Source organism: Dehalogenimonas formicexedens, assembly GCF_001953175.1.
In the GTDB taxonomy this organism is placed as follows: Bacteria; Chloroflexota; Dehalococcoidia; order Dehalococcoidales; family Dehalococcoidaceae; genus Dehalogenimonas; species Dehalogenimonas formicexedens.
This window is the reverse complement of the sequence record NZ_CP018258.1, coordinates 964,892-1,022,562: the sequence shown is the minus strand read 5'-3', so window position 1 is coordinate 1,022,562 and position 57,671 is coordinate 964,892. Positions and strand designations below refer to the sequence as shown.

54 protein-coding genes, 1 tRNA gene and 1 other annotated feature (2 of these 56 running past the window's edge) are annotated in these 57,671 nt (G+C 54.9%); of the genes, 35 read left to right on the top strand and 20 right to left on the bottom strand.

Translation table 11 applies throughout. The features are described 5' to 3' along the window. From rpoD to ppsA, 4 genes are all read right to left on the bottom strand, one after another. Positions 1-202, bottom strand: the start of a protein-coding gene (rpoD, locus tag Dform_RS05405) for an RNA polymerase sigma factor RpoD (protein ID WP_076004103.1). It extends 1,313 nt beyond the left edge of the window; only the first 202 of its 1,515 coding nucleotides appear in the window; it begins with the start codon at positions 200-202; its stop codon lies off the left edge, out of view. Positions 203-205: 3 nt separating this feature from the next. Further along, a complete protein-coding gene (gene dnaG / locus Dform_RS05400; protein ID WP_076004102.1) occupies positions 206-1,969 on the bottom strand; it encodes a DNA primase in 1,764 nt (587 codons plus the stop codon). Beyond that, positions 1,970-3,004, bottom strand: a complete 1,035-nt coding sequence (locus Dform_RS05395; protein WP_076004101.1) for a deoxyguanosinetriphosphate triphosphohydrolase — start codon at positions 3,002-3,004, stop codon at positions 1,970-1,972. It abuts the gene before it with no gap. A gap of 187 nt (positions 3,005-3,191) precedes the next feature. Then, positions 3,192-5,450 (bottom strand): phosphoenolpyruvate synthase, encoded by a 2,259-nt coding sequence (gene ppsA / locus Dform_RS05390; protein WP_076004100.1) that lies wholly within the window; start codon positions 5,448-5,450, stop codon positions 3,192-3,194. Positions 5,451-5,906: 456 nt separating this feature from the next. Here ppsA and Dform_RS05385 point away from each other — a divergent pair, with 456 nt between their 5' ends. The 6 genes from Dform_RS05385 to Dform_RS05360 all read left to right on the top strand — a co-directional run bounded on the left by Dform_RS05385 (position 5,907) and on the right by Dform_RS05360 (position 11,376). Then, complete coding sequence (locus tag Dform_RS05385) at positions 5,907-7,199, top strand: peptidylprolyl isomerase (RefSeq protein WP_076004099.1); 1,293 nt, start codon at positions 5,907-5,909, stop codon at positions 7,197-7,199. Positions 7,200-7,209: 10 nt separating this feature from the next. Continuing rightward, positions 7,210-8,511, top strand: a complete 1,302-nt coding sequence (locus Dform_RS05380) for a homoserine dehydrogenase (protein WP_076004098.1) — start codon at positions 7,210-7,212, stop codon at positions 8,509-8,511. A 134-nt stretch (positions 8,512-8,645) separates the two neighbouring features. After that, positions 8,646-9,698, top strand: coding sequence for a threonine synthase (gene thrC, locus Dform_RS05375; protein ID WP_076004097.1), 1,053 nt, complete (start codon positions 8,646-8,648; stop codon positions 9,696-9,698). Between the two features lie 98 nt (positions 9,699-9,796). Then, positions 9,797-10,363, top strand: coding sequence for a flavin reductase family protein (locus tag Dform_RS05370; protein ID WP_076004096.1), 567 nt, complete (start codon positions 9,797-9,799; stop codon positions 10,361-10,363). Positions 10,364-10,378: 15 nt separating this feature from the next. After that, positions 10,379-10,942 carry a GTP cyclohydrolase I FolE gene (gene folE / locus Dform_RS05365; RefSeq protein ID WP_076004095.1) on the top strand — a complete coding sequence of 188 codons (564 nt, stop codon included), beginning with the start codon at positions 10,379-10,381 and terminating at the stop codon, positions 10,940-10,942. 11 nt (positions 10,943-10,953) lie between these two features. Next, positions 10,954-11,376, top strand: coding sequence for a rhodanese-like domain-containing protein (locus tag Dform_RS05360; protein WP_225973738.1), 423 nt, complete (start codon positions 10,954-10,956; stop codon positions 11,374-11,376). Between the two features lie 61 nt (positions 11,377-11,437). Here Dform_RS05360 and Dform_RS05355 read toward each other — a convergent pair whose 3' ends face one another. The 3 genes from Dform_RS05355 to Dform_RS05345 all read right to left on the bottom strand — a co-directional run bounded on the left by Dform_RS05355 (position 11,438) and on the right by Dform_RS05345 (position 14,211). Further along, a complete protein-coding gene (locus tag Dform_RS05355) occupies positions 11,438-12,217 on the bottom strand; it encodes a carbon-nitrogen hydrolase family protein (RefSeq protein WP_076004094.1) in 780 nt (259 codons plus the stop codon). 73 nt (positions 12,218-12,290) lie between these two features. Next, positions 12,291-12,992 carry a response regulator transcription factor gene (locus Dform_RS05350; RefSeq protein WP_083635366.1) on the bottom strand — a complete coding sequence of 234 codons (702 nt, stop codon included), beginning with the start codon at positions 12,990-12,992 and terminating at the stop codon, positions 12,291-12,293. Continuing rightward, a complete protein-coding gene (locus Dform_RS05345) occupies positions 12,985-14,211 on the bottom strand; it encodes a PAS domain-containing sensor histidine kinase (protein ID WP_083635365.1) in 1,227 nt (408 codons plus the stop codon). The genes Dform_RS05350 and Dform_RS05345 overlap by 8 nt, the downstream gene beginning before the upstream one ends. 61 nt (positions 14,212-14,272) lie before the next feature. On the opposite strand from Dform_RS05345, the gene Dform_RS05340 reads away from it, so the two are divergent. Continuing rightward, positions 14,273-14,596: a hypothetical protein gene (locus Dform_RS05340; protein ID WP_076004093.1), complete on the top strand. Its 324-nt coding sequence runs from the start codon at positions 14,273-14,275 to the stop codon at positions 14,594-14,596. 5 nt (positions 14,597-14,601) lie between these two features. On the opposite strand, the gene Dform_RS05335 is transcribed toward Dform_RS05340, so the two are convergent. The 6 genes from Dform_RS05335 to Dform_RS05310 form a co-directional block, all read right to left on the bottom strand. After that, entirely contained in the window at positions 14,602-15,078 is a 477-nt protein-coding gene (locus tag Dform_RS05335; protein WP_076004092.1) for a GNAT family N-acetyltransferase, read from the bottom strand. After that, complete coding sequence (locus tag Dform_RS05330) at positions 15,075-16,070, bottom strand: D-alanine--D-alanine ligase family protein (RefSeq protein WP_076004091.1); 996 nt, start codon at positions 16,068-16,070, stop codon at positions 15,075-15,077. The genes Dform_RS05335 and Dform_RS05330 overlap by 4 nt, the downstream gene beginning before the upstream one ends. A 2-nt stretch (positions 16,071-16,072) precedes the next feature. After that, positions 16,073-17,074 (bottom strand): D-alanine--D-alanine ligase family protein, encoded by a 1,002-nt coding sequence (locus Dform_RS05325; protein ID WP_076004090.1) that lies wholly within the window; start codon positions 17,072-17,074, stop codon positions 16,073-16,075. Next, positions 17,046-18,347: a KamA family radical SAM protein gene (locus Dform_RS05320; protein ID WP_076004089.1), complete on the bottom strand. Its 1,302-nt coding sequence runs from the start codon at positions 18,345-18,347 to the stop codon at positions 17,046-17,048. The genes Dform_RS05325 and Dform_RS05320 overlap by 29 nt, the downstream gene beginning before the upstream one ends. A gap of 126 nt (positions 18,348-18,473) precedes the next feature. After that, the gene (locus Dform_RS05315) at positions 18,474-19,787 is read right to left on the bottom strand and encodes an MFS transporter (RefSeq protein WP_076004088.1); all 1,314 of its coding nucleotides are present in this window, start codon (positions 19,785-19,787) and stop codon (positions 18,474-18,476) included. Between the two features lies 1 nt (position 19,788). After that, the gene (locus Dform_RS05310; RefSeq protein WP_076004087.1) at positions 19,789-21,045 is read right to left on the bottom strand and encodes an ArsB/NhaD family transporter; all 1,257 of its coding nucleotides are present in this window, start codon (positions 21,043-21,045) and stop codon (positions 19,789-19,791) included. A gap of 341 nt (positions 21,046-21,386) precedes the next feature. On the opposite strand from Dform_RS05310, the gene Dform_RS05300 reads away from it, so the two are divergent. The 14 genes from Dform_RS05300 to Dform_RS05235 all read left to right on the top strand — a co-directional run bounded on the left by Dform_RS05300 (position 21,387) and on the right by Dform_RS05235 (position 34,050). Beyond that, entirely contained in the window at positions 21,387-21,950 is a 564-nt protein-coding gene (locus Dform_RS05300; RefSeq protein ID WP_076004085.1) for a manganese efflux pump MntP, read from the top strand. Between the two features lie 238 nt (positions 21,951-22,188). Continuing rightward, the gene (locus Dform_RS05295; RefSeq protein WP_076004084.1) at positions 22,189-22,647 is read left to right on the top strand and encodes a 4Fe-4S dicluster domain-containing protein; all 459 of its coding nucleotides are present in this window, start codon (positions 22,189-22,191) and stop codon (positions 22,645-22,647) included. A 4-nt stretch (positions 22,648-22,651) separates the two neighbouring features. Beyond that, positions 22,652-23,266, top strand: coding sequence for an imidazole glycerol phosphate synthase subunit HisH (gene hisH, locus Dform_RS05290; protein ID WP_076004083.1), 615 nt, complete (start codon positions 22,652-22,654; stop codon positions 23,264-23,266). Continuing rightward, on the top strand, positions 23,266-24,558 hold the full coding sequence (locus Dform_RS05285; RefSeq protein ID WP_076004082.1) for an NAD(P)/FAD-dependent oxidoreductase: 1,293 nt from the start codon (positions 23,266-23,268) through the stop codon (positions 24,556-24,558). Before hisH ends, Dform_RS05285 begins: the two co-directional genes overlap by 1 nt. Positions 24,559-24,625: 67 nt before the next feature. After that, entirely contained in the window at positions 24,626-25,768 is a 1,143-nt protein-coding gene (locus Dform_RS05280; protein ID WP_076004081.1) for a class II glutamine amidotransferase, read from the top strand. Position 25,769: 1 nt separating this feature from the next. Continuing rightward, the gene (gene hisF / locus Dform_RS05275) at positions 25,770-26,528 is read left to right on the top strand and encodes an imidazole glycerol phosphate synthase subunit HisF (RefSeq protein WP_076004080.1); all 759 of its coding nucleotides are present in this window, start codon (positions 25,770-25,772) and stop codon (positions 26,526-26,528) included. A 9-nt stretch (positions 26,529-26,537) separates the two neighbouring features. Beyond that, the gene (locus Dform_RS05270; protein ID WP_076004079.1) at positions 26,538-28,043 is read left to right on the top strand and encodes a glutamate synthase-related protein; all 1,506 of its coding nucleotides are present in this window, start codon (positions 26,538-26,540) and stop codon (positions 28,041-28,043) included. 1 nt (position 28,044) lies between these two features. Further along, positions 28,045-28,809, top strand: coding sequence for a GltB/FmdC/FwdC-like GXGXG domain-containing protein (locus tag Dform_RS05265; RefSeq protein ID WP_076004078.1), 765 nt, complete (start codon positions 28,045-28,047; stop codon positions 28,807-28,809). 48 nt (positions 28,810-28,857) lie between these two features. Further along, entirely contained in the window at positions 28,858-29,520 is a 663-nt protein-coding gene (locus Dform_RS11710) for a response regulator transcription factor (protein WP_076004077.1), read from the top strand. 253 nt (positions 29,521-29,773) lie between these two features. Further along, a complete protein-coding gene (locus tag Dform_RS05255; protein WP_076005076.1) occupies positions 29,774-30,994 on the top strand; it encodes an ammonium transporter in 1,221 nt (406 codons plus the stop codon). Beyond that, entirely contained in the window at positions 30,995-31,333 is a 339-nt protein-coding gene (locus Dform_RS05250; protein ID WP_076004076.1) for a P-II family nitrogen regulator, read from the top strand. A 149-nt stretch (positions 31,334-31,482) separates the two neighbouring features. Continuing rightward, positions 31,483-32,712 (top strand): ammonium transporter, encoded by a 1,230-nt coding sequence (locus Dform_RS05245; protein ID WP_076004075.1) that lies wholly within the window; start codon positions 31,483-31,485, stop codon positions 32,710-32,712. Next, positions 32,713-33,051, top strand: coding sequence for a P-II family nitrogen regulator (locus tag Dform_RS05240; protein ID WP_076004074.1), 339 nt, complete (start codon positions 32,713-32,715; stop codon positions 33,049-33,051). 168 nt (positions 33,052-33,219) lie between these two features. Further along, the gene (locus Dform_RS05235; RefSeq protein ID WP_076004073.1) at positions 33,220-34,050 is read left to right on the top strand and encodes a formate/nitrite transporter family protein; all 831 of its coding nucleotides are present in this window, start codon (positions 33,220-33,222) and stop codon (positions 34,048-34,050) included. Positions 34,051-34,061: 11 nt separating this feature from the next. On the opposite strand, the gene Dform_RS05230 is transcribed toward Dform_RS05235, so the two are convergent. Both Dform_RS05230 and Dform_RS05225 read right to left on the bottom strand, forming a co-directional pair. Further along, positions 34,062-36,653: an alpha-mannosidase gene (locus Dform_RS05230; protein WP_076004072.1), complete on the bottom strand. Its 2,592-nt coding sequence runs from the start codon at positions 36,651-36,653 to the stop codon at positions 34,062-34,064. Positions 36,654-36,714: 61 nt separating this feature from the next. Further along, the gene (locus tag Dform_RS05225; RefSeq protein WP_076004071.1) at positions 36,715-38,769 is read right to left on the bottom strand and encodes a bifunctional mannosyl-3-phosphoglycerate synthase/mannosyl-3 phosphoglycerate phosphatase; all 2,055 of its coding nucleotides are present in this window, start codon (positions 38,767-38,769) and stop codon (positions 36,715-36,717) included. A gap of 334 nt (positions 38,770-39,103) precedes the next feature. Between Dform_RS05225 and glnA the strand changes: the two genes are divergently transcribed. The 4 genes from glnA (at position 39,104) to Dform_RS05205 (ending at position 44,294) form a co-directional block, all read left to right on the top strand. Further along, on the top strand, positions 39,104-40,456 hold the full coding sequence (glnA, locus tag Dform_RS05220; RefSeq protein ID WP_076004070.1) for a type I glutamate--ammonia ligase: 1,353 nt from the start codon (positions 39,104-39,106) through the stop codon (positions 40,454-40,456). Between the two features lie 128 nt (positions 40,457-40,584). Beyond that, positions 40,585-41,490: a Hint domain-containing protein gene (locus Dform_RS05215; protein ID WP_076004069.1), complete on the top strand. Its 906-nt coding sequence runs from the start codon at positions 40,585-40,587 to the stop codon at positions 41,488-41,490. 49 nt (positions 41,491-41,539) lie between these two features. Then, positions 41,540-43,276 (top strand): NAD+ synthase, encoded by a 1,737-nt coding sequence (locus Dform_RS05210; RefSeq protein ID WP_076004068.1) that lies wholly within the window; start codon positions 41,540-41,542, stop codon positions 43,274-43,276. A 1-nt stretch (position 43,277) separates the two neighbouring features. Beyond that, positions 43,278-44,294, top strand: coding sequence for a hypothetical protein (locus Dform_RS05205; protein WP_076004067.1), 1,017 nt, complete (start codon positions 43,278-43,280; stop codon positions 44,292-44,294). On the opposite strand, the gene Dform_RS11370 is transcribed toward Dform_RS05205, so the two are convergent. From Dform_RS11370 to Dform_RS05180, 5 genes are all read right to left on the bottom strand, one after another. Then, positions 44,291-46,129: a Maf family nucleotide pyrophosphatase gene (locus Dform_RS11370; RefSeq protein WP_076004066.1), complete on the bottom strand. Its 1,839-nt coding sequence runs from the start codon at positions 46,127-46,129 to the stop codon at positions 44,291-44,293. The genes Dform_RS05205 and Dform_RS11370 overlap by 4 nt on opposite strands. A gap of 12 nt (positions 46,130-46,141) precedes the next feature. Further along, positions 46,142-47,980 (bottom strand): translational GTPase TypA, encoded by a 1,839-nt coding sequence (typA, locus tag Dform_RS05195; RefSeq protein ID WP_076004065.1) that lies wholly within the window; start codon positions 47,978-47,980, stop codon positions 46,142-46,144. 190 nt (positions 47,981-48,170) lie between these two features. Continuing rightward, positions 48,171-48,542, bottom strand: coding sequence for a hypothetical protein (locus Dform_RS11570; protein ID WP_145925533.1), 372 nt, complete (start codon positions 48,540-48,542; stop codon positions 48,171-48,173). Positions 48,543-49,098: 556 nt separating this feature from the next. Beyond that, positions 49,099-51,450: an endonuclease MutS2 gene (locus tag Dform_RS05185; protein ID WP_076004063.1), complete on the bottom strand. Its 2,352-nt coding sequence runs from the start codon at positions 51,448-51,450 to the stop codon at positions 49,099-49,101. Positions 51,451-51,532: 82 nt separating this feature from the next. Beyond that, positions 51,533-51,609 (bottom strand) — tRNA-Asp (locus tag Dform_RS05180). Between the two features lie 54 nt (positions 51,610-51,663). Between Dform_RS05180 and rpsF the strand changes: the two genes are divergently transcribed. The 10 genes from rpsF to ileS form a co-directional block, all read left to right on the top strand. Continuing rightward, a complete protein-coding gene (rpsF, locus tag Dform_RS05175) occupies positions 51,664-52,089 on the top strand; it encodes a 30S ribosomal protein S6 (protein WP_083635364.1) in 426 nt (141 codons plus the stop codon). 29 nt (positions 52,090-52,118) lie between these two features. Continuing rightward, a complete protein-coding gene (locus Dform_RS05170) occupies positions 52,119-52,523 on the top strand; it encodes a single-stranded DNA-binding protein (RefSeq protein WP_076004062.1) in 405 nt (134 codons plus the stop codon). 39 nt (positions 52,524-52,562) lie between these two features. Beyond that, positions 52,563-53,000: a 30S ribosomal protein S18 gene (gene rpsR / locus Dform_RS05165; protein WP_076004061.1), complete on the top strand. Its 438-nt coding sequence runs from the start codon at positions 52,563-52,565 to the stop codon at positions 52,998-53,000. A 29-nt stretch (positions 53,001-53,029) separates the two neighbouring features. Beyond that, positions 53,030-53,170: a 50S ribosomal protein L34 gene (rpmH, locus tag Dform_RS05160; RefSeq protein WP_076004060.1), complete on the top strand. Its 141-nt coding sequence runs from the start codon at positions 53,030-53,032 to the stop codon at positions 53,168-53,170. Next, positions 53,170-53,562 (top strand): ribonuclease P protein component, encoded by a 393-nt coding sequence (gene rnpA / locus Dform_RS05155; protein WP_083635363.1) that lies wholly within the window; start codon positions 53,170-53,172, stop codon positions 53,560-53,562. The genes rpmH and rnpA overlap by 1 nt, the downstream gene beginning before the upstream one ends. Beyond that, entirely contained in the window at positions 53,543-53,761 is a 219-nt protein-coding gene (gene yidD, locus Dform_RS05150; RefSeq protein ID WP_076004059.1) for a membrane protein insertion efficiency factor YidD, read from the top strand. The genes rnpA and yidD overlap by 20 nt, the downstream gene beginning before the upstream one ends. Positions 53,762-53,781: 20 nt before the next feature. Then, a complete protein-coding gene (locus Dform_RS05145; protein ID WP_158513470.1) occupies positions 53,782-54,849 on the top strand; it encodes an outer membrane protein assembly factor BamB family protein in 1,068 nt (355 codons plus the stop codon). Positions 54,850-54,861: 12 nt separating this feature from the next. Beyond that, positions 54,862-55,815 (top strand): YidC/Oxa1 family membrane protein insertase, encoded by a 954-nt coding sequence (locus Dform_RS05140; RefSeq protein ID WP_076004057.1) that lies wholly within the window; start codon positions 54,862-54,864, stop codon positions 55,813-55,815. Beyond that, complete coding sequence (gene jag, locus Dform_RS05135; protein WP_076004056.1) at positions 55,703-56,392, top strand: RNA-binding cell elongation regulator Jag/EloR; 690 nt, start codon at positions 55,703-55,705, stop codon at positions 56,390-56,392. The genes Dform_RS05140 and jag overlap by 113 nt, the downstream gene beginning before the upstream one ends. Positions 56,393-56,475: 83 nt before the next feature. Continuing rightward, positions 56,476-56,715, top strand: a binding site (T-box leader). Between the two features lie 35 nt (positions 56,716-56,750). Continuing rightward, positions 56,751-57,671 carry the start of an isoleucine--tRNA ligase gene (gene ileS / locus Dform_RS05130; RefSeq protein ID WP_076004055.1) on the top strand. Its footprint extends 2,115 nt past the window's final position, so only the first 921 of its 3,036 coding nucleotides appear in the window; its start codon is at positions 56,751-56,753; its stop codon lies beyond the right edge, outside the window.

Sequence of the window (57,671 nt, the reverse complement as noted above, 5' to 3'; positions counted from 1 at the left end):
CGGGCAGCAATGCCTCTGCTCCTTCAGGGATGGTGTCTGACTCCGCCTCCGCCTCAGCTGACAGGTCTTCAGCGGTAAGGTCGCCGGGACCTGAGGGACCGGTTTCCTCTTCGGCTTCCTTTTCTTCCTCTTCATCCGCCGGCGCAACCGGGGTTTCCAGATCCTCATCGTTAATCGAATTTTCAGATCGTTCTTTTTCCATTTATTACCTCCTGGGGCTTCGACGTCTTTCTTCTTTACGTTTATATAGCTCGGCAAGCCGGCTGTCTAATGATAGTCCCTGTTCTTTGTATCTAAGCAGTTCCGACGCGCTGCCCCTGTTATCTTCGGCGTTCAAAATTTCCTTGATTTTGGAGGCAGCGGCTTTCAGGTAGTTTTCTTCCAAGCGCAGAGCGCACTCCGTTAACCTGTCAGCCAGGCGATCTTCGGCGACGGGTCCAGCCGACACGATTTCCAAGCGTTGCCAAACCGCGGGATCGAGTCTCGTCTTAAACAATCCGGGTTCGTCACAAGTCAAACAAAGGCGGTATATTTCCCGATCCTCGATGCTTTCAAGATATTCCCCGCGGAAACCAGCGCAGACTGACCTTAACTCAGGGTGTTTTACGAGTATCGAAAGAAAATAATTCTCTGTTTGGTGATTTCGTATTGGAGGGGCCTTGGCAGGTTGTCCCGTTGCTCTAACTCCGGGCTGCGGTAGTTTAAGTTGAGCCAGGCTGAATTGCAAGTCCGATACTGCTGTTCCGACACGGCTGGCAAGCAGGGCCAGGTAGTGCGTCCGCCGTACCGGGTCGTTGATTCCGGCGACAACAGGTAACAATTTGGTCACTAGGTCTGATTTGCCCATGGCAGTGTGGAGGTCGGCAGATTCAATGGATCTATTAAATACGAAATCGACCATGGGTGTTGCCGAAGTCAGCAACCTGCGCCAGTGTTCGGCATCGGCTCTAATCACTTCGTCCGGGTCCTGACCAGTGGGAGCCACCACCACCTTAATCTCGCGTTCCAACAGGTTTTCAAACGGGACGCACCGTGCCATCGCTTCCTCGCCCGCCGCGTCGGCATCGAGAGCCAGGATAAGATTGGCTGATAATTTTTTCAGGATGTGTAACTGTTTTTCATTGATGGCGGTACCCATCGATGCCACCGTATTGGTGAATCCGTACTGATGACTGATGATCGTATCAAGATACCCTTCAACGATGATGGCGGCATCGGCGTTGCGGATAGGCGTAGCTGCGAGACTGATGCCATACAAGGTGGAACTTTTCGAAAACAGGGGTGTTTCGGGTGAGTTCAGATATTTTGGTTGCGAATCATCCAGGACTCGAGCCCCGAAGCCGGTGACATGCCCCTTAATATCCGTTATGGGAAACATGATCTGGTCACGGAACCTGTCGTAATAACGGCCGGAGTCGCTTCTGCCCAACAACCCCGCCTCGGTCAGCAACTCGTCGGTGTAGCCGGCGTTATTGAGATAGTCTTTAAGCGCCTGCCATTCGGGTAGGGCATAGCCCAATTGGAAAGAGTCTATCGATCCGGCATTGACGCCTCGTTTCTGTAAATAAGCACGTGCTTTTTCCGCCGCGTCGGTATTTAAAAGTAAGCCATGAAAATATTGGGCGGCGGCTGCATTAACCGAATAGAGATCCGACCGATGGCTGGTTTCAGGGACCGGTTGGAATCTTGAAGGCAGAGGGACGCCGTATTTTTCGGCCAGCCTTTCGAGCGCTTCCGAGAATGAAAGCCCTTCTTTTTTCATCAGGAATGAAAATATGTCGCCGCCGGTGGCGCAGGCTCCGAAACAATGCCAGGTGCCGGATTCGGGATAAACGAAAAAACTACCGTGTTTCTCCGAGTGAAACGGGCAAAGGCCTTTCAACGATTTGCCGGACCGGATCAACGTCGTGTATTGGCTGACCAGTTCCGCTATATCGGCACGGGATTTTATTTCGTTAATGACATCCATTTAGATAAGACCAAATGACGCGGCTGTCTGAGTAGCGAATTGATCGGTCATTCCGGCGATGTAGTCGACGACCCCTCTAGCCGGATCTTTTAAGTCACGGAATTCCGGCGGCAGACGCTCCGGAGACTCCAGATAGAAATTATACAGGTTCCTCATCGTTAGCCGGGCACTCTCAGCATTGCGATCGCGGTTATGGTACACCCGCTCGAACAAAAAATCTCTTAACTGGTTGCAGGCGGTAAGAACCGGCTGACTCATGCCGATTTTAGCCGGCAATCCCGGTGACAGGTCAGATACACCGATCGAAAAGGTTATGACGTCGCGGACCATAGTGTCAACCATTTTGGATTGAGTTTCCCCCAATATCCCCACCGCCTGAAGTGGGAGATCCGATATCGAAATCATGCCAGCTCTGACCGCGTCGCCTATATCGTGGTTGATGTAAGCTAAAGCATCAGCCAGCCGGCATACCTCACCTTCCAAAGTCGCTGGTTTACCAGCGGCTGAAGCCATGATGTTGCCCGGGATTTTGGAATGATTGAGAATGCCGTCGCGGACTTCGGCGGTCAGGTTCAATCCCTGCCCGTTATTTTCAAGTGTTTCAACCACTCTGAGACTCTGTAAATTGTGCCTGAACCCGCCCGGGTACAGTTCATTCAATACCTCTTCACCCACATGTCCGAAAGGGGTGTGGCCCAGATCGTGACCGAGACTTATGGCTTCAGCCAAATCCTCGTTAAGGCGTAGAGCCCTGGTTATCGTTCGCGCCAGTTGCGAAACCTCCAGGGTATGGGTCAGCCGGGTAACATAGTGATCGCCCGAAGGCGCAATAAATACCTGGGTTTTATGCTTCAGCCGGCGAAAAGCTTTACTGTGAATGATACGGTCCCTGTCGCGTTGAAACTCCGTGCGTACCCGACTCGGTTCTTCAGCCTTTGCCCGTCCCAGGGTGTTGCTCGACAGGGCGGCACAGGGCGACAACCATTGGCGCTCACGCTCTTCCAGATAAAGACGGATATCGGAGGGGTTGGTCATCAGGATGTGCCTCTGCGGTCAATCCGAAAACAACGTTCGGCTATATCCCGAAAAATGACAACAGTTCGCCCAAAGATTGTCAAGTGCCCAATCCTGGGGGCGAACTGCCTCAATACTGTCCCCGACCTTAAATTTTCCAAAGGGAATGGAAAGACTATTATTGTGAAAGTAAAACCTTTAAGACAGGCTAACCATGGACCTTAGCTTCGGCCTTGGCGATGATTTCCCTGGTCGTGCCGATCATATCCGGACTGACCGAAACAGAAGTAATGCCCCATGCTACGAGTTTCTCAGTCATTTCGGGATAGACTGAGGGAGCCTGACCGCAGATTGAAGACGTGATACCTTTTCGCTTAGCGGTCTTTACCGCTATTTCAAGCGCGGCCATCACGGCATCGTTACGTTCATCGAATGTTTCCTGGAGTTTCTCCGAATCGCGGTCAATTCCGAGTGTAAGTTGAGTAAGATCGTTCGAACCGATCGAGATACCGTCAATTCCAACGTCGATAAATTTGTCCATCAGGAAGATATTGGCGGGGATCTCTGTCATCATCCACAGCTTGAAGTCAGGTCCCCGCTTCAAGCCTTCGGCTTCCAGAATTTCTTTGGTTCTTCTGAGCTCATCAACGGTACGGACAAAGGGAATCATAACCCAGAGATTAGGATAGTCCTTACGCACCCTCTTGATGGCCTCAATTTCCATTTTGAAGCTGTCGATATCTCGGATATACCGGGAAGCGCCCCGATAACCCAGCATCGGATTTTCCTCGGGTAGTTCGTACTTGTCGCCGCCTTCAAGTTCGCGATATTCATTGGTTTTGAAATCAGTCGTGCGGTAGACCACGGGACGCGGATGGAAAGCCTTGGCGAAAGGGACGATACCCTCGTACAGCTTATTGATGAATTCTTCCTGCCTGCCGGTTTCGATCATATAGTTGGGATGCTTGCCGATTCCGCTTATGATGAACTCGGCTCGAAGCAAGCCAACGCCATCGACGTTGCGGGCGGCGACCATGTCAGCCAGTTCGGGCTGGGCTAAGTTTACATAAACTCTAGTTTTTGTCTTGATCGCGTCCCGCACCATGCTGACGACGGACGAGGTTTGAATACGCCGGGCAACCTTACCCGGATATACCTTGCCGTGAGTACCATCGACCGTAATGATCTGCTCATTCCGAAGTACTTTTGTTGCTTCATGAGTTCCAACGACGCAGGGGATACCCAGTTCCCGGCTCACGATCGCGGCATGAGACGTCCGGCCGCCGCGGTTGGTGACGATGGCGGCAGCTCTTTTCATCGCCGGGACGAAGTCAGGAGTGGTCATTTCGGCGACAAGGATGTCGCCTGAATCGACTCGGTCGATTTCAGATGGATCCATCAGTATTTTGACCGGTCCGGAGGCCAAGCCGGGGCTGGCCGGGGACCCTTCCAGGATCGGCTGTTCTTTGATCTCAGGCTCTTCCTCCAGCGCTTGTTCCTTAATGGCGGTTACCGGTCGGGATTGAACAACGTAAATTGCCCCGTCTTCCTTTGCCCATTCGATATCCTGTGGAACTCCATAGTGCTTTTCAATGTGCATGGCTAATTCGGCAAGCTTGAGAACATCTTCGTCGCAAAGTTTTTGCTGCTCCTGCTTGTCGACCGGTACCTGCTGCCAGTAATTTGCGCCTTCTCCGGTTCCCGAAGTGTTTCGTACAAGTCGCCGGTCCTGAAAACTTATCCGTCGTGACAGGATCGCCGGCCCCTGTTTGGAGACGATAAAAAGATCAGGATTGATTTCACCTGAAACCAATCCTTCTCCCAGTCCGTAAATGGCTTCGATTACGATCTTCGAAGGATCGTGAGTTATTGGTTCAATGGTAAAAATAACGCCGGAGGTGACCGACTGTACCATGCGTTGCACGGGTACGGCGATACCGACCTTGAAATGATCGAAATGCTGTTCCTGGCGATAATATATGGCGCGCGCTTCGAACAGAGAGGCCCAGCACATCTGAACGGCATGCACCACCTGATCGGGGCCTTCCTGATTGAGGTAGGTGCTTTGCTGACCGGCGAAGGACGCTTCGGGAAGATCCTCTGCTGTGGCTGAGGAGCGCACAGCTACCAGCCCACCTCCCAGCTTGGCATAAGCATCTTTAATCTGACGGGCGAGGCTGTCAGGCAGAACTGTCTGCATGATTAAATCTTTGATCTTGACCGATGCGGCAGACAAGGCTTTCGAATTCTCGATGTCAAGACCCTCGAGAATTTTGCGTATCTGAGATTGGACGCCGGAAGAATCTATGAAATCGTAATAGGCAGATGATGTAATGATAAAGCCGGGGGGCACTGGAATCTTGGCATTGGTCATTTCACCGAGGTTAGCGCCTTTGCCGCCGACCAATGGTATATCCTGTTTGGTAACCTGGTCGAACCAGACAATCGCTTCCGGCTTTTTCTGCATCCCTGCTATCTCCTTCCAGAGCTGTTTGTTTTTGGTCAAGCGCCAGAGGCAGAGTACGATACTATTGGAAACGCGAGCGAGCCTCAATCTTTGGAAAAGGCTAATCATTCTACAACAAATAGTCTCAATGTTAAAGTGGGTACGCAGGCGATTGGTGTCGACTACATATATTTTAATAATAGCGACCGCAGGTGATTACGTCAGACTGAGATTCCATTGGTTTATAGATATCCTTTCGCATGTATTTTTAACAGGCATCCGTTGCAAGGCCACAACGCTACAACTTATAATGGGACGGTTGGCACGCGGAAGCGTGCTTCTAATTTACGCGTGGCTAAGGCAACTTTTCCCGGTTCCAACCGTTGTAAGCTAAGAGGAACAATATTTCACATAAAGTATTCACAGTTTTCTGGTAACATATCCGCACACACGTCATTCTAGATAGGGGTTAAAAAATTGGCTAAGAAACACAAGCGTCAACATCAGGACCATCCTTCGATAGGCATTTCGAAGCTAGCCCAATCGCGCCTGGCAAAACAGAAACAGCGGAAAAAGGTCACCCTGTGGGCCAGCATCGGCGTCGTCGCCCTGGTGGCTATCATCCTGCTCACCGGCTTCGTCACCCAGCAGCTGATCCCGGTGATCATCCCGCTGCACAAGACGGTCCTTACGGTTAACGGCGTCGAGTACAACGCCCAATACATCGCCCGACTGGTCAACTACTTCACCGGCGGCGATCCGACCTATGCCTACCTCTACATCGACTACGCCATCGAGACGGCCAAGCAGGATCAGCTGATCAAGGAAGCGGCCTCCAAACTGGGCATCACCGTCAGCGATGACGAGGTCAAGGCTTACCTGTCTGACGCCAAATTAAAAGACAACCAGACCACCCGCGATATCGCCTACGGCTCGCTGTTGTACAAGAAGCTGATCGACCAGAAGTTCAAGCCCGAGATCGGCTCGTCCGGGCTACAGAGACAGGCTTACGTCATGCTCCTGGAGAGCGCCGCCGAGGCTGAAGCCGTCATGGCACGGTTAAAAGCCGGCGAGAGTTTTGCCGACATCACGGCAGAATTGTCGCTCGATGCGACGACCAAAACCGATAAGGGCGACCTGGGATATCATCCCAAGGGGATCTTCGACGGACTGGTGACCGCCACCGGCCTCGACGACAAGATCTTCAGCGGCGCGGTGAACGATATTTCCTATTACTATGACGACACCAAGAGCAAGCAGCTCGGCTACTGGATAATCAAGGTCACCGAAAAGAGCACCTCAAACGGCGTCACCACCGCCAAGGTTTCCGGCATCCTCCTGCCCACCATCGAAAAGGCACAGGAGATCCAGCAGAAACTGGCGGAGGGCGGCGATTTCGCCACCCTGGCCAAGGACAATTCCCAGGATTCCACCACCAAGGACACCGGCGGCGTCCTGGCGACGCTGACCCAGGGGACATCGACCGGGGCGTATGTGGACTGGGTCTTCGACGAGAACACCCAGGTGGGAGCGGTCAGCGATACGATAAAGACGACCGATTCGGCCACCACCGGGGCCTACTGGCTGTACCAGATAGTCTCCGAGCAACCCAACCGCGATTTCACCGAGGACGACCAGACGACGCTCGTCAACGCCGCCTTCTCGGACTGGGCCAAGGCCCTGGCCGACGACCCGGCCAACAAGATCGATGAGGTCACCCTGACCGAGGCCCAGCGCGATCTGATCGCCTCGCAATCTGAAAAAGCTTAAGGACAACGACGTGAAGAAAAACAGCATCGGCATCGGGCTGATAGGGGTGGGGGTCATCGGCGGGGCGGTGGCGCGCGTTTTGCGTGACCGTTCGGCCAAACTGGCGGAACTGGCCGGGGCTCCGGTCGTCCTCCGGAAGATCAAGATAGCGCCCATAGACCTGACCCGGCCGATCATCAAGGAATTCCCCGCCGGAATATTCACAACCGATGAAGCCGAATTTTTCGGCGACCCGGACATCGACATCGTCGTCGAGGCCATCGGCGGCGAATTCCCGGCCTTCCACTACCTGGAAAAGGCCCTCATGGCCGGCAAGCACGTCGTGTCGTCCAACAAGGAAGTCGTTTCCAAGCACGCCGCCGAACTATTGGCGCTAGCCCGGAAAAACAACGTCGGGCTGCGCTTCGAGGCCTCCGTCGGCGGCGGCATCCCGCTATTGGAACCTTTCCAGTACGATCTTTCGGTCAACGAGATAAAAGGCATTTTCGCCATCATCAACGGCACCACCAACTATATCCTGACCCGCATGGCCCAGGAGGGCATCGAGTTCGCCGAGGCGCTCAAGCAGGCCCAGGCGCTGGGCTACGCCGAGGCCAACCCCAAGAACGACATCGAGGGCCATGACGCCGTTTACAAGCTGGCCATACTCTCGATGCTGGCCTTCGACACCGAGGTCAAACCGGAGAACATCTACCGGGAGGGGATCACCACCCTGGAGGGGCGCGATTTCCAGTATGCCAAAGAACTGGGTTTCGTCATCAAGCTGCTGGCTATCGCCAAGGAGTCCGACGGGCAGATAGAACTACGGGTCCACCCGGTGTTTTTGCCGGACGACAATTTCCTGGCTAACGTCGACGGCGTCTTTAACGCTGTCTTGACCACCGGCGACCTGGTGGGCGATGTCATCTTCTCCGGGCAGGGAGCCGGGCCCGCGCCGACGTCATCGGCCGTGGTGGCCGACGTCCTGGCCGCGGCGCAGGACGCGGCTTCGTGCGTCGGCAACCGGATGCGGTGGCGGCTGGATGGAGGCAAGAAGCTCATGCCGATGTCCGAGGTCGTTACCCGTTATTATTTCCGACTGAACGTAACTGATAAACCGGGCGTTTTAGCCCATATCGCCGGCATTTTCGGCGATAACAAGATCAGCATCGCCTCCGTGCTGCAGAAAGAAGTGGATGAAGCCACCGAAAGCGCCGAAGTAGTCATCATGACCCACCCGGCGAAAGAATCCGCGGTGCAGCAGGCCGTCGAAGCCCTACGCAGCCTCGATACCATCAAAGCGGTGCACAATTTTATCAGGGTAGGCATTTAACCGAAATCCGAAAATCGAATATCGAAATCCGAAACGCCTCAAGTGAAACCCGAGGCATTACACAAACTGGCATATGACGGGATTAGAATTATTCTACCCGGCCCACTCAATGGTCAGAAAGACAGGTAGGGAATATGAAAAGCGGGGTACTCTCTCACTATCGGCAATACCTCCCGGTAACGGATAAGACTCCGCTGCTGACTCTCGGGGAGGGCGAGACGCCGCTGGTCAGGTCGCCGAGGCTGGAAAAAGAGCTGGGCGTCGGCGAGCTGTATTTCAAACTGGAGAGCTGCAACCCGTCCGGGTCGTTCAAGGACCGGGGCATGGTGGTGGCGGTGGCCAAGGCGCTGGAGTCGGGCTATAAGGCAGTGGCCTGCGCCTCCACCGGCAACACCTCGGCGTCATCTTCCGCCTATGCCACCGCCGCGGGCATCGAGTCCATCATCATCATTCCCAAGGGCAAGATCGCCCTGGGCAAGCTGGCCCAGGCTATCGTCTACGGGGCCAAAATAATAATGGTTGACGGCAATTTCGACGACGCCCTGCGGCTGGTAAGGGAACTGACCGAAAAACAGCCGGTGGCGCTAGTCAATTCGGTTAATCCCAACCGCATCGAGGGCCAGAAAACCGCCGCCTTCGAGATCTGCGACGCCCTCGGCCGGGCGCCGGAACTGCTATTTCTGCCGGTGGGCAATGCCGGCAACATCACCGCGTACTGGAAGGGTTTCAAAGAATACCAGTCGGCGGGTATCATTTCATCGACGCCGAAGATGCTGGGCTTCCAGGCGGCGGGCGCCGCGCCCATCGTTCTGGGACACCCGGTCGAGAAACCGGAGACTATAGCTACCGCCATCCGCATCGGCAACCCGGCTTCGTGGAAGCAGGCGGTGGCGGCGCGGGACGAATCTCACGGCAATATCGAATCGGTCACCGACGAAGAGATACTTGAAGCCTACCACCTCATGGCGGCAAAGGGCGGCATTTTCGGCGAGCCCGCCTCGGCAGCATCACTGGCAGGGCTACTCAAGATGAGCCGGATGGGTTTTGATTTCAGCGGCCGGACGGCGGTGTGCGTCGTCACCGGCAGCGGGCTTAAGGACGCGGATACGGCGATCAAGGGCTTTTCCGGCAAGTTCATCGAGATCCCCGCCGAACTAAAGGCGCTGGAAAAAGCCCTGGGTTACTAGCCGGCAGTCGTTGCGTTTCAGGTTTCTCTTTCTTTCATAAGGGGCGCCCGGTGTTATAATGAAGTCGTCGATCAAAAGCCTTCTGGAGGGGCGTTCAGATGAAGCAGGTCTCCGAAAGCACCGGGGCGTTTTATCAGCACTATCCCCGGACGGCGGTTATCGTCTGCGCCTACCACGAGGGCAAGACGGACGCCATGACCTGCACCTGGCATTGCCCGCTTTCCTCCAAACCGCCGCTGTTCGGCATTTTGCTCTCTCCCAAGAGGTTCACTTACCAGTTAATCATCGACAGCGGGGAGTTTTCGGTGAATTTCATGGCCTCGGAGTCAGCCGGGTTGCTGGCGGCGGTGGGGGGTACGAAGGGGGCGACCACCGATAAATTCGCCGCGTTCAGTATCGCCAAGGATATTCCCCTGAAAACCAACGCTCCGGTGCTAGCCGACGCCTACGCCGCCTATGAGTGCAAACTGACCGAAACCCGGCAGTACGGCGACCACCAACTGATCGTTGGGGAGGTGGTAGCGGTACACTGGCTGGCCGAAGCTTTTTCCGAGGACGGGTCCCTGGACATGAAAGCGGTCACTCCGGCCTTTTACCTGGGCAACGACAAGTACATCACCAAGCAAAAATCGACGATAGATAAAGTCGAAAGAACGAGATCCTAAAACGGGAACCTGAAGATGATAGATGAAAAGATGATAAAAGGCGCGGTCGAAAACATTCTGACCGCAATTGGCGACGACCCGAAGCGCGAAGGACTCATCGACACGCCGCAAAGGGTTGCCCAGATGTACGCCGAGATTTTCGGGGGCATGAGGCAGAATCCGGTCGACGAACTCAAGGTGGGCTACGAGCTGGGGCACCGGGAGATGGTCATCCTTAAGGATATCCCGTTTTACTCGATGTGCGAACACCACCTGCTGCCGTTCTCCGGCGTCGCCCACGTCGGCTATGTTCCAGGGATAGACGGGCGGGTGGTTGGGATTTCCAAGCTGGCCAGGGTGGTCGATATCATCGCCCGGCGGCCGCAGATCCAGGAACGGATGGCTACCGAAATCGCCGACGCCATCATGGAAGGGCTTAAGCCTGACGGGGTGGGGGTGGTCATCGAGGCCGAGCACATGTGTATGACGATGCGGGGCATCAAGAAGCCGGGAGCCAAAGTGGTAACCAGCGCCCTCCGCGGTATTTTCTCGAAGAAGGCGGCGACCCGCGCCGAATTTATGTCGCTGATTCAGAAATAGGACGAGTGTAGTTGAAAAAATTAAAGGTTTTGATTATGACGGCTCTGTTAACAGCAACTTTCGTGGGCTGCGCCGGGAGCCCTTCGGACACGGCGCCCAACCAGACTATCCGCAAGATAAGTGTTGCCGAGGCCAAAACCTTGATCCAGACCAACGCCGGCAAAGCCGATTTCGTGGTGCTTGACGTTCGAACGCCTTCGGAATTCAGCCAGGGACACCTGTCCGGGGCGATCAATATAGACTATAACGCCGGAAATTTCCAGGCTGAAGTCTCCAAGCTCGATAAGAACAAACGCTACCTGGTTTATTGCCGGACGTCACACCGGTCGGGCCTGGCGGTGGACATTATGAAAGACCTTGGATTCAAAGAAGTATACGACATGGACGGCGGTATCGAGGCGTGGATGTCGGCGGGTTACCCGGTGGTAAGTTAAAATACAGGGATTTATCTCGCCCCACCTTAGTCCTCTCCCACAGCGCCGTGAGAGAGGAAATTTACGAGACGGGTACCACCTCAAAGTCGGCCTGGAGCGGGACTTTCTTATCCAAATCCCAATCAAAAAGAAGGATCACCGATCCGGGTCCGTAGTGACTCAGTAATCGTTTACCACCTACGGAGACGACGCTGGGGGCATCTTCGAAGCTGAGTTCCGCCTCAACACCGGTACGGTTGCAGACCCAGACCGGAACATCATTCTCAAATGATCGCTTTTCCCAGCAGTCTTCCGGCGGGCACGGCCTTTCCCCCCAATTGGCTCCGGAAATCAGAAGTTCGGCGCCCTTGGAGGCCAGTTCACGGGCGATAGACGGGCGCCAGGCATCCGCGCAGATAAGCACGCCGATCTTGAACTGGGGCAGTTCGATAATTTCGGCACTGTCATTGATCCCTGACCATGACTCCAGGGTGTGGGAGGGGTGAATGTTGATCTTCCGGTGCTTGCCGGAATATTGGCTGTCTCCAGTCAGGGCGAACATGGTGTTGTAAAGCTGGCCGGTCCTGGCATCACGTTCGGCGGTGGCCAGTAGCAGGGTTATCCCCAGATCTGCGGCCAGGGTATTCATTCGATCTAGCCACGCTTTCGATTCCGGACCAACCCAATCCGTCCCGATGTGATCGCGGAAATGGTAGCCGCTCTCGACGAGTTCGGGGGTGACGATGAACCGGGCGCCGCTGGCGGCAGCGAGACGCACGGCTCTCTCGACCAGCGCACGGTTGAAATCGAGTTCCCCGGGGCGGGGATCGAGATGCAGCAGGGCGACTTTCAGGACGGGCATTACTTGATAAAACCTCGATGAAAAAAGCAAATTCAAAGAAAGAGGCGGGTTTTCTGCCCGCCTCTTAAAAATCCTATTCAGGCTTGGCTAACTGGTAGCCGGCGCCGATGCGGGTGAGCAGCAGCTTGGGATCACTGGGATTCTCTTCAATCTTCTCGCGGAGATGGCGGACGTAGACCTTCAGGCTCTCGGCAGCGCCGGGGTATTCCTCACCCCACAGGGCTTTTGCCAGGACGGCATGAGATACAGGGTGACCGACGTGGCGCATGAGTTGTCCTAGGACGATACCTTCGGTACGGGTCAGATTGATCTTTTTGCCCTTCAGGGTGAGATCACGGATCGAAGGGCCGAGAGTCATGCCGCCGATGGCCAGAGGTAATTCCTCGGAGACTGCTTCCTGACGCCGCAGAACGGCTTTAACCCGAGCCAGAAGTTCCATCTGGCGGAAGGGCTTGACAATGTATTCATCCGCGCCAAGTTCCAAGCCGCGGACAATATCGGTCTCTTCCCCGCGAGCGGTCAGGATGATGACCGGGACGTGGCTGAAACGCCTAATTTCTTTCAAAACATTATAGCCGCTGGTATCTGGCAATCCCAGGTCAAGGATGACGAGGTCGGGATTGTGTTTCTCCACCAGGGTCAATCCCTCCTGGCCTGAATCGGTCGAGAGGAAGGTGGCCTGAGGCCACCTGATTTTGAAGGTCAGAGTTACCGCCTCGATAATCTCGGCATCGTCTTCGACCAGTACCACGGTCAGTTCTGGTTTATTAACCATCTCTCTCCACTTTCATCGCCAGAGGCAGTGTGAAGTAAAATGTACTGCCACGGCCTTTCTCGCTTTCGAACCAGATGTCTCCGCCTTGAAGGGTAACCAGCATTTTACATAAGGTGAGGCCGATACCCATGCCGTCGTTCTGATCAAGTTCGTCCTCAACCCGGTAGTAGGGTTTGAAGATATGAGCCTGCTCCTCGGGCGACATCCCACGCCCGGTATCGGCGATGCTCAGTTGAAGCATTTTACCACTAACGGTTGCGCCAATGGTAATCTGCCCGCCGCGCTGCGTGAACTTGGCCGCGTTATTGAGAAGATTGAGCAAAACCTGGCGCAAGCGGTCCTCATCAGCGGTAACCAGGGGGATGTCATCATCGATTTCCAGTTCGAGAGACTGTTGCTTACGATCGAACTGGGGCGAGACCTCAGTCGCCAGGTCGAGGAGCAAAGGTGATATATTTAGCGGTTGAGTCCGAACTTTGAGGACACCCATTTCGCCGCGAGCAAAATCCAGCAGATCGTTGATGCGGCGCTCCAAATTCATGGCGCCTCGGTAGATGTTGCCGGCCAAACGCAGTTCAGTTTCGCCCTGAGAGATTTCTAGCAAGGCTTCACCAGAGGCAATAAGCGGGGTGAGCGGAGTTTTCAGTTCGTGGACCAGGGCGCGGGTAAAATCCACCCTCTTACCGATTTCTGTTTCAAGGTCCTGCCTTAATTTTTTCTCGCGGTTATACGCCTCTGTAAGCGATTTGGATTCGGCTTTCCGCGCCGAAATGTCGCGGGCGATGGAAAGCATGACTGTCTTTTCACCCAGTTTAAAGATGTGAGCGCTGATTTCGATCGGGACGTAGGTCCCGTCGCAGGTCCGATAGGCGGATTCAAACGTGCTGTATTCTTCTGTTGCCAATTTGCCCAGGATGTCCGACATTTCATTGAGCGACATCGGCGAGATAACGGTCAACGGCATCCCCGGCATGTCGCCAATGAGATAACCTAACCGGCGGGCGGCTGTCTCGTTGGCTTCGATCAACACCGGAGAAACGCCGGGCTTCAATTCCCACAGAAAAATGGCATCGCCGGCATTGTGGAAGAGCATGCGGAACTTGCTCTCGCTCTGTTGCAGCTCCTCATGTTCCCCGGGGTCACAGGAGGCTGCCTTTTGGGTGCTCGAAGCGGCTTGGCCTTGAGACGAATGGTCCAGCCCGTTGGATTTATCAAGCATATAAATTACATTATACTATACGAACAAGATTCAGGTCATAAACTGGGAAACGACCGCATCAATGACGATCGAACATTCGAAAAATATTAATACTGACGATGACTCTGAAGAATTGCTGCGCTGCCGCTGCCAGGAATGCGATACTTCAAAAAAGAGGGCATGCAACAGCACCAGGCTCAAGGAGTTGCTCGGCAACCTGTTCGACGAATCACCAGGAGACAAGTTTCGGGGACTCTATTGCCGAAAAGATGATGCAGCGTCGGTGGGGGAAGAGAAAACAGGCGATCCCGTTTGTCTTTGCGGCGAGTGCGAACTGGCCGAAGGCGATGGGCGATTTTATTGCACATACTGTAAACCTTCGGATGGACAACCTGAAGAGCGGTAGCCGGCTTAATCCAGTTTTTTAAAGAAAATCACCAGATCATCGCCGCGGTCATAGAAATCCGGAATCCGCACGATCTCCTTGAAACCGCACTTCATGTGAAACCGGCGTGTTTTATCGTAGAGCGGCGTTGAGGAAGTTTCCAGGGTTATCTGCCAGCCGCCCAGGCTCTTGATCGCTTCTTCAGCCCGGTGCATAAGCTCTTGCCCAATGCCTTTGCCCTGTTCAGAGGGGGCCACAGCCGCCCAGTAGATCTCCCAGTTGCCTTTGGACAGCGGCGTATTGCCATAGGTGACATAGCCTACGGGCCGGCCGTCCTCGAGGCCGACAATGGTGTAGTACCCTGATTCATGCGATTCATCCAAAGAATCGTCTAGTACTTCCTCGGCTACCGGCAGTTCATCCGGAGCGAATTCCGGTATCCGCTTGAGGAAAGCGGTAATGGCGGGGCGGTCGGCAGCAGTAAGTTCACGGTAGGTTATCATGTTTTCTCCAGGGCAAATTCGATAATCCGTTTCACCATGCCCTTATAAGACAACCCGGCTTTTTTGGCCTGACGGACGGTGCCGGCATCGGGGGAGAGGTCTGGATTGGCGTTGACTTCCATCACCACCGGTTGTCCCTCGGAATCAAGCCTCATATCGACTCTTGCATAGCCTCGGCAGCCGATGGCATTAAAAGCCGCCAAAGCGGTCGATCTAAGATCGGAGGCAAGTTCAGGGGTAATGTCAGCCGGGCACTTAACATTGGTATTTTGAAAATAGGAACTCTCGGGTTCCCATTTAGCTGCAAAAGTCAGAATCTTGGGCAGGCCGGGAGGAAGGGTGTAGATAATCTCCGAAAGCGGCAAGACCTCGGGAACGTCGTTACCGAACACGGTGACATTGAATTCACGCCCGGGCAGGAATTCCTCGACCAGGGCCGGGGCGCTGTCGTACCGTTCGACGGAGGCCTGCACTTCCCGGAAGAGGGCACCGGTATCAAATACTACGCTGTTTTCCGATAGACCGTGGGAGGCGTCATCCGCCTGTGGTTTCACGATGCACGGAAATTTCAAGTGAAAGTTCGACAAATATCCGGTTTCGAGCAGCTGCTGAGCGGCGGTTCGGATACCGCGGTGGCGCAACCGGCTGGCCGCGGCCGCTTTATCAAGAGCCAATAAAAGCGCCGATGACGGCGAGCCGGTGAACGGGAGCCCCAAGTCCTCAAGGCATCCGGCGACCTCGGCCTCGGTCCTCGGCAGACCGGCGAAACCTTCGAAGAGATTGAAAACGCAGTCCGCCTTGACCGTTGCCAGTGTCTTTCTGACGCTCTCCAACGGCGGCAACAGGGGGAATTCGATCAGATTATGGCCAAGCGCCCGGATTGAGCGGCGGACCGCTCTGACCGCCTCCAGGACGCCCGACTCGGCTTTCGATTCGCCGCGGGCGTCGTAGAGAGAAGGGATCGGAGCATTATATATGAGGGCTATTTGCATAACTAAGGGTATCGGGAAATGGCGTTTTCCAGGATGGTCACAATCAACCTGGCATGGCTCCATCCCATTCCGGTGGCAATGATGAACAGATCGCTGTCCAGCGATAAACCGGGCAACGGGTTGACCTCCAGAAAATGCGGCGTGCCGTCCGCGGCGATGCGGAAATCCATGCGGGTGAAATCCCGGCAACCAAGGGTGCCGAAAACGGTGAGCGCCTGCGATTTGATGCGATCAATGACAGCCGGCGGAAGCTGTGCCGGAAACTCGTAGTCGACCAGCTTTTTGTAGTCCCGCTTGACCTCGAGGGAATAGATAAACGGGCCATTTTTCTGCCGGGGCACGATGCGCATAGGCAGCACCAGGGGTTGGGGCTTGCCCGGGGAGATATTGCCGATGACACCGCAGGTGACTTCATCGCCATCGATAAACTCTTCAGCTATCACAGCCTGCCCGTAACCTTCGAAAAGCTTTTCGACGTGATCAATTACCTCCGCAGGACTACCGGCGGTCGACGTCAGGCGGATGCCCTTGCTGGAACCTTCGAAAGCCGGCTTCACGAAGGCGGGAAACCGGAAGTCATCCCAGTCTGCATGTCTAGCCTCTTCAGGTTTAGCGAAGAAGCGCCATTGCGGGGTCTTCACCCCGGCCAACTGGACGATTTGCTTGGTCAGCGGCTTGTCCAGGGCAATAGCCAGGGTCTGCGGATCCGCCCCCGAATAGGGTATGCCCAGCATTTCCAGTACCGACGGCACCTGGGCTTCCCGTGAACGGTAGGCGCCGCGGCCCTCGGAGATGTTGAAGACGAAATCAACCGGGTTGCCCAAAACGTTGTCTAAAAATTCGCGACCGCCGCCGAGTTTGACCGGCTGGTGGCCGGCTTGCTCGATGGCGGCGGCGAGAAGATTCACCGTTTCGGCTGAATCGTATTCTTCTAAAGCATCAACTGGGGCAGCGGGCGTAGCGGTGATGGATTGTTTAAGGTCGTACGCCAGCCCTATTTTCATTCTTTACCTCAGTTACAGTCCAATCAAGCGAAAGTTGGGGTACGGGTGGTGAGACCGGCCTTGGTTTACGCGGCGCCGGGGCCGGCTTGGGATTGGCGAAATGGCTGATGTGCCCCTCGTAGTTTCTGACCACGAGTTCGCTGTCGGTACGGGTAAGGACGTAATTCGGAGTCATCGGAATCTTGCCCCGGCCGTCGGGAAGGTCTATGACATAGTTCGGGATGGCAAGGCCGGATGTATGGCCGCGCATACCTTCAATGATTCGCAAACCGACTTCGACGGGCGTCCACAGGTGTTCGGTACCCTGTACCTGGTCGCACTGGAAGAGATAGTACGGGCGGACCTTGGCCTTCAGGAGTCCGTGGCAAAGCTTGAGCTGAGATTCCACGGTATCGTTGATACTTCGGAGCAGCACGCTCTGGTTGTTGACCTGGACGCCAGCCCGCAGCAAGCGGTCGCAGGCGGCAGCGGCTTCCGGGGTGATTTCATTCACATGGTTGAAATGGGTATTCAGCCAGATAGGGCCGTATTTCGAAAGCATGGCGCAGAGTTCTTCGTCGATCCGTTGCGGCAGGACCACCGGGAAACGGGTGCCGATGCGGATGATCTCGACGTGCTTGATCTGGCGCAGGGCGATGAGGACTTTCTCCAATTGATGGGTGGAGAGGGTCAACGGATCGCCGCCGGAGATGATGACATCCCGGATCTGGGGATTCTTGCGGATGTAATCCAGCATGCGCTCGACCTGTTCCGGGGTGTGGATCCAGCCGCCGTGCTGCCATTCACGCTTGCGGGTGCAATGGCGGCAGAGCATGGCGCAAATGTCGGTCAGGACCATCAGCACGCGGTCGGGGTAGCGGTGGACCAGGCCGGGGACGACCGAATCCCGCTCTTCCGCCAGGGGATCCTCGTTGCCGGTGCCGGCGGCGGTTTCCAACGTCGAGGGGACTGCCTGGAGACGGACGGGGTCATTGGGATCTGAAAGGTCCATCAAGGAAAGATAATAAGGGGTAATAGCTAAAGGAAAGCGGGCCGTTACCAGTTTGAGACGGGTTTTTTCCTTTACGGACATGGGAATAAAACGGATGAGGTCTTCGATGGAGGTGATTCGGTTCTTGAAATGCCAGTGCCAGTCATTCCACTGGGCGTCGCTGACATCGGGGTAGAACTTGAGGCGGAAACTTTGTGACGAAGTAAGGGGAGGTTCGTCAGCTTCGTGCGAACACGAGGGAGGATCAGCCGGGTCTTCGGTAATCAGGGTCTCTTCTTTCACTTGATGCTCCTAGAAATTTGAATTGTATTCATTGTAGCAAACCTGTACCTGACGTCAAGAACGTTCTAGCTTTGGTTTAGCTATGAATAAAAAATATTTTTAATGCTGACGAGAACCCCCGCTACGCTAGTCGATGAAACGCTGGAAAGCCCTGAGAACCCGGAGCGCCAAAGAAGAAGGAGCCTGGGAGAGAATGGGCATCCGGTCAACCCGTTTTGACCTGCCGAGGCTCGGGAGTATGAACACCGTAACCGCGCCGCGCAAAATCCCGGAGATCAAAAACAGGGTCAGGAGCGATTGCCCGGATATTTCCGGAAGTCTGGTGGCGATCAGTCCCCCGACGGCCGCTCCGATACACATAGCCGTACCTGAGAGGGCATTGAAGACAGCGATCGCCCGGGTGCGCCGTTCCGGCGCGGCAGCCTCATAGAGGAGATTGGTACCGGACAAATTGAAACCGCTCCAGGCAAACCCGGAAAACACCTGGATGACGATAAGATAAATGATGTTATGGCCGGCAAGCCACAACACCGGCACCAGCGGGATCATGAGCGCCGTCACCCGGACGATCTGAAGATGGCCGGATCTATCGGCGCGCCTTCCCCAGAACCCCATGAACAGGAAATTGGCGACGCTGGCCGACGCGGTGACGACAACAAAAGCCCCATACCCGAAGCCCAGATCGTTCAGCATGTAAACCGCAAAGAACGGCGAGGCGACATAGGTGGCCAGCATCATTGCCCCAACGAACAGGCTGAGACGGCCTACCGGGGTGGCGGGCAGGGTCTTCAATTCATGAAAGGGATGCCACGGATCATTGCACCGACGCATCGGCGGTTCGTACATTTTGGAAAGGAAGTAAGCGGAGGCCAGGCGGAAGATAACCGCCGCGCCAAACAACAGGCCGAAACCCAGCATAATCTGGTTCGATGACGCCTGCAGTACCAGCCCGCCGAGGAAAAAGCAGGCCAGCAGGGTAGCGCCGCCGATCCGGTTACGGAAGCCGAAATAGCGGCCCCGCATACCGGCGGGAACAAGATCGGCCATCATACTGCCCCAGGCGGGGTTCCCCAGGGCGCCGAAAACGCTGCCGGCAGTGAACAGCGCGATGAGCCACCATACCGCCATGTTGTGGAAAAGCTGGGGCATGATAAATATCGGCAGCCAGAGGACAGCCTGGGTGATAACCATGGGCACCAGGAGACTTTTTCGACTCCGCAGCCTTTCGGAAATCCAGGGGGAACCCAGTTGCGACAAAGCCAGAGCAAGATTGGGCAGGCTGGCAAGCAAACCTATCTGGGCGGTGGAAGCCTTGAGGGCAAGGGCGAACGGGGACATGAAGTCCTGGGTCAGACCCATCATGGCGTTGAACGCGGCGCCATCGAAGACCGAAAGCCTCAGGCTTTTATTTACCGTCGGATTGGTGGTGAAACTTTTCATATCAACTCAAGAGATACAGGACTAAACTGCCGCACAGGAGGGCGGCCGGAGTCACCAGTAGTCCCAGTTTCAGGAATGAACCGGCGGTGACGTTGAGCCCCCGCCGGCGGAGGATGAGCAGCCACAGCATTGAAGACAACGATCCCATGACGGCGATATTAGGTCCCAGGGCGGCGCCAAGGATAGCCTGGTAGGGTAAACCCGGATTGGCGGCGACGGCGTCCGGGGCACCTGAAAGGGTGGTCACGGAGACCATCATCATCGGCCAGTTGTTCATCAGATTGGAGCCAGCCGCGGTGCCGAAAGAGGTTGCCAGGGCGCCAGGCAGTTCCCCGTGGCCAAGGAGGCGAGCGAAAGATTCACCGAGGCTTTGAGTGACTCCGCTTGCTTCCAACCCCCGGACCAGGACGGCCAAGCCAGCGACGAACAGGAGAATGGACCAGCTTATCGAGCGGGAAATCTCGGACAATCTTATTTTTCGCCCTGCAAAAACGCCGAGTAGAGTCAAGGCTCCAATGAGCACCGGCACCGAGAGAGGCCAGCCATTAAGGGAAAATACGACGTAACCAAGGGCGATCAAGATCAAGACCGCGACAACGGGGCGGTCCAGCTTTCGGGAACTTACCTTCATCGAGAAATCCCCGAGAGAGAAGACTGACTGAATTTCTCTCCGGAAGATATACAGGAACAGGCCGACGGTCACCGCGATGACAACCATGCTCGGCAGCAACAGGTGAGCCAGGTAATCGCCGAGGCGAAGATCAAAGGCGTCGACAGCTACGAGGTTTACCGGATTGGCAACCGGCAACAGGAAAGACGCGGCGTTGGCGATGAAGGCGCAGGCGAAGACATAGGGTATGGGATCAACCTCGAGATGCCTGACCAGAAGAAACACGACCGGGGTCAGCATTAAAGCCGTGGCATCGTTGGATAACAAAGCGGTGACGACCACGCCGATGCCGAAGACTATCAGGAGGAGCCGCCTGCCGCTGCCGCGCGACAGCACCACAGCTTTTTCGGTAACCGTTTCGAACAATCCGGCAGATTCTGCGATAGCCGCGACGATCATCAGCCCCAGGAAAAAGCCGAGCACGTTCAGATTGTTTTCTAGGGCGTTCAAAGCGTCGCCGGCCGAAAGACGGCCTGCCGCTACCATGGCGGCGGCGCCGAGTGAGGCGATCAGGGCTTCGGACAGGCGCCAGGGGCGCCAGATGATTCCGGCAATGGTTAGAAAGAAAACGATTAAACTGGCGATCATTCAACGGTCGGCAGCGGGGGAAGAGAAGACGTTGGGTCTTCTTTAATAGCAGGATAGGTTGCTACGGCGTCTGCGGCTAGCGCGCATGGGGCAGTTCGGGGGAAAATATCCGGGGCTGCGGACCACGGTAAAGTTCGCGAGGCGTTCCTGTTTGCCGGTCACTCCTTGGCTTAAAAAGCCTGTCACCTCCGGAAACCGGAGGCCTCCTCCGACAGATGCAAGGATGATACCACCCCGGACTTTATACTTCAAGGATTGGACGAACGAAATGGCTGAAACCCACAAGGTAAAGGCCGAAATTATTTGAGGCGCCCGGGCTTGTCTGTTACACTTGCTGACCTATGGATTTTATTGCCGTATTGCTGGTTGCCTTGAGCCTTTCCGCCGACTGCCTGGCGGTATCGATCTGCGGCAGCATCAGCATGGGAAGAGCCCTGAACCAGGCTAAAGCACTCAAGGTGGCGGCCTTTTTCGGTTTGTTCCAATTCGGGATGATCCTGGCCGGCTTTGTTGCCGGCAGCACGCTCACGAACATCATCCAGAGTTTCGACCACTGGATCGCCTTCGGACTGCTGGCACTCATCGGCGGTCACATGATCAAAGAATCCTTCGAAAAAGAAGAAGAGTGCGAAGTTGTCGACATCAGCAAAGGAAGAACACTGGTCGGGCTTTCGATCGCGACCAGCATCGATTCCCTGGCGGCCGGGCTGACTTTTGCGCTGATCGATGTTTCCATTTTGCCGGCAAGCCTGCTTGTCGGGATTACCGCATTCACCGTTACCCTTATCGGCGTCTGGCTGGGGAGGCGGGTGGGCGATATCGTCGGGAAGCGGGCCGAACTTATCGGGGGGCTGGTGCTTATCGTCATAGGTCTGAAGGTGCTCCTCGACGGCCTCAATGGATAAACGGCAAATTAACATAATATTTGGGACTTCAGGTACCTGTGACACATTGAAATACGGCAAAACGCTTACGGTAATTGCCGTACAATTGATCCGCGATCGGTTTATTCCAATCGATCGAAGCGTTTCAAACGAGAAACAAGTTTGAAACAAAACCTTTGACAGGCTATAATAGGTCTGGTATCATCTTTGCTTACCCGTTGGTAAATGACTGCCGTATTTTCGGCGCCGCAGGTGGGGTATGAAAAAGATCCAGATCAAGAAAGAAGTCTGCATCGGATGCGGGTTGTGCCGCGTGTACTGCGCAACCCAACATTCCAACTCGAAGGACATCCTCAAAGCCTTCCACAAGGAATCCGCCAAGCCCATCCCGCGGCTTAAGGTCGAGCGGCAGAATGAGACGAGCTTTTCCGTTCCCTGCCGTCACTGCGATGAACCGTGGTGCGTTTATTCCTGCCTCACCGGGGCCATGAGCAAGGACCCGGTCACCGGAGTGGTGACCTCAGATCCTGAGAAGTGCATTGGCTGCTGGACCTGCGTCGTGTCGTGCCCCAACAGCGCTTTGGTGAAAGATAAAACAACCAAAATAGTCAGAAAATGCGATTTTTGCCCCGGCCTGGAAACACCGGCCTGCGTGGCGAATTGCCCTAATGAAGCTATCATCCTGATCGAGACCGAGACTGTCGCTCAAAAGAAGTAACCGCATGATCGCCATCATAGATTACGGAGCCGGGAATTTGCGCTCGGTGGCAAATGCGATCGCGCTGCTCGGTTATGACGCCAAAATCACAAGCTCCCCGGATGATATCGTCAAGGCTGATGCCGTTTTTCTACCGGGAGTCGGCGCCGCCGCCGATACAGTCAGTTCGCTCAAGGCGCACGGTCTCGATGATGCCCTGAAAGAAGTCATTGCCAGGGAAACGCCTTTTTTTGCCGTTTGCGTGGGGCTCCAGGTGCTCTTTGAAGAAACCGAAGAAGGCGGCGGTTGCCAGTGCCTGGGGCTGCTGCCGGGCAAGGTCCGCAAGCTGCCCGCCGGCGTCAAGGTGCCGCATATCGGATGGAACAACGTCAAAAACACAAGAGCGCATACTTTATTCAACGGCATCGACGATGATTCGTTTTTCTACTTCGTCCACAGCTACTACGTCGAACCCGACCTGGGGACGGAGGTCATCGGCACGACCGATTACGGCCTAAACTTCACCAGCGCCATCGCCCGGGGCAACCTGGTAGCCACCCAGTTCCATCCCGAGAAGAGCGGCGCGGCGGGGCTCAAAATGTACGACAATTTTTTGAAATCAGCGATTAGGGGAAACTGATGAAAACGAAGTACCTGATCATCGGCAATTCAGCCGGGGGTATCGGAGCCGCGGAGGCTATCCGGGAAATCGACAAGCTGGGGATCATCACCATCGTCGGTGAAGAGCCTTTCGAGGCCTATTCCCGGCCCCTGATTTCGAAGTATGTTGCCGGTGAATATACACCCGAAACGATGCGCATACGATCCGAAAAATTTTACGAAAACAATAATATCGATGTCGTCATGGGCCACAAGGCTTATAAGATGGACACCGCGGCGAAAACGGTAACCCTGGATGACGGCACCGAAATCGAGTACCAGAAACTGCTTATCGCCACCGGCGGCAAACCGATCGTACCTAAAATGGAAGGCATGGGTAAAGCCGGCATTTTCAATTTCATCACCTTGTCCGATGCCAAGAAAGTTGAAGAATACCTGCCGAACGTGCGCCGCGCGGTGGTCATCGGCGGCGGCCTTATCGGCATCTCGGCAACCGAGGCTTTGGTCAAACGTGGCATCAAGTGCACGGTGGTCGAGATGAAAAGCTATCCTTTGAACACCATCCTCGACGAGCCGGCGGGACGCATAGCGGAGATGGCGATCAAAAAGTACGGCGTCAACATGATGACCGGCCGCACCGTGGCGCGGATCCTTGGCGAAGACAAGGTCACCGGCGTCGTCTATGACGACGGTCACGAGATGGTGTGCGACATGGTGGTAGTTGCCGTCGGCGTTTTCCCGCGGATAGAACTCGCGCAGGCTGCGGGCATCACGGTCAACCGCGGCATCGTCGTCGACAACCACATGATGACCAGCGTCCAGGACGTGTACGCCTGCGGTGACGCTTCCGAAGCATATGATTACGTTTACGGTTCCGGACGGTTGTCGCCGGTCTGGCCTAACGCCTACATTGGGGGCCGGGTGGCCGGCTACAACATGGCTGGTTCGCCAACCCGTTACCGCGGCGGCACGGCGATGAACTCGCTGAACTATTTTGGATTGGAAATGGCAACCGCCGGTATGGCATCGCCGCCATCGCCGGAGGGGTATGAAGTATTGAAGAGCGAAGGTCCCGGCAGCTACCGCAAGCTGGTGATCAACTCCGAGGACAAACTGGTAGGCATGATCTTCCTGGGCGATATCGACAAGGCTGGTGTGTATTTCGGCCTGATGCGCGACCGCATACCGGTGACGGCATTCAAGAAAAAACTATTGTCCGACGATTTCGGACTGGCGCAATTACCGAAGGAAGTGATCGAAGAGCGCCTGACCGGAGCGACGGCGGGCCGGGTCAAGATCGGCGAAGCCTGAACAAATAACCAAGATACAAGAAGCAATACCCAAACAACGCTAACGGCTAAACATCGGAGAAATCAAGATGAAAGATTTAACCAGGATCAGCAATGTATACGGCGACGGCAAGGTCATCGATGCCTGCTGCCTGTTCGGCATGATGGATACCTCCGGCAAATGCTTTTCCGGGCGGGACGTGACGCGAGCCATCGCCAACATGCACGACAGGGGCAACGGGCTGGGTGGCGGTTTTGCCGTGTACGGTCTGTATCCGCAGTACCCCGACTACTACGCCTTCCACATCATGTACGACAGCAAGGAAGGCAAGACCTGCACCGAGGGATTTCTGAATGAGCATTTTAACGTGCACCACTCCGAAGAAGTGCCGACCCGACCGGTAGCGGCTATCAAAAACCCGCCGATGGTGTGGCGCTACTTTCTGGATGCCGACAAATGCCAGCGCGAAGGGAAACTTTCTCCTGACGATTATGTTGTTGCCAGAGTCATGGACATTAATACGGGCATCGACGACGCCTACGTGTTTTCCTCCGGCAAGAACATGGCGGCCTTCAAAGGTGTCGGTTACCCCGAAGAAATTTCTGAGTACTTCTGCCTCGAAAGCTACAACGGTTACCTGTGGACCGCCCACGGCCGTTTCCCGACGAATACCAAGGGCTGGTGGGGAGGAGCGCACCCGTTCAATATCCTGGACTGGACGGTGGTGCACAACGGCGAAATCTCCTCATACGGCATCAACAAGCGCTACCTGGAACAGTTCGGGTATCACTGCACGCTTCAAACCGATACCGAGGTTTTGGCCTATGCCGTCGACCTTCTGGTACGCAAGCACAACCTGCCCATCGAGGTCGTCGCCGAGATTTTTGCCCCGCCGCTATGGGAGGAGATCGAGCGCCGCCCGGCTAAAGAACGGGAGTTGTTGAAAGCTCTGCGGCAGGTATATGCCAGCCTGCTGATGAACGGCCCGTTCACCGTCATCCTTGCCCACGAGGGCGAAATGATCGGCTTGACCGACCGAATCCGTCTCAGACCGCTGACCGTCGGCGAGAAAGGCAGCATGCTGTACCTGTCATCCGAAGAGGCGGCCATCCGACTGGTCTGTCCCGAGCTAGATAAAGCCTGGATACCCATGGGCGGCGAGCCGGTTATCGGTTCGCTCAAGCATCCCATTGGCGCCGACAGGGTTGCCGTAGCCGGGGGAGCGGTCTAAATTGCTTACGCGGCGAATCATCCCCTGCCTGGATGTCACCGGCGGCCGGGTGGTCAAGGGACAGAGTTTCCTTAACCTTCGCGACGCGGGGGATCCGGTGGCGCTGGCAAAATTCTATTACGAGCAGGGGGCTGACGAACTGGCATTTCTGGACATCACCGCCACCGTCGAAAGCCGCAAGACAATGGCCTCCATCATCGCCGAACTTTCAAAATATGTTTTCATGCCCCTGACTGTCGGCGGCGGCATCCGCACCATCGCCGACATGCGGGAAATGCTGCTTTCGGGAGCTGACAAGGTGGCGATCAATACCGCGGCGGTAGCGCGGCCGGAACTCATCACGGAGGGAGCTATCAAATTCGGCAGCCAGTGCATCGTCGTCGCCATTGATGCCAAACGAAGCGGCGAAGGCAAATGGGTTGTCCGCACCCACTCCGCCACCCAGGCCTCTAACCTTGACGCCGTCGAATGGGCCAAGAAAGCGGCGGAAATGGGCGCCGGCGAACTCCTGGTCACCAGTATCGACAGCGACGGACATCAGAAGGGTTATGACAACGATTTGAACCGGGCGATATCGGAATCAGTGTCGATCCCGCTCATCGCCTCAGGAGGCGCCGGGACTCCGGATCACCTGTATGACGCGCTCACCGTCGGTAAAGCCGACGCCGTCCTGGCTGCCAGCATTTTTCACTACGGGACGTACTCGATATCACAAGTCAAAGAATTTCTGGCCCGCAAGGGCGTAGCCATCAGGCGCTAAGGAGCCAATATGAGAACTCTAGTACCCGCTAAGTTCATCGTCGAACGAGACGCCAGCAAGTGCATCAAATGCCAGGTGTGTGTCAACCAGTGCACCTTCGACAGCCATTATTTCGATGCTGAAGAAGACGATGTTAAGACTCGAGCCGGCAAATGCATCGGCTGTCACCGCTGTGTTCTGTTCTGCCCCACCGGCGCGTTGAACGTCCGCCGCAGCCCGCTGGAATACCGCGATAACTACAGCTGGATGCCGGAGTACATCGAAGACATCCAGAAGCAGGCGGAACAGGGCGGCATGATCCTTACCGGCATGGGCAAGGACAAGCCGCAGCGCATCTACTGGGACCACCTGGTCTTGAACGCCTCCCAGGTTACCAACCCGTCCATCGACTCCCTCCGCGAGCCGATGGAGATGACGACTTACCTGGGCAGCAAACCCGACAAGATCGAGATCGACCCGGCGACCGGAGCTTTAAAAACGAAGCTGGCGCCGCAGGTCAAGCTGGATATCCCGGTGATGTTCTCCGCCATGAGCTACGGCGCCGTGTCTCTCAACGTGCAGCACTCCCTGGCACAGGCGGCGGTTCAAGCCGGGACGATGTGGAACACCGGTGAAGGCGGCCTGCACCAGTCGCTGGTCAAATACGGCAACAACACTATCGTCCAGGTGGCCAGCGGCCGCTTCGGCGTTTATTCAGATTATCTCAAAGCCGGCCGGATCGTTGAGATCAAGATCGGCCAGGGCGCCAAACCGGGTATCGGCGGTCACCTGCCGGGTGAAAAGGTTTCAGCAGAGGTGTCGCTCACACGCATGATTCCGCAGGGCACCGACGCCCTGTCCCCGTGCCCGCACCACGATATCTACTCCATCGAAGACCTGTCCCAACTGATTTACGCCCTGAAAGAGGCGACCAATTACACCAAGCCCATCTCGGTCAAGATCGCCGCGGTGCATAACTCGGCGGCCATCGCCTCCGGAATGGTACGGGCTGGAGCTGATATCATCGTCCTCGACGGCATACGGGGCGCAACCGGGGCGGCACCTAAAGCCATCCGTGATAACGTCGGCATCCCGATCGAACTAGCCCTGGCATCAGTCGATACCCGATTGAGAGCGGAAGGCATCCGCAACCAGGCTTCCCTGGTAATTTCCGGCGGCATACGCAATTCCGGCGACGTGGCCAAAGCCATCGCTCTGGGCGCCGACGCGGTCAATATAGGTACCGCCGCCCTGGTCGCCCTGGGGTGCCGGGTCTGCCAGCAGTGCTATACCGGCAAATGCGCCTGGGGCATCTGCACCTCCGATCTCAAGCTCACCAAGCGCATCAATCCGGAGATCGGGGCCAGGAGGCTGGTCAACATGCTGCGCGGTTGGAAGCTCGAGATCGATGACATGCTTGGAGGCATGGGCGTCAATGCTCTCGAAAGTTTGCGTGGCAACAGATTGCACCTTCGTGGCGTAGACCTGAACGAAAAGGAACTCGAGATTCTGGGCGTAAGGATGGCAGGTGAATAAAATGACCGAAAACGTGGCGACCCCCAAAATGGTCAAAATCGACACCGCCGGAATATATTACCGGGATCTCAACGCCAAATTGCGCCAACTGGTGGACGAAGGTGTTGAACACATCGAACTTACCAACGTCTGCGGTCAGCGCTATATCGCCACCGACCTTTCCCGCCCCGTCGATATCAAGATTTACGGCACGCCGGGCAACGACCTGGGCGCCTTCATGAATGGGTCGCGGATCGAGGTATTCGGCAACGCCCAGGACTGCATGGCCAACACCCTCAACGCCGGTGAAGTCATTATCCATGGGCATGCCGGAGACATCTGCGGCATGGCCGCGCGCGGCGGTAAAATCTTCGTCCGGGACTATGTCGGTTACCGCGCCGGCATCCACATGAAGGAGTACCAGGATAAGAAGCCGATGATGGTCGTCGGCGGCACTGGCCAGGACTTCATGGGCGAATATATGGCCGGAGGGGTGCTGGTAGTTCTCGGTCTAGGTCTTAAAGAGGGCGAGACACACAAAGCGAACTTCATCGGCACCGGCATTCACGGCGGCGTCATATATATTTCCGGGGCGTTCGAACCTCATCAGCTGGGCAAAGAGGTTGGCGTCGCCGAATTGGACGATAAAGACCGGAAAATACTGGGCGACCTGGTGAACGAATACTGCGCTCATTTCGACTGCGACGCGGAGGCTATCCTGCGGAAGCCGTTTAAGAAGCTTTATCCCAAGTACCTGCGTCCATACGGCAGACTCTACTCATATTAGTGGTAGAATGAGCCCAGCACCGGATTCTTTTGGTACCCGTTCAATGATTTGTTTAACATACTGATACTAGCCGAAGAAAACGACAAGACCCGTGAGCTCAAAAACCGTCTCTCCCGGGAGGGCTACGTTTGTACCCTTACTCCGCCGGGGAATGAGCCCGAGAAAATCGCGGCGCAGCAGGCACCCCGGTTGGTCGTCCTTGACGTCGGTCCCGACGGCGAGATACCGACTCTGGATACATCCAGCGACGGCAAAGGGCCGATGATAATCGCGGTGGCATTCCGTCCGCGGATGCAGGAACTGGCTACCCGGGATGACATCACCGATTTTGTGCTCAAGCCTTTTGACGTCGATGAACTCCTGACCCGGATCCGCCGCCTGGCGGCGCGGGCTAAGGCAACTCCACCTTCCGATATCATTACCGCCGGTGACCTTATTATCGATACAGCCAGGTGCGAGGTGTCTTTGGGTGGTTCTCCGGTGGAACTGACCTTCCGTGAATATGAGCTACTGAAATTCCTGGCTTCTAATCGCGGCCGGGTTTTTTCCCGTGAGGTGCTGCTGAACAAGGTCTGGGGCTACGAGTACTTTGGCGGCGACAGGACGGTAGATGTCCATGTCAGACGGTTGCGTTCCAAGATCGAGGAGTCCGGACAGATCTATGTGGAAACCGTCAGGAACATCGGTTACCGGTTCAAGAGGGTTATCTAACCCCCCACGCGAGCTTATACCCAGATTTCAAATTACAAATTTTAGTCTCCAGGTTCCTATCACCGACTTTTCATATTTCCCCGGAACACTTCACACGTGAAACACGGTTGAAACATCTCAACCGTGGCATCGCGCAACATCACCCGAAACAAATTGGAAACACAATCTTAACCCCTTCGTAATACCGGTGAAATCAGCGGGTAACGTCCGGCTGTTAGACTGGTATCAGGAAAACGAAAGGGGGAACTCTACCTTGGACACGGGCGATACCGCGTGGCTCCTGGTCTCGACAGCGTTGGTGATGCTGATGACACCGGGGTTAGCCTTATTCTACGGTGGCATGGTCAGGCGCAAGAATCTTATCTCGACGCTAATGATGAGCTTCTCGATCCTTGCGCTGGTGGGCGTGCTGTGGATAGTCTTCGGTTATACTTTAGGATTCGGGCCCGATATCGGCGGATTTATCGGCAACTTCCATTTCTTCGGGATGAACAATGTCGGCGAAGCGCCTTCGGACGTATACGCAACCACAGTTCCGCACCTCATTTTCATGATGTTCCAGGGCATGTTCGCCATCATCACGGTAGCCCTGATCACCGGGGCGGTGGTGGAGCGTATCAAGTTCTCGGCGCTCATGGTCTTCGCGGTTGCCTGGTTGGCACTCATATACGGACCGATCTCGCACTGGGTGTGGGGCGGCGGTTGGCTGGCTCAACTTGGCGTTCTGGATTTTGCCGGCGGAACGGTGGTCCATATCAACGCGGGCGTCTCAGCGTTAGCTCTTGTCCTGTTATTGGGCGCTAGAAAAGGTTTCAAAAAGGAAACCATGGAACCCAACAACATACCCATGGTGCTAATCGGCGCGTCGCTACTGTGGTTCGGCTGGTTCGGTTTCAATGCCGGCAGCGCTTTAGGTTCTAACGGATTGGCTGCGGAAGCCTTTGTTACCACCAACACCGCAGCCGCAATGGCGGCCCTCACCTGGATTCTGCTTTCCTGGCGACAGCGGCGGCCGACCCTGCTCGGTGCCGCGACGGGTGCCGTAGTCGGTTTGGTAGCGATCACCCCGGCTGCAGGCTATGTTACTCCACTTGCTGCCATCGCCATCGGCGCCATCGCCGCCTGCGCTTCCTACTTCGCCATGAACTGGCGCAGCAAGCGTAACTTCGACGATTCGCTGGACGTATTTGCCTGCCACGGCGTGGGAGGTATAGTAGGGGCTCTGGCCACCGGACTTTTCGCGACGGTAGCGGTTAACGCCGCCGGTTTTGACGGATTGTTCCACGGAAATGCCATGCAACTCGGAAAACAGGCTTTGGGCGTCCTGGCCACCGGTGGCTTCGCCCTCATCGGCACCCTGGTGATTGGCAAAATCATCGATAAGACCATGGGACTTCGGGTGACCGAGGTTGAAGAAGTGGTCGGTCTCGATCTATCTCAACACGGCGAACGGGCTTACGGGGGGATCAAATAAATGAAAAAGATAGAAGCTATCATCCGCGAGGAACGTCTTGACGCGGTCAAGAAAGCCCTGGAGGAGATCGGACTTATCGGCATGACGGTGACGGAAGTGTCGGGGCGGGGTCAGCAGAAGGGAATACCGCTCCAGTGGCGGGTCGGGGAATACCGGGTCGACTTTCTTCCCAAGCTCAAAATCGAGATAATCTGCCATGACGACGATTGCAACGCCGCGGTAGACGCTATCATGAAATCTGCTAAAACGGGCAGGATCGGCGACGGCAAGATATTCGTCCTGCCGGTGGAGGCTGCCTACCGGATCAGAACAGCTGAGACCGGCGAGGCGGTTGTTTAGGCGACAAACGTAGTTCGGGTTTTTCAACGGCGAAGGGTTTCGATAAGTACCGAACCCTTCGCCGTTTTTGATTGGTTAAACACGTAATCTTTTGGAAACACATCTAAGCTAGAATTTCCCCGGAATTGTTTCGGGGAGGTGTCCATTCCATGGTCAATGCCGGCGACACGGCCTGGATCCTGATCTCAACTGCCCTGGTTATGCTGATGACGCCGGGAGTAGCGCTTTTCTACGGCGGCATGGTACGGAAAAAGAGCGTTATTTCGACCCTGATGATGAACTTCGCGATGCTCGGCGTCGTAGGACTTCTCTGGGTATTTTACGCCTATTCCCTTTCTTTCGGACCGGATTCTGGCGGATTTATCGGGAGTCTCAAATACGTATTTCTAAACAATGTCGGAGGAGAACCTTCTTCTACCTACGCCACGACGGTTCCGCATCTGGCGTTCATGATGTTCCAGGGGATGTTTGCCATTATCACCGTGGCGCTTATCACCGGGGCGGTTGTTGAGCGAATTAAATTCTCGGCTCTAATGATCTTTGCCGTCGCCTGGCTGACTTTGATCTACGCCCCGGTAGCCCACTGGGTATGGGGTGCCGGTGGCTGGCTGGCGAAACTCGGAGTGCTTGATTTTGCCGGGGGCATAGTTGTTCACGTAAACGCCGGTCTTTCGGCCTTGGCTCTGGTGATCGTTCTGGGGGCCCGCAAGGGTTTCCGGCATGAACCGATGGAGCCTTCATCGATACCGCTGGTCATGCTCGGAGCAGGGTTACTGTGGTTCGGCTGGTTCGGCTTTAACGCCGGGTCGGCGCTCGGTTCCAACTCGCTGGCGGCTTCCGCCCTGGTCGCTACCAATTCCGCTGGCGCGGCCGCGGCTACGACCTGGATGCTGCTGGCCTGGAACCAGCGGCGGCCGACACTGCTCGGAATCGCCACTGGCGCGGTGGCGGGCCTTGCCGCGGTGACCCCGGGAGCCGGCTTCATTCCCCCGATTTACGGCGTCCTGGTCGGTATCGTAGCCGCGGTCATTTGCTACTACGCCATGATCGCCAAGATGAAAATGGGGATCGATGATTCTCTGGATGTTATGGCCGTTCATGGTGTTGGAGGAATTATCGGAGTACTGGCTGTTGGTATATTTGCCTCGATTGCGGTGAACCCAGTCGGGGCAAATGGTCTGCTTTTCGGCGGCGGATTGACGCTTCTCGGGAAGCAGCTGCTTGGGATACTGAGCGTCGGAGGATTCGCTTTCGGCGGTACCTGGATCATCGCCAAAGTCATCGACACAACATTCGGATTGAGAGTAAAAGAAATGGAAGAAGTGGTCGGTCTTGACCTGTCCCAGCACGGTGAACGCGCTTTCGGAGGCATCAGGTAGATGAAAAAGATCGAAGCGGTTATCCGCGAAGAGCGGCTGGACGCGGTAAAAAAAGCGCTTGAGGAGCACGGCATTCACGGCATGACGGTCACCGAGGTGTCCGGTCGCGGTCAACAAAAAGGCATCTCGCTGCAGTGGCGGGTTGGTGAATACCGGGTCGATTTCCTGCCGAAACTAAAAATCGAAATTGTATGCCATGACGACGATTGCGATATCGCCGTCGATTCCATCATGAAGGCGGCGAAAACGGGTAGGATCGGCGACGGCAAGATTTTTGTAATGCCGGTTGAAGCAGCCTTCCGGATACGCACCGGAGAAACCGGGGAAAGCGTCGTCTAAGCAACGCCAATCTATAAGACCGCTTCAAAATTCATATCAGGCATCAAAACATCGACAATCCCTCTCCAATCCAGGAGAGGGATTTGTTTATGATGTCACGGCTTCGCGCGGTTTTAACGGGAAAGATATTCTTACTGATATACTCAAAATCAGGATCGGTAACAAACAATGAGTAAAAATCCACCTGATGAATTGGGATTAAGGCAATCCGAGGCGAAAGAGATCGTCAAGCGGACAGCCATAGGCGCGGTTGTCGTTCACGAAGCGGTGAGGCAGGAAGGGGAAGACGAGATTTGCCGTCACCCCGCGGCGTTAATGTGGTCGGGGCTGGCGGCAGGGTTATCCATGGGATTTTCATTTCTTGGCGTCGCGCTTTTGGACGCATTCTTACCGACCGGCGCCGCCTGGAAGTCGCTGGTAACAAGCGCCGGGTACTCACTGGGTTTTATCATTGTGATACTCGGCAGGCAACAGTTGTTTACCGAAAATACGCTTACAGCGGTTCTTCCTCTTTTACAAAAATGGAGCAATGAGACTTTGGGCCTGGTAGCAAGGTTGTGGGGAATCGTCCTTGTCGCCAATCTCGTAGGGGTTCTTATCTTCACTCTTGTAATTGCACACACGGGGGTAATGGGTCCGGAAGTTAAAACCTCACTGGCTAACACAGCTCAGGCAGCGCTGTTACCTGATTTCTGGACGATGGTGCTTAAGGGGATCTTCGCGGGATGGATCATCGCCCTGATGGTCTGGATGCTGCCGGGCGCCGAGTCAGCCAGGGTGGGCATCATTTTCATAATGACGTATCTGGTGAGCCTCGGAGGATTTCCTCATATAATTGCGGGATCCGCCGACGCCCTGTATGCCACCATGATAAATACCATCTCTGTCTCATCATACTTCTCGGATTACATGGCCCCAGCGCTTATCGGCAACGTGCTGGGTGGCGTTATTCTAGTAGCCGTGATCAACCACCTTCAGGCGATCACCGGGCGGACCTGACTCTCTCACTATCAAAAGCCAACCCTGATACTGATGATCTCAAAAGGTTTGAAGGGTAATCTGATAACCCCGGAATCCAACGGCAGATCTCCCTCATCTTCCTCAAGGAGATTCACCAGTTTGGCAGAAACCGGATGACGCAACCGGTCGAAATCCGCTCCTTTTTCCTTGCTTAAGACCGGTTTGAAAAATTGAATTTCAGCCTCGGTGGCTTCACCCCTGGCCTCGTAAAGGCGAAGAATTATGCCCTTGCCGTCTTCGGCCCGTTTACAGGCGGCGACAATGATGTTCGGGGCGCTCACCTGGATGAAAGAAAAGCCCTGGGGCAGGTGTTTCCGGCGGATCCGCGTGGGGGATATCTGAAAAGCCTGGAGTCCGCTGTTGACCTCATAGCCGTGCAGGAACGAACTGGCCTCTTTCCAGGTGCCTGAGTGAGGGTACAGTGAGTACTCAAAGGTGTGTTTCTTGAATTCCTGGGCGTCGGGTGTGGGGACTGCTGGGCCGGTGACGCCGTCTGCGGAGAGCATCATGATGCTACGGAACAGCGTCAGATAGATGGTGCCCCCCTGGATCTGATGGGCGGGTAAGCCCTGATTGATAAGGGTTATCCCTCGCTGGTCGTCGGAATAATCGATCCAGTTGAGCGATGGGAATACGCCGCATGGTTTTTCGACCCAGTCCCCCTCCACCGGCTTTGCCCCCTGGTCGACCGGGCGGCTGACGGCGCCGAACTGGATTTCCGAAGAGTACTCGGGAGACTTGATATCGGTGGCGAACTTGAGCCTAAGCCTGATTTGAGGGTGCCGGTTATCGACTTTAGTGACGCAATCTATTCGAGGGATGTCGTGATAAATGGTAATGGTCTTGGATACCGAGAGATAACTGTGACGCCACATCACGGTGCGGAGCTTTTCCTGCATCCGGTAAGGCCAGATCAACGAGTAATAATCACTCTCCAGGCGGATTATCCGGCGCAGAGGCGTCTTCAAAATCTCGAAATGTTTCAGCCGGAATTTGCCGAAGGTCAAGCCGGCTTCGCTCTCGGTGCGATATTCCCCGGTGAAATTCTGGCGGTGATAATACAGGTCGCCGGTCTCCTCCTCGATGGTAAGTTCGTTGCCTTTAAGAAGATGCTTGCCATCGACAAATATGTCGAGGAGCCCACTGCTAGGATCGATTTCGAGGCGAAAAAACTTGTTCTGAACGCTGTTGCTGGTTGTCTTGATGCGCCGGCCGTCAACCGAAGGACGGTAGGGGACGCTGTATCTCAGCAACTTGTAAGTCCGGAACCCGAAAGAGGGTACCACCGCCACGAAACCGATTTTCACGGTGTGAAAGGAATCATCCGAGTAACGCGTAGCTTCCAGGACTTCCACGGCGATCTCCTGGCCGTTGCTTTCCAGTCCGCCCAAACGCTTGATCTTACCCGGATCAAAGCCGAGTTCAACCTCGACCCAGTTTTTCACCTCCCAGGAAAGCGGATTGAGAACTATAACATCATTGGCGGTGATCAGGTTTTCCTGGATCAGATCCACAAAATTGGACATCATCTGAGACAGATGACTTTGCAGGTACTCGAAGTTGTGCCGGACTTCTTCATATCCCTCGTCCATACCGGTGCCGGGAACCACGTCATGGAAGGCGCCGAGAAGGATTTTCTGCCAATTGTCGTAGAACTCATCCGAAGGATAAGGCATACCGAGAAGCCACCCCATGGTCAGCCATTTCTCACAAGCCAGGATCAGGTGCTCGTAATGCCTGAGGTTTTGTTTCAGCCAGATCCGGGACGAAGAACAATTGGGGAAAACCATTGAATAGCGGCCGGAATAGAGTTCCCCAGAGCGGGTTTCCAGTTCCGGGTTCGATTGCTCAAGGGCTTTAAAGAAATCCTCCGATTTTGACACGACGATTCGGGCTTCCTTGTGGCTGCGGTTCCAGGCGCGGACCACATGAACGGTCTCGGGCTGGGGGGGAACCGAGCCACTTCCGGCGGGCATGAGGATATTCTGGGTGGAGGCGGCGGTTTTAAGAATTTCAAAGCTTTCGTCCAGCTTGTCCAGGTATAAGCCGGCGCGGTATCCCAGAGGCATCCAGTGGGCCAGGATGCGGCTGCCGTCCAGCCCCTGCCACCAGAACTCTGACGGCGAAGCCTTGTCTGCTCCCCTCCGGAAGGCGAAGTACCGGTAGCCGGATTTAACGTAGATTTGGGGCATCTGGGCGTTATAGCCGAAACTGTCGGCGCCCCAGGCTACCGGGGCTTTAACGCCGAATTTATCGCGGATATAACTTTTGCCAGTCAAGATCTGCCGCACCAGGGTTTCGCCTAGCGGCATCATGGTATCCGGCATGAGATGCTCGCCGCTGGCTATCTCTATTTGACCGTTTTGAACGAAATGTTTGATATCCTCGAACAGGCTGGGACTGCGCCGCTCTATCTCTTCAATCAGGGCCGTCTGTTCGATCAAAAAACGGTAGCCCGGATCCGACATCAGTTCGATCGCCGGTTTCAGGATCTTCTCGATATTGATAAAAAAATAGTCTTCCTTGTTGAAAGCCCATACCGCGTCGTAGTGACTGTGAGGGATCAGATAGATGGTATGCAACTTATCGGCCTCCTAACTCAGATCCAGGTGTTTTTCCGGCAGGAACTTGAGGAGGAAATGATCACAAAGATGCAAGGGCGTTGTTCCACCCTTCGGGACCGACGCCTCTGGCAAAGTTTAACGAGGGAAGTTTAAACTTGGCCCAGCGCAATTCCCTATTCTGGACAAGGATAGGCCGGTCTACGGCGGCTAACATCTTGGCGTCGTTTTCCGAATCGCCGATCCCAACTGTGTAAACCTGTCCCCTGTTGAGCTTGTATAATTCGGTCAAAACCTTGACCGCTTTACCTTTATCATTACCTCCGGTGATGGTATAAAACCTGCCGCCGAATGCGTACGAAAGGCCTGATTTTTTTACTTCGTTAAGCAGGTATTCCACTGCCTGCCTGCTGCCATGGATCTTTAGGGTTTCAGAATACTCGCGCTGCTTGGCCGCGGCAGCGGCTTTGAGGCCGAGACCAGTCTCCCGGGCAACGTCTTCGACCGAAATATCCCCGAACGCCCTCACCGAAAGACTGCCTGCCCAGACGTTATCCAAAAGCTTTGCCCGAACCGTCTCAAGTATGGCAGCTAACTTGAGTTTCAACACCTCGTAACCCATGCCTAATTCGATGCCCTGATAATCGTTGGCAATCCGGTCGTACGAGAAAGGCAGGTGAAAGTAGTCTTTTGGGATAAAAATGGCTGAACCGTTTTCGACGATGAACGGATCATTGATGCTGAGTTCCTGCCTTAATTCGATCTGTTCAGCGCGGGTCTTGGAAGAACAAAAAACGATGGGAATGTTCAGCGATTGCAATCTCCTGAGGGAATCCAGGGCTGGGGCATAAGTGTAGGTTGAGGGGTGTAATAATGTGCCGTCCAGATCTGTAAAGACAACCTTCTGGGCGGGTCCGATGACTCTGGACTGGGTAATCGGCGACGGCGAGCCTTCAGGTACAAATAATTTTGACATTTCTGCAGCCAGGCTGGCTGAGAACTTGGGCATATCAAGCTTCTGTGGCGGAGGCATGAGCCTGACCTTCGGGGGTTCTTCACCATGCTTTATGCACCCGACTTCCGTCAATTCCCGTAAAATGGCTTCTTTGGTTTTATCCTGGCACAGAGGGCTGTGGTATATGACCGAAAGACTGGGCATCATCATTTCAAGCACGACATGCTCATCGCCTTTATCGGCATGAAGATGCGGATTGACGGTCTCTGTCTGGTACACTTCCAGACCTTTTTCGGAGACGTCTTTATTTGCCACGGGCAGGATTCCGGTAAACTGTTCCAGAATGGAAATTATCTCCTGGGTCTCCACAGCGTAACCGGTGCCGTAAGTCAAGCGCTCCGCAAGAGCCAGACTCATGGCGTGTTCGCCGGCATTCCCGGTTTTGATCACCTCGGTCTCAAACTTTCCCATGGCAGAGAGAAGGTTATTAAGGTGTTTATTGGTGATTTCCGAAACACGGCCCCATTTCTTGAAATAGAGTTCCCCCATGATCTTGGGTTTGTACCGCCACTGAATGCGTGCCATGGAAAACGGTGTCTTTGACAGACTGAAAGCTGCCGCGTAGTGCTTGACGTACTCGAGGGCGGCGCCCGGAATATAATTGTCGGTATCGATGAATCCCACATATTCTTTCGCTAGCAACTTGGCGAGAATGATGCCGAGGATCATCCCTTCGCTCTTACCATTACGGATCAACTTGTCATTACCAACAATTTCAGGATAACCTGCGTCTAGCAATGCTTTGGCGACAGCTGGGTCTTTTTGGTGGACGATCATCGCCTGTCTCCGGGTACTCTGACAAAAACGACCCAGTATGTCTCTTTCGGCCCTAAAGGTATCGACTCCTTCCCTCTGGCTATTGGATAGCACGATGATAAAACATTCGTGAGGTATCGCCGACAGGACACCTTCAAACACTTTGAGATCTTCGTCTTTCACCGGAAGGACGATGGCTAATTTCTTTTCGATTTCGTCGATGGCTTCCCGTTCGATCTTTTGAACGTCGGCGGCTTCGTTGAGCTGGGGATTTTTAGGGCCCGAGTCCAACTCAAGCACGCGCCTGACGCCAAAAACAGTAACGGAACCAAGATGCTCAGCCTGACGGGTTCTCTCTAAACGCATAGCAGCCTCCCTTTCTGAAAAAGACATTTATCAACACAAGACGCTTACGGGATCGGGCGCCTTGCACTTAATACGGGGCTAATGAAGATTGTCCGCGAGAACGCCTTATTATACCACTTAAAAGGGGTGATATAGGTAGAAGTGGGAAACAGGGGAACTATACATTAGTACGGGCATCGGTTCAGGATTAACCCCGCTTTCCAAATGATGATTCGATTCCCCAAAATGATAGATTGCTTAACATTCTCATAAAACCCTTCTTTACGCGGCTTTCCGTTTTCTTTCAACCTTTGGTGTTGTTATAATCGGACTGAATTCTTCCGTGAGGTGAAATATGGCAAAGACACGTTCAGAATCGGTTGAATACGTATTGAAGAAAGTCAAAGATGATAAGGTCAAATTTATCCGGCTGTGGTTTACCGACATCCTCGGCCAGTTGAAAAGCTTCGCGATAACGGTTGAGGAGCTTGAAGGCGCCCTCGAAGAAGGCATGGGCTTCGACGGGTCGTCGATCGAGGGTTACGCCCGGATCGACGAGAGCGACATGGTTGCCCTACCGGACCCCGACACCTACAAGACCCTGCCGTGGCGCCCCAAGGATGAAGCCGCGGTAGCCAGGATGTTCTGCGACATCAAGAAGCCCGGAGGCGAACAGTTCGAAGGCGATCCGCGTTACGTCCTGAAAAGGATGCTCAAAAAGGCCGCCGAGGCTGGATACATCTACTATGTCGGGCCCGAACTGGAATATTTTTATTTCAAAGACGAAAACAAGGACCAGAAGAGCACCGGATTCCTGGACCAGGGCGGGTATTTCGATCTTACGCCTCTCGATGTCGCGACCGATCTCCGCCGGCAGACCGTTTTAACATTGGAGAAAATGGGCATCCCTGTCGAGTATTCGCACCACGAGGTAGCCCCATCGCAGCATGAGATCGACATCCAATACACCGATGCGCTGACTATGGCTGACAACGTCATGACATACAAACTCGTGGTAAAAGAGATCGCGCGGCAGAACGGCGTCTACGCATCCTTCATGCCCAAGCCGGTGTTCGGCGTCAACGGTTCGGGGATGCACTGCCACCAGTCTCTTTTCAAAGGCGACAATAATTCGTTCTTCGACAAGAATGATCCTTATCATCTCTCGGACACGGCGCGCTATTTTATTGCCGGCATCCTGAAATACGCGCCCGAATTTTGCGCCATTTCAAACCAGTGGGTTAATTCCTACAAGCGTCTCGTGCCTGGATATGAAGCCCCCGTTTATCTTTCCTGGGCACGGCGAAACCGGTCGGATTTAGTCAGGGTGCCGGAGTACCGGCCCGGCAAAGAAACCTCGACGCGAATAGAACTCCGGTCGCCGGACCCTGCTTGCAACCCTTACCTGGCCTTTGCGGTGATGCTGGCGGCGGGACTTGAGGGGGTCGAAAAGAAATTGCCGCCTCCTGCCCCCATCGAGGAGAACGTCTATGAAATGAGCGAGGAAGAGCGGCGTCAGAAAGGCATCGAAACTCTGCCCGGCAGCCTTGACGAAGCCATCAGGCTGTTCGAAAATAGCGAGCTGATGCGGAACACACTTGGAGAGCACGTCTTCAACGCGTTCATCGAAAACAAGAAGATCGAATGGAACCGGTACCGCATCCAGGTTACCGACTGGGAACGCGAAAGATATCTACCCATCCTGTAGAACTCCAAATAGCGCTTGAAGATGGGGGGGCCGATCAGATCCCCCATCTCGTTTTCAGGGCTATCCTTACCCGGGGATATTGCGTTAGAAGAGTCTGAGGATATAATGGTAGTGGTGGGGAGGTTGTTTTGTTAAAGAAAACGCTCCTGGTTGCGATACTGATTGCCTCGATCTCACTTGGCTTTTCCTGCGGCGATTCGGCTCCAACGACGACCTCCAATGCACTTTTAAGCTCTTATGACCTGAGATACAGGGTAATTGATGCCTATCCCAATTATTTCTGGTGCGATCCGGATTTTTATCCGATCGGGAGTCCCGGCGGCGAATTGGCCAATGCGCTGGCTCAATTCGATGCCATAAAGGGCGATGACCAGGAATTCTCCTCGATCATCAACCGGATCGGCCTTGACCGGAAGTCCGATTATACTCCTGAAGAAAAACTGCTCGTCTACCGCCAGCATAAACTCCTCACCGATGTAATGCTTGATTTTGAGTCAACAAACAACGGTTTTATCTTTGTGATACGAGTTGGTGAAAGCCAGGGGCAAAAGATAACCGGCACTATTTCCAACACCGGGAAAATTTCCGTCACCAAAACGGAAACCAGTTTCAATACCTGCCCCATATGCCTTTCCAAGGGCACGCTGATCGACACGCCGTATGGCGCCGTTGCGGTTGAACAACTCACACCCGGCGATTTGATCTGGACTCTCGGAGAGAATGGTGAAAAAGTGGCGTCGCCCATAATCAAGACGAAAGCGACACCGGCCCCCTCGAGTTTTGAGTTGCTCAGGATAACCCTGGCGGACGGCCGTTCGGTGACCGCCTCTCCAGGGCATCCGGCAGTTGATGGCAGGCTGCTGGGGAATCTCCAACCGGAAGATCTGCTCGATGGATCGGGGGTCGTCTCTATCCAGCGAGTCGGTTACGAAGGCCGGACGTATGATATTTTACCTGCGGGAACATCGGGAGCCTACTGGGCTAACGGCATCTTGCTTGGAAGCACCATCGTCGATCCGGATTGCGGCTGCTGAAGCCGGCGATTCTTGACAAGCGCATATCAGGCACATACGATAGCTGTATATGAAACAGCTTCGTATCGCCCTGGCGCAGATCAATTCGACAGTCGGGGATTTCAAAGGCAATGTCCGGCTAATCACCGAAAACATATTAAAAGCCAGAGCGGCAGGCGCCGACCTCGTCGCCTTCCCTGAACTCGCGATTCCGGGGTATCCTCCTGAAGATTTATTATTAAAATCCAGCTTTATAGACGCAAACCTGAGGGCGCTCGAAGAAATCGTCACAGCCTCAAAGGGAATTAGCGTTGTCATAGGCTTCGTCGATAGAAAAGAAGAACTCTACAACGCTACCGCCATCATACACGAAGGCAAGTTAGCATCCATTTACCATAAAATATATCTTCCCAATTATGGCGTCTTCGATGAAAAAAGGTATTTTCACCCTGGCTCCAGTTGCCCGATCTATGAAATATCGGGCGTCAACGTTGGTATCAGCGTGTGTGAAGACATCTGGTATGACACCGGTCCCGCCACCGTTCAAGCCAGTGGCGGGGCTGAGGTCATTCTGAATATTTCCGCCTCTCCTTACCACCACGGAAAGCATCATTTCAGGGAAAGAATGCTCGGCGCCCGCGCTACCGATAATGTCGCTATCGTGGCATTCTGCAATCTGGTCGGCGGGCAGGATGAACTCGTTTTCGATGGCGGCAGCGTCATATTCGATGAGCAAGGCAACCTGATCGCCAGGGCCAGACAGTTCGAAGAGGAATTGCTTATTGCCGATCTTGATGTCGAAAGCGTTTTTCACAGCAGGCTGCAGGATCCAAGGTGGCGCAAGGAAGGACAGCAACTGGAATGCGACTGCCCGACCGACCGGATCATGGTCAGCGCTCCCCGCCAGGATTCCCCTCGCGCCATGCTGCCGAAACAGATCACGCCTCTGCTCGAATCTGACTCGGAAGTCTATAAAGCCCTGGTTTTAGGGACACGCGATTATATTTTGAAAAACGGATTTGGAGGGGTGATCATTGGTCTTTCGGGCGGGGTGGATTCTTCCCTGGTCGCCGCCGTAGCGGTAGATGCTCTCGGGCCGAAGTCGGTCCACGGACTCATCATGCCGTCGCGTTTTTCAGCGCCGTTGAGCGCGGACTACGCGGCAAAGCTGGCGACCAACCTGGGGATCAAGACATTCACCGTGCCGATCGAAAAAGCCTATACGGCCTACCTGGACAGCCTCTCCGAGGTCTTCCGCGATACGAAACCCGATGTAACCGAGGAAAACATCCAGGCCCGAATCAGGGGCACGCTGCTCATGGCCCTTTCCAACAAATTTGGGTGGATGGTGCTGAACACGGGCAACAAAAGCGAAGTGGCGACCGGCTATACCACTCTGTACGGGGACATGGCCGGGGGCTATGCGGTGATCAAGGACGTGCCGAAAACCCTCGTGTACCGTTTGTGCAGGTACCGGAACAACCAGGCCGGTTTCGACCTAATACCCGATGCCGTGATAAACAGGGTGCCTTCGGCGGAACTGCGCCCGGGTCAAAAGGACACCGATACTCTGCCTGAGTATGAAGTTCTCGATCCCATTCTCCTGGCTTACGTGGAAGAAGATAAAGGGGTCGAACAGATTATTGCCCAGGGCTATGAGCCAGAACTGGTCGTGAAAGTCGCGCGCCTGGTTGATGTCAGCGAATACAAGCGGCGGCAAGCGCCTCCCGGCATAAAGATTACGCCCAAAGCCTTCGGCCGCGACCGGCGGGAACCGATCACCAGCAAATTCCGCGAAGGAGGGTAACATGCCCACCTGGAGAGACCTCGTTCGGGGTGATCCAGTCACCTGGCTCCTTGAGCCGGACGATGCCAATCCGGCCGTTCGCTACCTGGCTTTACGCGACATTATCGGTCTGCCGGAAGAGTCTACGGAACTAGCCGCCGCAAAATCAATGATTTTTTCGACGGGAACGATTCCCAAGATCCTCGCAGCCCAAAACCCGAAAGGATATTGGGTGAAGCCGGGGGGCGGCTACAATCCGAAATATAGCGGCACGGTCTGGTCTTTGACGTTGCTGGCGCAGATGGGAGCTGATATATCTGACCCCAGAGTAAAAACTGCGGCCGAGTATGTGCTGAAAAATACCATTTCGCCGGTTGGGTGGTTCAGTTACAATGGCACGCCTTCCGGTGTTATCCATTGCCACGCCGGATATCTCGGGGAAGCTATGGTCGGTTTGGGATTCGGTGACGACCCAAGAGTGAACATCGCCATCGAAATGCAAGCGAAATTGGTTACGGGCGAAGGCGTTGCCGAGATGGGTAGCCAGGAACCGCTCAGGTTCTATCACTACACGTCCGGGCCAAACTTTATCTGCGGTAAACTGCCCTGCGCCTGGGGCGCGGTCAAGGCGATGAAAGCGATATCCAGTATGCCCGAGCTCCAACGCACCCCGATAATGAAATCAGCCCTTGAATATGGTAAGAAGTTGTTTTTCAACGCCGACCTTACCGTATGTAAATTTTCCAACCTTAATAAAGGCAAACCGAGCGGCAACTGGTTCAAGTTCGGTTTTCCAAATTATTACATCGGTGATGTGCTCGAAGTGCTCGAGGTGATGTCACGAATTGGGGAAGGACAAGACCCGCGGCTGGAGAAAGCCTGGTCGTTGGTGTTGGAGAAGCAGGATGTAAAAGGCCGATGGCCGATGGAATATTCCTATAATGGCAAGATGTGGGACGATATTGAGATTAAAAACGAACCAAGCAAATGGGTGACATTGCGGGCGCTACGGGCGCTGAAATCCGCTTTCCCGGATTAGCCGCACTGCCACTTGTGGCAATCGGCGCAATCCCCGGGCGGACGCCAGTTCGTTGAGATTTTGGGATGAACGCCGATTTTTAGCAGCAGATCCAGCATCAGGCACACAGGCAAACCGACGACGTTCAAATAGCAGCCTTTGATCCTGGCGACGGGCTGGAATAATTTATCCTGGATGCCATAAGCCCCGGCCTTGTCGAGCGGACTGCCACTCTTGACATAATCCTCAATTTCCAGATCGGTGAGGTTACGTATCGTGACTTGGGTACTGCGGAAGTCAGCAAAGGTTTCTTTGGTCGCCGCGTCCGTGACGGCGACGGCGGTGACGACCCGGTGTGTCTTATCGCGCAACTGCTTCAACATCTCGACAGCCTCGGCGGATGAAGCCGGCTTGCCGAGCATTTCCTCACCCAGAACGACTACAGTGTCAGCGGAGATGACGGTGCCGGAGGAGCGACCGGCGGCAACAGCCACGGCCTTAGCCCTGGCGTGCGACGCCGCCTGCTCTTCCGGGGACAGTCCTTCAGCCGGGGTTTCGTCGAAATTGGACGCCACGATTTCGAATTTCAGACCCATGGAAGCCAGAATCTCCGAACGTCGGGGAGATGTAGAAGCCAGAACTATCCGCTGTTTTTCGATAAAGGCGTTTTCTTTTTCGGGGTCGAAACGCAGTAAAGCCACCGATTCCACGTGGTAGGTTTGCGGGAAAAGATCCACCGGGGTGACATCCTGAATCTCGTAGGGTCCGTGGGCCAATACCCGCAGGTCTCTGGCCATCGTCTCCGGGTTGCAGGAAACATACACCAGTTTTTTCGAGGGATAAAAATTCAGGGTTTTGAGGGCCGCCGGATGGCAGCCGACACGCGAAGGATCGATGATCGTTGCGTCAGCGAGGCGGCCGAGGTGGGGTAAAACTGTTTCAGTCCGCGCTTCGATCAGTTCCACATTAGGAATCTCGCGAACGTTAATCCTTGCGTCCTTGATGGCGGCTCCGGATTCTTCGATAGCGATAACCTTATTCGCATAAGGAGCCAACATTACCGAAAAAGTGCCGACCCCGGCGTAGGCATCGATGATGGTTTCGTCCCCGTTAAGGGTTAACCGTTGCCGAATGATTTCCGCGAGTCGTTCAGCCTGCGGGGTGTTGACCTGGAAAAAAGATGGCGACGAGATACGGAATTTTCGCCCGGCCATGATCTCGTGATAATGCACCTGACCGGTAATGACCGTCACTTCGGGGTTTTTGAATTGGGGCTGGATCAGATATTCATCCGTGTTTATGCCGTAGCGGATTGAAAATTGGGTAGTTTCTCCGCACCGCCCGTTCAGGGCGGCGAGCAGGCTATTAACGCCTTCGGCCATGATGGGGCAGCGGTCGACGGCCACAAACTGGTGTGTTACCCTGTTGATGAATCCAAAGGAATTAAGACGGCGGCGGATCGAAAGACGGGCGTGGTTGCGATAACCGAATTCCGATGGGGAAGGAACAACTTCGCGAACCAAAGAACCGTCGAGGCCTTCGGACTCCAGCGCCCGTTTGACCAAGCCGCGCTTGAGTTCCAGCTGGTGGCTATATTCAACGTGCTGCCACTGGCAGCCGGAGCACTCTCCGAAGCGGGGACAGACAGGCTCGCGCCGATGGACAGAAGCTACGATCGCTTTAGTGACTATGGCATCAGCGGCGCCCGGAGTGTTGCGAATGACCCTCGCTTCCACAGTTTCTCCGGGGATGCCGCCGAAGATGTTGATGGTTCGACCTTCATATTCGGCGACGGTCTCGCCGAACTCACCGAGGCCGGTGAGCCTGACGATGATTAATGCGCTAGTTTCGTTCATCGTGCCGGGCGGCTACTCGTCCGATTCTTCACCGGGTCCCGCGCGCTCAGCGCGCTTGCGGTCATGGGCGGAGAGCATCTTTTTCCGAAGACGGATATTCTTGGGCGTTACTTCAACAAGTTCATCGCCTTCAATGAAATCAAGCGATTCTTCAAGGGACATTTTAACCGGAGTGGTCAGCTTGATAGCGATATCGGAGGTCGATGACCGGATGTTAGTCATCTTCTTTTCCTTGCAAACGTTGACCACCAGATCCGAACCGCGAGCGTGCAGGCCGACGACCATGCCCTCGTAGACTTCGGTCATCGGATCGATGAAAGTTAGTCCCCGTCCCTGGGCGTTGTTCAAGCCGTAGGTCACGGCGGTGCCGGCTTGAGCGGCAATCAAAACGCCTGACCGGGTGGTGCCGATTTCTCCCTGCCAAGGCTCATAACCCAAAAAGAGGGTGTTCATTACGCCGCGGCCGCGGGTGGTGGTCAGAAAAGCACTCCTGAAACCGATCAAGCCGCGGGTGGGAATATGGTATTCCATCCTGACATTGCCCATGTCGTCATGGTGCATGTTGGTCATACGACCTTTGCGCTTGGCCAGCATCTCCGTGAGGTCTCCAATGCAATCATCGACCGTATCGACGATCAGCGCTTCCATGGGCTCCATCACCTTGCCATCGATAACCTTGGTGATCGCTTCCGGCTTGGAAAGTTCGAGTTCATATCCCTCGCGGCGCATCGTCTCAATCAGGATCGAAAGGTGAAGTTCGCCGCGCCCTGAAACCAGGAAGACATCCGGTGAATCGGTGTCCTCGACCCGCAGGCTGATGTTGGTCTCCAATTCGCGGTAAAGCCGCGCCCTGAGCTGGCGGGAGGTGCAGTATTTGCCTTCCCGTCCGCCGAACGGCGAGGTGTTGACGCCGAAGGTCATTTTGACGGTGGGTTCACCGATGGTAATTCCCGGGAGCGCTTCCGGTTGGTCCGGACTGGCGATGGTGTCGCCGATATTGACCTCTTCCATTCCGGTTACCGCCACAATATCACCGGCTCCGGCTTTATCGACCTCCTGCCTGGCCAAACCCATGTGAGTAAAGACTTCGCTGATATTGTAACGGTGCTGCTCGCCGTTTTTATCGATGACGACCACGGGATCGCGCGGCGAGATGGAGCCGCGCCGAATCCGGCCGATGGCGATGCGGCCTTTGTGCGTCGAATAATCGAGGTTGGAGACCAGCAGTTGAAGGTAGCCCTCTTCGATCTCCGGAGGCGGCACATTATTGATGATCGCCTCGAATAAAGGCACCATGTCGGTGCCCATAACATCAGGGTCGGTGGTTGCAAAGCCCGCCCGGGAACTGGAGTAGATCACAGGGTAGTCCAACTGCGAGTCCTCCGTGGCGAGTTCCAGAAACAGGTCCTGGGTCATGGAAAGCACTTCTTTGATACGGCGCGTCGGCCGATCCATCTTGGTAATGACGACGATGGGTTTAAGTTTCTTTTCCATAGCCTGTTTGAGCACGAACCGGGTCTGGGGCATCGGACCGTCCGTCGAGTCAATAAGCAACAGACAGCCTTCAGCCATGTTCAACACCCGCTCGACCTCGCCGGAGAAGTCGGCATGGCCGGGCGTGTCGATGATGTTGATCTTGTGGCCGCGGAACTCAACCGCGGTGTTCTTGGCCAGAATGGTGATGCCCTTTTCTCTTTCCAGGGCGTTCCGGTCCAGGATTAGTTCGCCTACTTCCTGGTTCTCCCGGAAGACATGGCTCTGCTTCAGCAGGACGTCCACCAGGCTGGTCTTGCCATGGTCGACGTGGGCGATGATGGCTATATTACGGATGTCATCTCGATATTGGGGCACAAAAATCTCCTTACATAGCGGGCAGGTCGAAAAACTTGGGGGAAAAACAAAATCGACGTCTGATTCAGACGTCTAGTCGGAAGCGGCGGCGCCGCATCATGGTAACAGTTACAGAAATCATTGTCGACAATCTACATAACATTGTAACTTCAACGCCGAAATTTATCAATTGGGCGCGTCTAAATGCCTATTATGAAACGAGGGTTCCATCCCTGAAACGCCTTGCAGTATAAATTCCAACGGTTCCCATTTCAATCCAGGCCAGCAACAGCAAGCTGCCAGAAACAGAGGCTTCAGAATTAGTGATAATGTCGGAAGTGGCGGTGAAACCAGATTTGCCGCCGTCCGGCGCATGGAGTATCCCTGATCCCAAATGCCCCGGGGTCTGGGGCACGCTCTGCCACTCGGTGTGTCCATCCGGAAAGGTCGTGTACGCCCATCCCCTGGCGTCGTTATGGTTGCGCAGCAAAGCTATTCCAGCAGCGGATACGGTAACAACAGCCACGACCGCCATTAACACGGCGAGAACGTTGCCCATCCCGGAAACGACGCTGCGATTCATTGATGTTCCAACAGCCATAAACAACAGAATTATTGAGGGAACAAACAAGAAACCTATAAACGAAAAACTGATGAACAGGGAAGGCAAGGCGATTACAACGGCAGGAAGAAGAATCACCCACCTCGTTCCAGCGGGAAGACTGGTAGAAAATAGAGCAGCCAGGTACGGGGTTGCCAGAACCAGGGTGAAGACTACGTTACCAAAAAGCTCCTCATTAAAACCCATCGAATTAAAGGGGATGAGGAGCCAAAGGATTCATTGAAAATCCGAAAGCTGCTAAGGCCCACGGCGACAACGAGCCCGATAATGCCTCCGAGAACCTCTGGTCTGACGACCACATTGGCTCGTTTTTCCATGGGCTTTCCAAATCGTTACTAATGTGGTTGTTTGCTCGAGTGTGATCCGATTACCCTCGAGCGAGGAAGTTTGGAAGTTGAATCGATCGAAATTATCTTGGTGAGCTTCCCTAAAGCCATTATAGGTCAGTTTAGAATAAGCGCAAGCCGCGTCGCCATGATGACGGCTCTTTAGGAGCGTCTTTCGTTTGCCCCTCGTCCTATTTCAAACGCAAAACGGTCGCTCCGTCACCGCCCTGATCTCGCGGCGCAGAATGGAAAGAGGCTACAAGAGGATGTTTAGCAGCTATTTCGCGGACGATGGAGCGCACCGCGCCGGTGCCGAAGCCGTGGATTATCCGCACCTCCGGGAGATTGGCAGTGGCGGCCTCGTTCAGGTATTCATCCAGCAGAGGTTCTATGTCATCGGCGCGCTTGCCGCGGAGATCAAGTTCCAGGCCAACGTACTTGCCGGCGGAACGAACGCTGATTTTGGGCGCCGGGACATTTGCCGGGGCACCTCCGGTTTTTGAAAGACCTTCTCGTCCGAGTATGAATCGCAGAGGGCCTGATGAAACTTCAAATTGCCCCGTCTTCTGGTTGATGCCGGTCACAACGGCCTCAATTTCGGCTTCCTTGAGCCAAACCCGATCGCCTAGCGAAATGGGTGCATCCTCTTTCGAGGCCACGGACGCCTGGGTTTTCAAGACCCCTTGTCTCAAACGTTCTCGTACCAAATCGGATACTTCCCTGGCGTTGGCAATCGCCGCCTGAGATTTTTCCCGTTCGAGAGCTGAACGGGCAAGCTTCATGTCTTTCTGCAGCGCGGCGACCTCTTCGACGACGGAATCGCGGGCCTGCTGCAGGATCGCCTGTCTTTGTTCCCTGAGATTTTTCAACTCAGTCAGAAGGGTTTTATTTTGCGCCTGCAGGCTGTCTTTCTGGCGCGATACCATTTTATTCAGGTCTTCAAGGCGTTTCTTGTCCGCCTGAAGTTCGGTCAGCAGGTCATCAAGTTGCCGGGCGCCTTCAGCCAAAAGCGCTTTTGCGTTATCGATGACATCGGACGGCACCCCGAACCTGGCGGCAGTGGCGATGGCGTTCGAACCGCCGGGCATGCCCAGCGTCAGGTGATAGGTAGGAGTCAGCGTCATTGGATCGAAATCGAAAGAGGCATTCTGCAGGCCAGGAGTAACGTGGGCAAACACTTTCAGCTCAGTGTAGTGCGAGGTCGCCGCCGCAAGCACATTTTTAGTTTTAAGATGCTGCAGTATCGCGCGGGCCAGGGCTGAGCCTTCCTGCGGATCGGTGCTGGCGCCCAGCTCGTCGAGGACCACCAGGCTCGTACCCTGGATATGGGTTAGAATCCGGGCGATATTGCTCATGTGACCGGAAAACGTCGAGAGCGCAGCCTGAACGCTCTGCTCGTCGCCGATGTCTGCGAATACTCCATGAAAAAGAGGCAGCCTGGTCTTTTCCGAAGCGGGTATGGGCAGCCCTGCCTGGGTCATCAAGCACATCAAGGCAATAGTTTTCAGGGCGACCGTCTTGCCGCCGGTGTTCGGGCCGGTGATGACCAGGATTGAATAATCCCTGCCCAATTCGAGTGACAGGGGCACGGCTGACGCGCCAAGTAACGGATGGCGGGCTTCATCCAGCTTAATGAACGGAGGATCGGATGGCGTCGGTTCATATATGAGCGCCTCATGGGCTTTGTGCCGAATGGCATAGTGACCTTTGGCGAAGGCAAAATCTATGCGCGCGGCGGCGTCCAGGCTGGATTCTATCGAGTTGGCAACGGAACCGACCGATTCCGAAAGTTCTGAGAGTATCCGCTCGATCTCCCTGACTTCCTCGATCTCCAATTCTTTGAATTCGTTTCCCAGTTCCAATGTGGCGAACGGCTCAACGAAGACGGTGGCGCCGGAATTAGAAACGTCATGGACGATACCCTTGATTTCACCTTTGTATTCCGCCTTGACGGCGATGGAAAACCGGCCTTCGCGCTCGGTGACGATCGGCTCCTGGATATAACGGCGAGTGGCGTCCGAATGAATATAGTTTTGAAGCCTGTCGACTACTTCAGCCCGTTTTCCCCTGAGCCTTTCTCTGATACCGGCTAGTTTGTCCGAGGCATCAGGCAACAATTCCCCCTCAGGAGATACGGCTCTGTTGATCGACTTCTCAAGATGCCCGAAAACACCGATTTCGGAGCTGATTGCGCTTAGTAGAGGCATGCTTTCGGTAAATTCAACGAGTTTCGATTTCAGCCTTTTGAGAATCCCCAGGGATCGGCCGATTTCGGACAGGGTTTTCGGTTCAAGGATGCGTCCTCGAGCGGCCGAGAGAGACTCCTGGGAGACATCTATAAGGCCATGAACCGAGAAATTGGGTTCGAGTTCGATAAATCTTCGAGCTTCGGCGGATTCTTCGAGCCTGGCTTTGATCGGGTCAATATCGTTGTATGGCTCGAGAGCGAGCGCGAGTTCACGCGAAAGGGAAAAGGCGCAGTATCCGGCAATGATGTCGCGTACCCTGGGAAACTCCAGAAGAGACAGATCTTTTTCGAGCATGGTTCAATATTGTAGCACGGGGATGTTTTACATAAAAGACGATTGCGAAGCCCGCAAGGGAGAGAACCGAGGAAATTAAGAGTGGCGACCCCGATGGGATTCGAACCCACGATCTCCACCGTGACAGGGTGGCATGTTAGACCGCTACACCACGGGGCCGCGCGAAAAGAGAGTGTATCAATATCAGGTGATTTGTGTCAACCGCCGTAAGTATTGTTTGACGATATTCCTTGTGCTATAATACCCGAGTCTTTCAAAAGTACGATTGTTTTTAGGGAGGATACTTCCATCGCTGTCAAAGAAAAACAAACCAAAGCGGTAACCGAGTTGCTGGCAAGCCGCGTCGAACCGGTCCGCAATTATGAGCTCGTCATCATTTTCCGCCCGGAGTTGACCAAGGAAAAGGTCGATGCGGGCGTTGAGCATGTCACCAAAACGGTGAAAGAACGCGGTGGCAATATTACCTCCGTTGAGCCCTGGGGCAAGCGCAAATTAGCGTATCCGATCAAGCACCAGGCGGAGGGTATTTACAATCTGATCAAGTTCACCGCCGGTTCCCAGGTCACCAAGAAGCTCAACGCGGATCTGCGCATCTCTGAAGACGTCTTGCGCCATTTGATAGTCAAGATCGAAGATTAACCTTCGATCAGACCCGTTAGGAGAGTATCGTGGCCAGTTTGAACAAGGTAATGATCATCGGCAATGTCGGCGGCGATCCGGAGATGCGTTTCACGCCCTCCGGGCATCCGGTGACTTCCTTCAGCGTGGCTACTAACCGGACGATAAATACCCAGGGCGCTGAACCCAAGAAAGAAACCGAATGGTTCAACGTGGTCGCCTGGGAAAAACTGGCGGAACAGTGCAACCAGTTCCTCGCCAAGGGCCGCCTGGTATACGTTGAGGGCAGGCTTCAGACCCGGTCCTGGGACGGCCAAGATGGCCAGAAACATTACAAAACCGAGGTTATCGCCAACAGGGTGATGCCGCTTGATAAGCGGCAAGCCGCTGCCGGTGAAGCCGCCTCCGGCTCTGATGCCGCCGGCGACATCTCGCCGGACGATATCCCATTTTAATTTCGTATATAAGATCATTTATACAGGAGAAACGAAAAGTTGGTAACTTCACGAGATCAGGGCACCAGGCCGCAGGGACGTCCCGCGGGGCGGTTCGGAGGACGCGGCCGCTTTCAGCAAAGGCGTAAAGTGTGCGCCTTCTGCGCCGATAAGAACATCGTTATCGATTATAAAGACACGGCGCGCCTATCGCGCTACATCTCCGAGAGGGCCAAGATCGATCCGAGGAGAAGGAGCGGGACCTGCGCGAGGCACCAGCGCAAACTCGCCGAAGCTATTAAGCAGGCCCGGATTATCGCGCTTTTGCCGTTTGTACCCGAGCACATCCGAAAGGGCGGCACTTTTTGGACGATGAGCCCTTCGGTGCCGAAAGCCCCGGAAGCTCCGGTTGAGGCAAAAACCGCAGCTGTTGAGGTTAAACCTGAGACCTCAACCGTACCTGCCGCGCCGGCTGCAGAAGCTACTCCGGCGACCTAAATTTTCGAATTACCTAGTGAGGATTTATCGTGCCCAAGAGGACTTATCAACCTAAAAAGATCCCGCGCAAACGCGAACATGGATTTCTGGCCCGCATGTCCACCAGGGGCGGACGAGACGTACTAAAGTCTCGCCGGGCCAAGGGCCGCAAACGGTTAACCGTAGTTTAATGCAGGCTTGCCCTCCGGATGCAATTGACGGAGGATATATTCAGCGAGAACGTCGACTTCGGCGAAGGGAAGATTTCCAGCGGGTGCTGGCCACCGGGCGCAGCCGGGCTGACAATTACCTGGTATTGAAATTGGCCGAAGGCACCGCCGGACTGAGCCGTATTGGATTGGTGACCAGCAAGAAGGTCGGCGGGGCTGTCGAGAGGAATCTGGTCAGGCGCCGGCTGAGAGGAATCCTGGGACCATTAAAACTGAAACCCGGAGCCGACCTGGTCTTTATCGCCCGATCTTCCGCGGCCAGGGCGCCATACTCGATCCTTGAAAGCAGTGTAAAAAGCCTGCTTAAACGAGCCGGACTGGTAATGGCTGAAAATGAAGAAACTGGCTCTTAATCTAATCAGGTTATATCAAAATACCCTTTCGCGGAGCATGCCGCCTTCATGCCGTTTTCGACCGTCCTGCTCCCAATATACGTTTGAAGCCATCGAGCGGTTCGGGATTATCAGGGGTATATGGTTGGGGATCAAGCGTTTGGCCCGTTGCCACCCGCTGAATAAAGGCGGCTACGATCCCGTTCCCGATCATCTATAAAGGAGAACGCTTTGCGAAAATTGCGTAAAGTATCCATATTGCTGATATTGGTGGTTGTCTTAGCCACCGTAATTACCGGTTGCTCCGGGGCGCGTAACCGCCCGCTGGGGTGGAGCGGGGTTACGGTGTCGGGCAACAACCTATACTTCGGAACGCACAGCGGTACGCTGTTTTCACTCAACAAAGACACGGGCACCGTGCAGTGGCAGCTCAGTCTCGAAGGCGCTCAAGGCGTTTACGGGGCTCCCTTGGTTTCGGGTGACACGATATATGTCACTACCTACGGCGGCCGCGTTTTTGCCGTCAATACCAGCGGCGTGTTGAAATGGACGTCGCCGACTACGCAGGAATCCAAGTCGCCTGATGCGATAATCAGCGGATTGGCTTACAGCAACGGGAACCTCTATTACGGCAGCACCGATAAAAACGTATATGCGCTCAACGCGGAAACCGGCCAGCAGGTCTGGAAGTTCGCCACCGGCGATAAAATCTGGGCGTCGCCCGTTGTCGACAACGGCATCGTCTATATCGGATCCTTCGATAATTCTTTTTATGCCCTTTCGGCCGATGACGGCCATCAGATCTGGAAATTCGATGCAGCCGGAGTTTTCAACGCTTCTCCGGTGATCTCCGGCAACAATCTTATCGTCGGTTCGTTGGACCGCAATATCTATGCGCTGGATATAAACAACGGACAGGTAGTTTGGCGGTTCGAAGGTCAAAAATGGTTCTGGGCGGACGCCATTGTTGTGGGGAACAACGTTTATGCCCCGAATACCGACGGCAAAGTTTACGTACTGAACGCCTCCACCGGCGATCAGGTAGCCTCTCTTGACCTCGGAAGTTCGATCGCTTCGTCGCCGGCGCTTGCCGCCGACCAGGTGGTGGTCTCGACCGAGACAGGCAAGGTGAGTACCATCGCCACGTCATCCAATCAGCAAAAGCAGATCAGCGATCTCCAGACCACCGTTCGGGCTCCGATCACGGCGGACGGGGATATCGTCTATCTTCACAGTCAGACCAACGAGACAATCTATGCGCTCAATGCGGTCGCCGGGACTGCGCTCTGGCAATATCGCGTTCAATAAAGGGGAAATTGCGTGAGTATCGGTGATATCTGGAATGTAATCATCCTGGACCCGCTGATCAACGGGATGGTCTGGCTGTCAAGCATCCTGTTTCATAATTTCGGGTTAACGGTTATCGTCCTTACCGCCGTCATCTTTGGTTTGATGTATCCCCTGACCATCAAACAGATGAAAGCGGCCAAGGCGATGCAGGTGCTGCAGCCCAAGCTGCAGGCGCTACAGAAGAAATACGCCAAGGACCGGCAACGCCTCGCTCAGGAGCAGATGGCTCTGATGCGGGAATCCGGGACCAGCGCCACAGGCTGTCTTGTGCCCACGTTGATACAGTTCCCGATATGGCTGGCTTTGTATCAGGCCATCGTCAGGGTTCTGGCTGTCACCCCGGAGGACTTCCTCAATCTTTCTGGTCATCTTTATAACTGGCAGGTAGTCTATAACGTTCTGCCCCTGAGCAGTAAATTTCTCTGGATAGACCTCGCCAATCCGGATTACGTCCTCGCCCTGCTTGTTGGCGTTGCCATGTTCATTCAGCAGAAGATGACCACGCCGCCGGCGACCGATCCGAAAGTTGCCGCTCAAAGCCAATTGATGCTCTTCATGATGCCGGCGATGTTCGTTTTCATCTCGATTACCTTCCCCGCCGGCCTGGCGCTTTACTGGTTGACCTCCAGCATACTCAGGGTCGTGGTGCAATTTGCCGCCACCGGTCCGGGGGAACTCAAACCGTGGCTTCAGGGCATCGTGGCCCGGTTCGGACAGAAACCGTCATATCAATCCAGGGTGACAAAAGCCGAAAAATCACCTGCTCAACCCGCCCCCAAAATTGTTGTTGAACAGGCCGAGGAGATAGTCAATGAAGGAAGTAGAAGCAACAGGGCGGACGGTGGAGGAAGCAATCAACCGCGCCCTGGCCAAACTAAAGGTCAGCCGGGACGAGGCGGAGATAGACGTCGTAAGCGAAGGTAGCCAGGGGTCGTTCGCCATGGGAACTGGCGAAGCCAAAGTAATCGCCCGCGTCGAGGAACAGCCCTTTACCGGGATCGGAACAAGGGCCGCTGATGCCATAGAGGTAACCAGCCAGGTGATCCAGGATCTCGTCGACCGCATGGATCTGGATGCCGGGGTTGAATACCTTCCGGACGCCATGGTGACCGAAGACAGCGGAAACGAATCCGGAATGGTTTTCGATATCCTTGGCGATGACCTGGGTCTTTTGATCGGCCGCCACGGCCAGACGCTCGCCAATTTCCAGTACCTGGTCCGGATACTGGTGGCGCAGAAAGTCGGCGATTTCCTGCCTATAGTGGTTGACGTCAATGGTTACCGGCAACGCCGCTTCAAAGCTCTGGAGGTTTTAGCCCGGCGCACCGCTGAACAGGTCAGGCGACGCCATATGCCTTTCGCCCTGGATCCCATGCCTGCCTTCGAGAGGCGCATCATCCACCTCGTGTTAGCCAACGATCCCGATGTCGCCACCCAGAGCGTCGGTGTCGGCGATGAACGCAAAGTAGTCGTCGTTCCCAGGGATGAGTCCTTCAAATAACAAACGGTAAAACCGAGGCTTTCAGGCCTCGGTTTCTTTTATTATACAGTTGCCATAACGTTGGCCGCTGTGTTATCCTTCCTCTAACAGCGTTGACGGAGACGAGTAAGCTGCGTAAATCCCCAAGCGAGCCTGGTACGGTGCGAGCAGGCGGGAAAAAGCCGGCTGAAAATCACTCCTGAGCTTTCAGATGAACGCCGATAGCGGCAAGTAATCACGGACGGCAGCCGGCCGTTATCCCGGCAGGGCATGGTGGTGCCCGAAAAAGCGCCCCGAGATATCGGGGAAATAGGGTGGTACCGCGGGTATTTCCCGTCCCTTACAGTGGACGGGAATTTTGTTTTTATAAGGGGATACTATGTTTCAACCTGTAAGCAGCCGGGTGAGTTTCCCGGAAGTGGAAGAAAGAATACTCAAGCTCTGGGCGGAGAAGAATATCTTCAAACGCTCGATCGAGAACCGGCGAGGCGGCGAAAGATTTACGCTTTATGAAGGACCGCCGACTGCTAACGGCAAACCGGGCATCCATCATGTCTTGTCCCGGGTATTTAAAGATATCATCCCCCGTTACAAGGTGATGAAAGGTTTTTACGCTCCCCGCATCGGCGGATGGGACACCCACGGCTTACCCGTGGAACTCGAGGTCGAAAAATCCCTCGGCTTCAAAAGCAAAACCGATATCGAGCGCTACGGAATTGCCGAGTTCAACAAGAAATGCCGGGAGAGTGTATTCAAGTACGTCGAAGATTGGAACAAACTGACCGAGCGCATAGGTTACTGGGTCGATCTCGACCACGCCTACATCACCATGAACAACAGCTACATCGAAACCGGGTGGTGGGTGGTAAAACAGCTTTGGGACAAGGGACTCGTTTACCAGGGGCACAAGGTCACCCCCCATTGCCCCCGGTGCGGAACGTCGCTCTCGTCGCACGAGGTAGCGCTTGGCTATGAAGAACACACTGAGGATCCGTCGGTATACATAAAGTTCAAGATTGAATCTCAAACACTGACCGGCGTTATGGCTGCATTCAGGGACAAACCTCTTTTCCTTTTAGCCTGGACAACTACGCCCTGGACGCTTCCAGCCAATACGGCGCTCGCGGTTTGCGGGAGTGCTGAATACAGCGTTCTGGATCTGGGTGAAGAGTACCTGGTACTGGCCTCGGCGCGGCTGGAACCCAACGGATTGCAGGCCGCCCACGAGGTCGGCAGGGTAAATGGCGATAGCCTGTTAAAGCTTAAATACCGGCCTTTATTTGATCCGTTTGAGTTCGGT

Excerpts from the sequence above, each read along its gene's own strand:
- Dform_RS05370 (WP_076004096.1), top strand. The coding sequence starts at position 9,797 with ATGAAGCAGGTCTCCGAAAGCACCGGGGCGTTTTATCAGCACTATCCC.
- Dform_RS11370 (WP_076004066.1), bottom strand. The coding sequence starts at position 46,129 with ATGAACGAAACTAGCGCATTAATCATCGTCAGGCTCACCGGCCTCGGT.
- Dform_RS05300 (WP_076004085.1), top strand. The coding sequence starts at position 21,387 with ATGGATTTTATTGCCGTATTGCTGGTTGCCTTGAGCCTTTCCGCCGAC.
- Dform_RS05315 (WP_076004088.1), bottom strand. The coding sequence starts at position 19,787 with ATGAAAAGTTTCACCACCAATCCGACGGTAAATAAAAGCCTGAGGCTT.
- Dform_RS05225 (WP_076004071.1), bottom strand. The coding sequence starts at position 38,769 with ATGCGTTTAGAGAGAACCCGTCAGGCTGAGCATCTTGGTTCCGTTACT.
- Dform_RS05340 (WP_076004093.1), top strand. The coding sequence starts at position 14,273 with ATGACGATCGAACATTCGAAAAATATTAATACTGACGATGACTCTGAA.
- yidD (WP_076004059.1), top strand. The coding sequence starts at position 53,543 with ATGAAGAAACTGGCTCTTAATCTAATCAGGTTATATCAAAATACCCTT.
- Dform_RS05335 (WP_076004092.1), bottom strand. The coding sequence starts at position 15,078 with ATGATAACCTACCGTGAACTTACTGCTGCCGACCGCCCCGCCATTACC.
- Dform_RS05325 (WP_076004090.1), bottom strand. The coding sequence starts at position 17,074 with ATGAAAATAGGGCTGGCGTACGACCTTAAACAATCCATCACCGCTACG.
- rnpA (WP_083635363.1), top strand. The coding sequence starts at position 53,170 with ATGCAGGCTTGCCCTCCGGATGCAATTGACGGAGGATATATTCAGCGA.
- Dform_RS05185 (WP_076004063.1), bottom strand. The coding sequence starts at position 51,450 with ATGCTCGAAAAAGATCTGTCTCTTCTGGAGTTTCCCAGGGTACGCGAC.
- Dform_RS05345 (WP_083635365.1), bottom strand. The coding sequence starts at position 14,211 with ATGCTTGATAAATCCAACGGGCTGGACCATTCGTCTCAAGGCCAAGCC.
- Dform_RS05330 (WP_076004091.1), bottom strand. The coding sequence starts at position 16,070 with ATGCAAATAGCCCTCATATATAATGCTCCGATCCCTTCTCTCTACGAC.
- dnaG (WP_076004102.1), bottom strand. The coding sequence starts at position 1,969 with ATGGATGTCATTAACGAAATAAAATCCCGTGCCGATATAGCGGAACTG.
- Dform_RS05250 (WP_076004076.1), top strand. The coding sequence starts at position 30,995 with ATGAAAAAGATAGAAGCTATCATCCGCGAGGAACGTCTTGACGCGGTC.
- Dform_RS05240 (WP_076004074.1), top strand. The coding sequence starts at position 32,713 with ATGAAAAAGATCGAAGCGGTTATCCGCGAAGAGCGGCTGGACGCGGTA.
- Dform_RS05265 (WP_076004078.1), top strand. The coding sequence starts at position 28,045 with ATGACCGAAAACGTGGCGACCCCCAAAATGGTCAAAATCGACACCGCC.
- Dform_RS05355 (WP_076004094.1), bottom strand. The coding sequence starts at position 12,217 with ATGCCCGTCCTGAAAGTCGCCCTGCTGCATCTCGATCCCCGCCCCGGG.
- thrC (WP_076004097.1), top strand. The coding sequence starts at position 8,646 with ATGAAAAGCGGGGTACTCTCTCACTATCGGCAATACCTCCCGGTAACG.
- ppsA (WP_076004100.1), bottom strand. The coding sequence starts at position 5,450 with ATGCAGAAAAAGCCGGAAGCGATTGTCTGGTTCGACCAGGTTACCAAA.
- jag (WP_076004056.1), top strand. The coding sequence starts at position 55,703 with ATGAAGGAAGTAGAAGCAACAGGGCGGACGGTGGAGGAAGCAATCAAC.
- folE (WP_076004095.1), top strand. The coding sequence starts at position 10,379 with ATGATAGATGAAAAGATGATAAAAGGCGCGGTCGAAAACATTCTGACC.
- Dform_RS05310 (WP_076004087.1), bottom strand. The coding sequence starts at position 21,045 with ATGATCGCCAGTTTAATCGTTTTCTTTCTAACCATTGCCGGAATCATC.
- Dform_RS05350 (WP_083635366.1), bottom strand. The coding sequence starts at position 12,992 with ATGGTTAATAAACCAGAACTGACCGTGGTACTGGTCGAAGACGATGCC.
- Dform_RS05285 (WP_076004082.1), top strand. The coding sequence starts at position 23,266 with ATGAAAACGAAGTACCTGATCATCGGCAATTCAGCCGGGGGTATCGGA.
- Dform_RS11570 (WP_145925533.1), bottom strand. The coding sequence starts at position 48,542 with ATGAATCGCAGCGTCGTTTCCGGGATGGGCAACGTTCTCGCCGTGTTA.
- Dform_RS05270 (WP_076004079.1), top strand. The coding sequence starts at position 26,538 with ATGAGAACTCTAGTACCCGCTAAGTTCATCGTCGAACGAGACGCCAGC.
- Dform_RS05395 (WP_076004101.1), bottom strand. The coding sequence starts at position 3,004 with ATGACCAACCCCTCCGATATCCGTCTTTATCTGGAAGAGCGTGAGCGC.
- glnA (WP_076004070.1), top strand. The coding sequence starts at position 39,104 with ATGGCAAAGACACGTTCAGAATCGGTTGAATACGTATTGAAGAAAGTC.
- Dform_RS05235 (WP_076004073.1), top strand. The coding sequence starts at position 33,220 with ATGAGTAAAAATCCACCTGATGAATTGGGATTAAGGCAATCCGAGGCG.
- Dform_RS05295 (WP_076004084.1), top strand. The coding sequence starts at position 22,189 with ATGAAAAAGATCCAGATCAAGAAAGAAGTCTGCATCGGATGCGGGTTG.
- hisH (WP_076004083.1), top strand. The coding sequence starts at position 22,652 with ATGATCGCCATCATAGATTACGGAGCCGGGAATTTGCGCTCGGTGGCA.
- Dform_RS05245 (WP_076004075.1), top strand. The coding sequence starts at position 31,483 with ATGGTCAATGCCGGCGACACGGCCTGGATCCTGATCTCAACTGCCCTG.
- Dform_RS05210 (WP_076004068.1), top strand. The coding sequence starts at position 41,540 with ATGAAACAGCTTCGTATCGCCCTGGCGCAGATCAATTCGACAGTCGGG.
- Dform_RS05205 (WP_076004067.1), top strand. The coding sequence starts at position 43,278 with ATGCCCACCTGGAGAGACCTCGTTCGGGGTGATCCAGTCACCTGGCTC.
- Dform_RS05280 (WP_076004081.1), top strand. The coding sequence starts at position 24,626 with ATGAAAGATTTAACCAGGATCAGCAATGTATACGGCGACGGCAAGGTC.